Annotated in this window: 36 protein-coding genes and 3 pseudogenes; 17 read left to right on the top strand and 22 right to left on the bottom strand. The window is 50.8% G+C overall.

What is annotated here, in order from left to right; all coding sequences use genetic code 11:
- Positions 1-61 precede the first annotated feature (61 nt).
- The 4 genes and pseudogenes from A7090_RS15200 to acrE all read right to left on the bottom strand — a co-directional run.
- Positions 62-292, bottom strand: a pseudogene (locus A7090_RS15200) (amino acid ABC transporter substrate-binding protein); the annotation flags it as partial.
- 430 nt (positions 293-722) lie between these two features.
- Positions 723-944 (bottom strand): membrane protein, encoded by a 222-nt coding sequence (locus A7090_RS15215; protein ID WP_000825639.1) that lies wholly within the window; start codon positions 942-944, stop codon positions 723-725.
- Positions 945-1,196: 252 nt separating this feature from the next.
- Positions 1,197-4,301 carry a multidrug efflux RND transporter permease subunit AcrF gene (gene acrF, locus A7090_RS15220; protein WP_105274653.1) on the bottom strand — a complete coding sequence of 1,035 codons (3,105 nt, stop codon included), beginning with the start codon at positions 4,299-4,301 and terminating at the stop codon, positions 1,197-1,199.
- Between the two features lie 11 nt (positions 4,302-4,312).
- Positions 4,313-5,470: a multidrug efflux RND transporter periplasmic adaptor subunit AcrE gene (gene acrE / locus A7090_RS15225; RefSeq protein ID WP_105274654.1), complete on the bottom strand. Its 1,158-nt coding sequence runs from the start codon at positions 5,468-5,470 to the stop codon at positions 4,313-4,315.
- A 398-nt stretch (positions 5,471-5,868) separates the two neighbouring features.
- Between acrE and acrS the strand changes: the two genes are divergently transcribed.
- Complete coding sequence (gene acrS / locus A7090_RS15235; RefSeq protein ID WP_105274656.1) at positions 5,869-6,531, top strand: multidrug efflux transporter transcriptional repressor AcrS; 663 nt, start codon at positions 5,869-5,871, stop codon at positions 6,529-6,531.
- Between the two features lie 2 nt (positions 6,532-6,533).
- Here acrS and A7090_RS15240 read toward each other — a convergent pair whose 3' ends face one another.
- The 12 genes and pseudogenes from A7090_RS15240 to acuI all read right to left on the bottom strand — a co-directional run bounded on the left by A7090_RS15240 (position 6,534) and on the right by acuI (position 15,970).
- On the bottom strand, positions 6,534-6,713 hold the full coding sequence (locus tag A7090_RS15240; RefSeq protein ID WP_105274657.1) for a DUF2556 family protein: 180 nt from the start codon (positions 6,711-6,713) through the stop codon (positions 6,534-6,536).
- A gap of 83 nt (positions 6,714-6,796) precedes the next feature.
- Positions 6,797-7,681 carry an adenine-specific DNA-methyltransferase gene (gene yhdJ / locus A7090_RS15245; protein ID WP_105274658.1) on the bottom strand — a complete coding sequence of 295 codons (885 nt, stop codon included), beginning with the start codon at positions 7,679-7,681 and terminating at the stop codon, positions 6,797-6,799.
- Between the two features lie 85 nt (positions 7,682-7,766).
- Complete coding sequence (gene fis, locus A7090_RS15250) at positions 7,767-8,063, bottom strand: DNA-binding transcriptional regulator Fis (protein ID WP_000462905.1); 297 nt, start codon at positions 8,061-8,063, stop codon at positions 7,767-7,769.
- Positions 8,064-8,088: 25 nt separating this feature from the next.
- Entirely contained in the window at positions 8,089-9,054 is a 966-nt protein-coding gene (gene dusB, locus A7090_RS15255) for a tRNA dihydrouridine synthase DusB (RefSeq protein ID WP_001219652.1), read from the bottom strand.
- 328 nt (positions 9,055-9,382) lie between these two features.
- Positions 9,383-10,264: a 50S ribosomal protein L11 methyltransferase gene (gene prmA / locus A7090_RS15260; protein WP_105274659.1), complete on the bottom strand. Its 882-nt coding sequence runs from the start codon at positions 10,262-10,264 to the stop codon at positions 9,383-9,385.
- A gap of 11 nt (positions 10,265-10,275) precedes the next feature.
- Positions 10,276-11,727: a sodium/pantothenate symporter gene (panF, locus tag A7090_RS15265; RefSeq protein WP_105274660.1), complete on the bottom strand. Its 1,452-nt coding sequence runs from the start codon at positions 11,725-11,727 to the stop codon at positions 10,276-10,278.
- Positions 11,717-11,959, bottom strand: a complete 243-nt coding sequence (locus tag A7090_RS15270; RefSeq protein WP_000381170.1) for a YhdT family protein — start codon at positions 11,957-11,959, stop codon at positions 11,717-11,719. The genes panF and A7090_RS15270 overlap by 11 nt, the downstream gene beginning before the upstream one ends.
- A 108-nt stretch (positions 11,960-12,067) precedes the next feature.
- Entirely contained in the window at positions 12,068-13,417 is a 1,350-nt protein-coding gene (gene accC, locus A7090_RS15275) for an acetyl-CoA carboxylase biotin carboxylase subunit (RefSeq protein WP_023155575.1), read from the bottom strand.
- 10 nt (positions 13,418-13,427) lie between these two features.
- Positions 13,428-13,898 (bottom strand): acetyl-CoA carboxylase biotin carboxyl carrier protein, encoded by a 471-nt coding sequence (accB, locus tag A7090_RS15280; protein ID WP_000354618.1) that lies wholly within the window; start codon positions 13,896-13,898, stop codon positions 13,428-13,430.
- A gap of 404 nt (positions 13,899-14,302) precedes the next feature.
- Positions 14,303-14,505 (bottom strand): annotated as a pseudogene (locus tag A7090_RS26635) (sulfoxide reductase heme-binding subunit YedZ); the annotation flags it as partial.
- A gap of 2 nt (positions 14,506-14,507) precedes the next feature.
- Positions 14,508-14,830: pseudogene (locus A7090_RS15290) on the bottom strand (hypothetical protein); the annotation flags it as partial.
- A 165-nt stretch (positions 14,831-14,995) separates the two neighbouring features.
- On the bottom strand, positions 14,996-15,970 hold the full coding sequence (acuI, locus tag A7090_RS15295; protein WP_024247450.1) for an acrylyl-CoA reductase (NADPH): 975 nt from the start codon (positions 15,968-15,970) through the stop codon (positions 14,996-14,998).
- 151 nt (positions 15,971-16,121) lie between these two features.
- Here acuI and csrD point away from each other — a divergent pair, with 151 nt between their 5' ends.
- The 8 genes from csrD (at position 16,122) to tldD (ending at position 28,594) form a co-directional block, all read left to right on the top strand.
- Entirely contained in the window at positions 16,122-18,062 is a 1,941-nt protein-coding gene (gene csrD, locus A7090_RS15300; protein WP_105274661.1) for an RNase E specificity factor CsrD, read from the top strand.
- Positions 18,063-18,366: 304 nt separating this feature from the next.
- The gene (gene mreB / locus A7090_RS15315) at positions 18,367-19,410 is read left to right on the top strand and encodes a rod shape-determining protein MreB (protein ID WP_000913396.1); all 1,044 of its coding nucleotides are present in this window, start codon (positions 18,367-18,369) and stop codon (positions 19,408-19,410) included.
- Positions 19,411-19,475: 65 nt separating this feature from the next.
- Positions 19,476-20,576, top strand: a complete 1,101-nt coding sequence (mreC, locus tag A7090_RS15320) for a rod shape-determining protein MreC (protein WP_105274664.1) — start codon at positions 19,476-19,478, stop codon at positions 20,574-20,576.
- Complete coding sequence (mreD, locus tag A7090_RS15325) at positions 20,576-21,064, top strand: rod shape-determining protein MreD (protein WP_000179409.1); 489 nt, start codon at positions 20,576-20,578, stop codon at positions 21,062-21,064. Before mreC ends, mreD begins: the two co-directional genes overlap by 1 nt.
- An 8-nt stretch (positions 21,065-21,072) precedes the next feature.
- Positions 21,073-21,666 carry a nucleoside triphosphate pyrophosphatase YhdE gene (gene yhdE, locus A7090_RS15330; RefSeq protein ID WP_105274665.1) on the top strand — a complete coding sequence of 198 codons (594 nt, stop codon included), beginning with the start codon at positions 21,073-21,075 and terminating at the stop codon, positions 21,664-21,666.
- A complete protein-coding gene (gene rng / locus A7090_RS15335; RefSeq protein ID WP_105274666.1) occupies positions 21,656-23,125 on the top strand; it encodes a ribonuclease G in 1,470 nt (489 codons plus the stop codon). The genes yhdE and rng overlap by 11 nt, the downstream gene beginning before the upstream one ends.
- Positions 23,126-23,192: 67 nt before the next feature.
- On the top strand, positions 23,193-26,993 hold the full coding sequence (gene yhdP, locus A7090_RS15340) for an AsmA2 domain-containing protein YhdP (protein ID WP_105274667.1): 3,801 nt from the start codon (positions 23,193-23,195) through the stop codon (positions 26,991-26,993).
- A gap of 155 nt (positions 26,994-27,148) precedes the next feature.
- Positions 27,149-28,594 carry a metalloprotease TldD gene (tldD, locus tag A7090_RS15345; protein WP_105274668.1) on the top strand — a complete coding sequence of 482 codons (1,446 nt, stop codon included), beginning with the start codon at positions 27,149-27,151 and terminating at the stop codon, positions 28,592-28,594.
- A 73-nt stretch (positions 28,595-28,667) separates the two neighbouring features.
- Here the strand turns inward: tldD and aaeR are convergent, their stop codons facing one another.
- Positions 28,668-29,597, bottom strand: a complete 930-nt coding sequence (gene aaeR, locus A7090_RS15350) for an HTH-type transcriptional activator AaeR (RefSeq protein ID WP_000440317.1) — start codon at positions 29,595-29,597, stop codon at positions 28,668-28,670.
- 182 nt (positions 29,598-29,779) lie between these two features.
- Here aaeR and aaeX point away from each other — a divergent pair, with 182 nt between their 5' ends.
- The 4 genes from aaeX (at position 29,780) to A7090_RS15370 (ending at position 33,425) form a co-directional block, all read left to right on the top strand.
- Complete coding sequence (gene aaeX, locus A7090_RS15355) at positions 29,780-29,983, top strand: p-hydroxybenzoic acid efflux pump operon protein AaeX (protein WP_105274669.1); 204 nt, start codon at positions 29,780-29,782, stop codon at positions 29,981-29,983.
- Positions 29,984-29,990: 7 nt separating this feature from the next.
- The gene (gene aaeA, locus A7090_RS15360) at positions 29,991-30,923 is read left to right on the top strand and encodes a p-hydroxybenzoic acid efflux pump subunit AaeA (protein ID WP_105274670.1); all 933 of its coding nucleotides are present in this window, start codon (positions 29,991-29,993) and stop codon (positions 30,921-30,923) included.
- 5 nt (positions 30,924-30,928) lie between these two features.
- The gene (aaeB, locus tag A7090_RS15365; RefSeq protein WP_105274671.1) at positions 30,929-32,896 is read left to right on the top strand and encodes a p-hydroxybenzoic acid efflux pump subunit AaeB; all 1,968 of its coding nucleotides are present in this window, start codon (positions 30,929-30,931) and stop codon (positions 32,894-32,896) included.
- Positions 32,897-33,152: 256 nt separating this feature from the next.
- Positions 33,153-33,425, top strand: coding sequence for a barstar family protein (locus tag A7090_RS15370; protein ID WP_105274672.1), 273 nt, complete (start codon positions 33,153-33,155; stop codon positions 33,423-33,425).
- A 53-nt stretch (positions 33,426-33,478) separates the two neighbouring features.
- Here the strand turns inward: A7090_RS15370 and yhcN are convergent, their stop codons facing one another.
- A complete protein-coding gene (yhcN, locus tag A7090_RS15375; protein WP_001560718.1) occupies positions 33,479-33,742 on the bottom strand; it encodes a peroxide/acid stress response protein YhcN in 264 nt (87 codons plus the stop codon).
- Positions 33,743-34,107: 365 nt separating this feature from the next.
- Positions 34,108-34,578, bottom strand: a complete 471-nt coding sequence (gene argR, locus A7090_RS15380) for a transcriptional regulator ArgR (protein WP_001257846.1) — start codon at positions 34,576-34,578, stop codon at positions 34,108-34,110.
- A 442-nt stretch (positions 34,579-35,020) separates the two neighbouring features.
- On the opposite strand from argR, the gene mdh reads away from it, so the two are divergent.
- Positions 35,021-35,959 (top strand): malate dehydrogenase, encoded by a 939-nt coding sequence (mdh, locus tag A7090_RS15390; RefSeq protein ID WP_105274674.1) that lies wholly within the window; start codon positions 35,021-35,023, stop codon positions 35,957-35,959.
- A 62-nt stretch (positions 35,960-36,021) separates the two neighbouring features.
- Here mdh and degS read toward each other — a convergent pair whose 3' ends face one another.
- The 3 genes from degS to zapG form a co-directional block, all read right to left on the bottom strand.
- The gene (degS, locus tag A7090_RS15395) at positions 36,022-37,089 is read right to left on the bottom strand and encodes an outer membrane-stress sensor serine endopeptidase DegS (RefSeq protein ID WP_105274675.1); all 1,068 of its coding nucleotides are present in this window, start codon (positions 37,087-37,089) and stop codon (positions 36,022-36,024) included.
- 89 nt (positions 37,090-37,178) lie between these two features.
- On the bottom strand, positions 37,179-38,546 hold the full coding sequence (gene degQ, locus A7090_RS15400) for a serine endoprotease DegQ (RefSeq protein WP_105274676.1): 1,368 nt from the start codon (positions 38,544-38,546) through the stop codon (positions 37,179-37,181).
- Positions 38,547-38,699: 153 nt separating this feature from the next.
- On the bottom strand, positions 38,700-39,098 hold the full coding sequence (gene zapG, locus A7090_RS15405) for a Z-ring associated protein ZapG (RefSeq protein ID WP_001295270.1): 399 nt from the start codon (positions 39,096-39,098) through the stop codon (positions 38,700-38,702).
- Between the two features lie 193 nt (positions 39,099-39,291).
- Here zapG and zapE point away from each other — a divergent pair, with 193 nt between their 5' ends.
- The 3 genes from zapE (at position 39,292) to rpsI (ending at position 41,474) form a co-directional block, all read left to right on the top strand.
- Entirely contained in the window at positions 39,292-40,419 is a 1,128-nt protein-coding gene (zapE, locus tag A7090_RS15410) for a cell division protein ZapE (protein WP_105274677.1), read from the top strand.
- A 218-nt stretch (positions 40,420-40,637) separates the two neighbouring features.
- A complete protein-coding gene (gene rplM / locus A7090_RS15415) occupies positions 40,638-41,066 on the top strand; it encodes a 50S ribosomal protein L13 (protein ID WP_000847559.1) in 429 nt (142 codons plus the stop codon).
- A 15-nt stretch (positions 41,067-41,081) separates the two neighbouring features.
- Positions 41,082-41,474, top strand: a complete 393-nt coding sequence (gene rpsI / locus A7090_RS15420; RefSeq protein WP_000829818.1) for a 30S ribosomal protein S9 — start codon at positions 41,082-41,084, stop codon at positions 41,472-41,474.
- Positions 41,475-41,580 lie beyond the last annotated feature (106 nt).

Genomic DNA, 41,580 nt, shown 5'->3' on the forward strand with positions numbered 1-41,580 from the left:
TGTTGGGTGGAGCGGACAATCCAAATGGTGAATTACTGTCTTATATCATTGGCGCTGACATCGTATCGTCACCGAATACAGCAGCTGCAACACCACGACAAACATCAACGTCAATACCAGAAAACTTACCGTCAGCATCGGCGTAAGAGAACCCAGGTAATCCGTCACTGATCCCGCATTGCACAAACCCTTTTTTCTGAACGGCATCAAGCGTCGCGCCAGCATGCGCCTGATTTGCAACGGCAAGCAGCACGCTGGCGGCAGCCAGTGTGGCTATCATCATCTTTTTCATAATGCTTCTTGTGAGGCGAAAATTATCGTTATAGGACGTTTGGGAAACGTCTTTTACCTGTCTGTGGCCATCCTCTTATAAGCAAAAGTAGTGCCAGTTTTTGCGCACGATTTCGCGTCGCAATAAGCTGAGTGTAGACAGGAAATAATAAAAACAGAGCCCCGTAATGGTGCGAAAATGAAACATGCGCCACATTTTGGCGCAAAATATTTACGCGTATTTTGCTAAGCAGAATAATGATTCTTAGCGTGAGTCTATTTCCAGGAGGACGTGTGAAAGTTAAATTGATGCATTATTTCGAAAGCAGCGAAATAACGCGATATAACATGCTGAATCAGCAGGGAATTACCCAGCAGAATATAGCAATATTTTATCTTATGGAAAGATACTGTATCGTTAAACAGGGCGCAGAATTCCGCGCCCTGTTCAGTTATTTCGACAGAGCGATGATCCCCATCGTCAGACCAGCAACAGCCGCCGCCCCGCCAGCAATAGCCCCAGCCGTTTCCCAGTTATCCTGAGTCGTGCCTTTCATACAGGTATTGGTGTGAACCAGGCGTCCCTGATCGTCATAAACTGGAACGCAGGGGGAATCGTGAGCACAGCCCGCCAGCAATGCGGTGAGCAATGCCACAGGAATTAATCTTTTCATGGTGTTACCTCAGTAATAAACGCTAACGTTTAATAAGTTAACTCTCTTATTAACGAGCTGAATGCCATTTTATCACTGGAGGTTATGAATCTTGCGGAATGAATAATGACAAATTATGTGAATTGTAAAAATAGTGAAGGAAGCGAGAGCTATAGAAAGTTTTTAAAGAGTGAGTAGAAGAATATCTTATTAATCTTTATGGGTTTTACTGGAAATAATAAAGGCGCCCGAAAGCGCCTCTATGTTTCTGATTTATCCTTTAAAGCAACGGCGGATCACCACAAAGAACATCGGTACGAAGAAGATTGCCAGCAACGTTGCAGAGACCATTCCCCCCATTACCCCGATACCCACTGCGTTCTGCGCGCCACTGCCAGCACCGTTACTGATAGCCAGCGGTAATACGCCGAGAATAAAGGCGAGAGAGGTCATCAGGATAGGACGCAGACGCATACGTACTGCCATCAGTGTCGCTTCAACAACTCCTTTATCCTCTTTCTCCATTAGATCTTTAGCGAACTCAACAATCAAAATAGCGTTTTTGGCCGATAAGCCAATTGTCGTTAGCAAGCCCACCATAAAATAAACGTCATTTTTTTGATTAAAGAGTGTCGCCGCCAGCAGCACGCCGACAATCCCTAACGGCACGACCAACATAACCGAGACAGGAATCGACCAGCTTTCATAGAGTGCGGCAAGGCACAGGAAAACGACCACAAAGGAAATTGCCACCAAAGCAGGAGCCTGGTTTCCGGATAAGCGTTCCTGATACGACATACCTGTCCAGTCATAACCAATGCCAGCTGGTAATTGTGATGCAAGGTTTTCCATCAACGCCATGGCATCGCCGGAACTGGTTCCTGGCGCGGCTTCCCCCTGAATCTCCATTGATGGCAGACCGTTGTAGCGTTCTAGTCGCGGAGAACCATACACCCAATGTGAAGTGGTAAAGGCAGAGAATGGCACCATTTCGCCGTTGGCGCTGCGGACATAAAGTTTATCGACATCTTCCGGCAGCATACGGAATTTGGTATCAGCCTGAACATACACTTTTTTCACGCGACCACGGTCGATGAAATCGTTAACGTAAGACCCACCCAACGCCGTTGAAATGGTCTGATTGATGTCAGAAAGCGAAACACCTAACGCCTGCGCCTTTTCCTGGTCAACCTCCAGTTTAAACTGCGTGGTGTCTTCCAGACCATTGGGACGCACGCTGACTAAGTTGCTAGGATGTTGCGCCGCCATGCCAAGCAACTGATTACGGGCCTGGGTTAGGGCATCGTGACCCAGTCCCGCCTGATCAATTAACTCAAAGTCGAAACCCGTTGCTGTGCCCAGTTCAACAATGGCTGGCATATTGAATGGAATGACAAAACCGTCGCGGATCTTGCCCAATTCCATTTTGGCACGGTGGATTACCGCTTCCGCACTGTTTTCGTCACCACGACGCTCTTCCCACGGTTTCAGACTGACGAAGGCCATGCCGGCGTTTTGGGCCTGACCGCTGAAGCTAAAGCCGTTAACTGTAAAGACACTTTTAACATTCGCTTTCTCGTTTTTCAGATAGTAATCCGCCACTTGATCCAATACTTTTTGCGTCCGCTCTTGCGTCGCGCCAGCGGGCAATTGAATCATGGTCAGAAAGACCCCCTGATCCTCTTCAGGTAAGAAGGACGATGGAAGACGTAAAAACAACACCACCATCCCAGCAACAATCAGCGCATAGATCAGTAAATATCGTCCTGTGGAACCGAGGATTTTGCCAACGCTGTTGGTGTAGTGATTAACGCTATGATCGAAGGTGGTATTAAACCAGCCGAAGAAACCGCCCTTATTTTCGTGATGCTCAGCAGAGATGGGTTTGAGCAGCGTTGCACATAACGCAGGGGTAAGAATCAATGCCACCAGAACAGAAAGCGCCATTGCCGAAACGATGGTGATAGAGAACTGGCGATAAATTGCCCCTGTAGAACCGCCGAAGAATGCCATCGGAATAAATACCGCTGACAGCACCATCGCGATACCCACCAGTGCGCCCTGAATTTGCGACATTGATTTTTCCGTCGCTTCTTTTGGCGGGAGCTTATCCTCCATCATCACGCGCTCGACGTTCTCCACCACCACTATCGCATCATCGACGAGTAGCCCGATGGCAAGTACCATCCCGAACATCGTTAGTGTGTTGATGGAGTAACCAAAAGCGGCGAGGATGGCAAACGTCCCTAACAGCACTACGGGCACAGCAATGGTGGGGATCAGCGTTGCTCGCATATTCTGCAAGAACAGATACATCACCAGGAACACCAGCATAATGGCTTCGAACAGCGTTTTTACCACTTCGTGAATAGAAAGCTGGACGAATGGCGTAGTGTCATAAGGGTAGAGAACCTTCATTCCCTGTGGGAAGAATGGCTGTAATTCTGCCAGTTTTGTCTTAATGGCTGTCGCGGTATCGAGAGCATTCGCACCGGTTGCCAGTTTAATACCCAGACCCGCCGCCGGTTTACCGTTGATGCGAGCGATAACGTTATAGTTTTCACCGCCAAGTTCAACCCGTGCGACATCTTTCAGGCGTACCACCGAGCCGTCACTGTTTACACGCAGGGTCACTTTGCCGAATTCTTCCGGATTTTTTAACCTCGTCTGAGCAATGATCGAGGCGTTTAACTGTTGCCCTGGTAACGCTGGCGTTCCACCTAACTGTCCGGCAGCGATCTGATCGTTCTGTACCTTCAACTGGTTAATCACATCAACCGGTGTCAGTTTATATTTGTTTAGCAGATCGGCGTCCAGCCAGATACGCATCGCATACTGTGCGCCGAAAAGCTGTACATCACCGACGCCATTCAGACGGCTAAGCGTATCTTTAACGTTAGAGGCCACATAGTCCGAGATATCGTCCTGTGTGGTGCCAGGGTTATCAGAGACAAAGCCCGCCACCATCAAATAGCTGCTACTGGACTTTTCAACACTGATCCCCTGCTGCTGAACCTCCTGTGGCAGCAACGGCGTGGCGAGCTGGAGTTTGTTCTGCACCTGCACTTGCGCGATATCTGGATCGGTCCCGGACTGGAAGGTAAGGGTAATTGTCACGCTACCGGCAGAATCGCTGGTGGAGGACATATACATCAGGTTATCGATACCATTCATATTCTGTTCGATAACCTGCGTCACCGTATCCTGCACGGTCTGCGCATCAGCACCCGGATAGTTTGCCGAAACAGAAACCGCAGGCGGCGCAATGGTTGGGTACTGGGCGACGGGCAATTGTAGGATCGCCAGTGCCCCCGCCATCATTAGAATAATGGCCAGCACCCATGCAAATATCGGTCGTCGAATAAAAAAGTTTGCCATGTCAGATTGCCTTACTTCGACGCAGTATCTGCGGGGGTATCGGTAGTGGCTTTAACCTGCTCTCCCGGACGCGCTTTTTGCAGGCCGCTGACAATGACTTGATCGCCAGATTTCAGACCTTCGCTAATCAACCATTTATCGCCAATCGCCTGACTGGCAACGACAGGGCGCGCTTCAACCTGACTTTTATCATTAACAATCAGCACGGTTGCATCACCACGCGGCGTGCGGCTAACGCCTTGTTGCGGGATAAGAATGGCATCAGGCTGGACACCTTCATCAATCCGTGCGCGCACAAACATACCTGGCAAAAGCGTATGTTGCGGGTTAGGGAAGACGGCACGTAGGGTTATGGAGCCGGTGCTTTCATCAACGGTTACATCGGAGAATTGCAGCGTACCTTTCAGGGGATAGGTTTGACCGCTTTCCATGACCAACTCTACGTTGCTGGTGGCATTTTCCTTATGCAAATTTCCTTGCTCTACGGATTGCTTCAGCCTCATAAAATCGTTGCTGGATTGGGTCACATCAACATAGATAGGATCGAGTTGCTGAACAGTCGCCAGTTCAGTGGTTTGCCCATTAGTGACAAGAGCGCCTTCGGTCACGGTAGATTTGCCGATACGTCCGCTAATTGGCGCAGTCACTTTGGTATAAGCGAGATTGATGCGAGCGCTTTCGACCGTGGCTTTTGCGGCAATCACGGCGGCATCGGCCTGGCGAGCATCAGCAATGGCCTGGTCGTACTCTTGCTGACTGATGTATTTCGTACCCACGAGCGGAACGTAACGTTTTACCGTCAAATGCGCGATGGAGGCGGCGGCTTCACTTTTCGCCAGTTCGCCTTTCGCGCTGTCATAACTCGCCTGATAGGTTGCTGGATCGATCTGGTACAGGGACTGACCTGCTTGCACATCGCTGCCTTCAGTAAAATTACGATTCAGTACGATCCCGCTAACCTGTGGACGAACTTCGGCTATACGGTAAGCATTGGTGCGGCCTGGTAATTCAGTCTTCACTTCTAACGGGGCCGTTTTCACAATATGAACGGTAACCTGCGGTTCACCGACGTGAGCTTTCTCTTCTCCCTTATCGTTACAACCGGCGATTAAAGCCGCGGAGATCAGAATAAAGGAGGGCAGGAGGAAAAACCTGGCATGTTTCGTCATTACTATTCCTCAAAAAACCAAAAGCGCGTTATTTACCCAAAAAGGCAACGCGTTAACTCGCAGAAAGAAAAATACAGTTCGCTATCCTACAAATTATCATCCGGCGATGTAAGGAATAGTTATGAAGACTGGCGCTTCAAGGCACATAAACACAAAAAAAGATTAATATTCTACTGTTTTGTTTGGATGTGAATTGAAAAAGGTAGTATTAAATATACGCAAGTTGAAATATACATTGATGACGTGAATGTATTTTAGGTAAATAATACATGTGATTTATTTGACTATTTATAGCAACGCAATATTAGCCTCTCGTATAAATACACATTAGGTGATAGATTAACCTTCGCTATTTTCTCACCCTATGTTGAATATATTTATTTCCTGAATGGTTAGCCATGGCAAAGAGAACCAAAGCCGAAGCCCTGAAGACCCGGCAAGAACTGATTGAAACCGCCATTGCCCAGTTTGCGCAGCATGGCGTAAGCAAGACGACGCTCAACGACATTGCCGACGCCGCTAACGTCACACGTGGTGCTATCTACTGGCACTTCGAAAACAAGATCCAACTGTTTAATGAGATGTGGTTACAACAGCCCTCATTGCGGGAGTTAATCCAGGATCGCCTGACGGTAGGGTCAGGGCATGACCCGTTTCAGCAATTGCGTGAGAAAATGATTGTTGGATTGCAATATATTGCCAAAATTCCCCGCCAGCAGGCGTTGCTGAAAATCTTATATCACAAATGTGAATTTAATGATGAGATGCTGGCCGAGGGAGTGATACGCGAAAAGATGGGCTTTAATCCGGAAGCTCTTCGCGAAGTATTGCAGGCGTGTCAGCAACAAGGTTGTGTAGCAAATAACCTCGATTTAGATGTTGTGATGATTATTATTGATGGTGCCTTCAGCGGAATTGTTCAAAACTGGTTAATGAATATGGCGGGTTATGATCTTTATAAACAAGCCCCCGCACTGGTCGATAACGTATTAAGAATGTTCATGCCAGATGAAAACATAACGAAATCAATTCATCAAACGCATGAATTAAGTGTCATATAAACTCACATTCTGTCCTGAAAGTTCAGTTCGTCACAGTTAACCAGTTTGAGGGGATTAACTGAGTTCATATTGCGGCATTTATCTGTTTCTGTTGCCAGCAGTTCAATCCACTGCATCAGTAAAGTATCAAACAGAAAAACGGAGACAGCGAAAACGACGAGCCACCAATACTTGCGAATCATTACCTGAGCCTGTACATGTTTAATCAAGTCTGGCAGGAAATATACACGAAATGAATAATCCGAAAACCAGACTTACACTTCCTTTACTTTGCAATGAGAGCGGGGTCAACTTCGCTAACTCGACATCGTTTTGACCGGTTGCCCGTTTTTCTTTTTTTTACTTTCGCCAGTTCTTCCGCGGAGTAATGCGACGCGATATCCAGTCGTCGAAGTCCCATTTTGATGTACTCGCTGTTGATCTCAATACCAATGAATTTTCGCTGGCTGGCGACGGCTACGGCACCGGTAGTAAAGCTACCGGCAAACGGGTCGAGAACGATATCGCCAGGGTTGGAAGAGGCGAGAATAATGCGTTTCAGTAAGGCTTCCGGTTTTTGCGTCGGATGGTTTTCATATTCATCCATTAAATATCGCACGCGCGGAAAATCCCAGACGTTACCCGGTACTTTTTGATGATTGTAAGGCTGTGGAGGATTTTTGCGATAATCGATCAACGCGCGCTGCGATCCAGTTTTGGCTTCTACCAGAATAGCATCACCGTTGAATGTGTAGTTCTTTGCGTCTTTCACCATCATCAGGATGGGTTCGTACATGGAACCATAGTGTTTCTTCGCCTGCACTCCAGAACTGTCATATGACCAGATGATGCGACTTTTAATGGTAAAAAGCTTGCGGCACTGGAGATCGATAAAGGGCATGTTTTCCGTGCTGTTCATGATGTACATGCTGCCCTGCTTTTTCAGAACGCGGTGGCACTCTGCAATCACTTCAAACAGCCAGTCGATAAACAAATCTTCTTTCCAGGCTTCGACCAGACCATCAAAATTTTTACCGATGTTATACGGTGGGTCGGCAAAGATCAGATCCACGCTTTCGGCAGGTAGTTTTTTAATTTCGGCAAGTGCATCACCGTGAATAATGGTCTTAGCTTCATTACCAAATCGGGTCGGTTCACATCCTGTTTTCATGGTCACTCCCTTTGTGACACCTATAAAAAAGGCGCTTCCCCATGCCGAGTAGCGCCTTTTTAATCAAGCATTTAGCTAACCTGAATTAGTTCATGCCGTACTTTTTTAATTTTTTACGCAGTGTACCACGGTTGATGCCCATCATCAGCGCAGCACGGGTCTGGTTACCACGGGTGTATTGCATCACCATGTCCAACAGGGGCTGTTCTACTTCAGCCAGTACCAGCTCATAGAGGTCATTCACATCCTGACCATTCAGTTGAGCAAAATAGTTCTTCAGTGCCTGTTTAACCGAGTCACGCAGGGGTTTTTGGGTTACCTGATCCTGAGAGTTAACGGTAGAAACGGTCAGTACGTCAGAATTTACGCGTTGTTCGAACATAGTTCTGTCAGCTCTTTATTTCTGTTTACGCAAAATTTTCGAAGTATGCCTCCAACGCCTCCAGCTGTTCGCTGGCATCCTCAATGGCGTTGAATGTGCGCCGAAACTGGTCATTTGGGGCGTGTTCCTGGAGATACCAGGAAACGTGTTTACGTGCAATTCGGTACCCTTTTGCCGGACCATAAAAGTCATGCAGTTCCCGAACGTGCGCGCAAAGCAAGCGCTTAACCTCTGCCAAAGGCAGCGGGGGCAGCAACTCCCCAGTGTCCAGATAATGCTGGATTTCCCGAAAGATCCAGGGTCTTCCCTGAGCTGCACGGCCTATCATCAGGGCATCTGCCCCTGTATAGTCGAGCACAGCTCTGGCTTTAAGCGGGTCAGTAATGTCGCCATTCGCGATAACCGGAATGGAAACTTTCTGCTTAACTGCCCGAATACTGTCGTACTCAGCTTCTCCATTGAACAAACAGGCGCGTGTACGGCCATGAATGGTCAGAGCCTGAATGCCACAGTCTTCAGCCAGTTGGGCAATCTCTTCGCAGTTACGGTGTTCCGGCGCCCAGCCGGTGCGAATCTTCAGGGTAACAGGAACGTCCACTGCATTGACGACCTCGGTAAGGATCGATTTAACGACATCCGGGTACTGCAAGAGGGCTGAACCTGCGAGCTTGCGATTCACTTTTTTAGCCGGGCAACCCATATTGATATCAATAATCTGGGCACCGCTTTCCACGTTAATACGTGCTGCATCTGCCATTTCTTTCGGATCGCTACCGGCAATTTGCACGGTGCGAATACCGGGTTCATCAATGTGCACCATCCGTAAACGAGATTTGTCGCTTTCCCAAACCTGAGGGTTAGAAGACATCATCTCGGATACTGTCAATCCGGCTCCCATCTCGTAGCACAACGTCCGAAAAGGTCTGTCTGTAATGCCAGCCATGGGCGCTGCGATCAGGCGATTTCTGAGCTGATATTGTCCGATGCGCATGAGTTAAGAAATGACCATACTGTGACTGCAAGGCGGCGTATATTACGCATTTTTTGCACGAGATGAAAGGCCAAACTTTAACCAATCCTCTGAGATGGATCAAAGAATTGCATTTAAAATGAGCTTGGCGCGATAATTACTCATAAAAATCATCACATTAGAAAGTGGTGGCTAAAATGTACACTCATAGAAATTTGAGTAAGTTCTCAATTTTTCTTTATGAATGAAAATTTTGGCACGCAAAATTGCGTAAATAATCAGCAAGTTTGCGTGCCTTTTGTGACGTTGCTCGCATTTTGTTGGCTGATGCGAACTTACCTGAAGATGATTAATTCTTACGACCGGTAATGCGGCACCACTCTTCCTTTTCCACAACTGGGTCGAGCGCGAAGTTATCGGCATAGGCTTCACAAACGCTCTCTGCCTGGCTTGCCAGAATACCGGAAAGGCCCAGTAAGCCGCCTGAAACCGGCAGGACGCTGATCAACGGTGCCAGTTCACGTAACGGGCCTGCGAGGATGTTAGCGACCACCACGTCGGCTTTCATCGCTTCTGGCTGATCTTTCGGTAAGTAGAGTTCCAGACGATCAGAAACGCCATTACGTTCGGCGTTGTCGCGGCTGGCCTGAATGGCCTGAGGATCAATATCAATACCAATGGCTTTTGCTGCGCCCAGCTTCAGCGCTGCGATAGCCAGAATGCCGGAACCACAGCCAAAGTCGATCACCGTTTTACCGGTTAAATCGAGGCTGTCGAGCCATTGCAGGCACAGAGAGGTCGTTGGATGAGTCCCTGTACCAAACGCCAGGCCTGGGTCTAACATCACGTTAACCGCGTTTTCGTCCGGCACATCACGCCAGCTTGGGCAGATCCACAGACGTTCACCAAAGCGCATTGGGTGGAAATTATCCATCCATTCGCGTTCCCAATCTTTATCTTCCAGTTGTTCGATTTTATGCGCGAAGCCCGCGCCGAGCAGCGGATGGTTTTCCAGAATCGCCACCACGTCGTTCATGTCGGTTTCAGCGTCGAACAGACCAATCACATCGGTGTCGCCCCACAGGCGAGTTTCGCCCGGCAGCGGCTCAAATACTGGCGTATCGTGGGTATCCTGAAAAGTGATAGAAACGGCGCCCGCTTCCATCAGCGCATCGCTAAGATCTTCCGCGTTCGTGCCGGTGGTGTTCAGTTTCAGTTGGATCCAAGGCATAGCAAAACTCTTTATTTATCAGTAGTCAAAACGGAAGCTTGCGGGACGGATGTACCGAAACGGTTTCCGACCAGGAAAGCCAGCAAACTTAGTAGTAACGAGGGCACGATAGGGTGGAAGCCCAGGTACTGAATATTCAGCGTCGCGAGTACGGCATACAGCACGCCGCCAACGATCATCGCACTTAGCGCACCTTTGGCGTTGGCGCGTTCCCAATAAAGTCCCAGCACCAGCGGCCACAGGAAAACGGCTTCCAGCCCACCGAAGGCCAGTAAATTCAACCAGATGATCATTTCTGGCGGCTTCCAGGCGGCAAGCAGCAGCAACGCACCGAGAATCAACGTGATCACCGCTGACATCCGCTTCAGAAGCGTCTCGTTTTGCATTTGATCCGGACGGATATTCAGATAAAGATCTTTAATGATCGTAGCGGAACTTTGCAGCAATTGGGCGTTAATTGTCGACATGATCGCAGCCATAGGTGCAGCCAGGAAGATCCCGGCTGCAAACGGTGGCAGCACTTTTACCATCAACGTTGGGATCACCAGATCCGGCACGGTGAGATCGGGGATCACCGCACGACCTAAGGCTCCGGCCAGGTGCATACCGAACATCAGGATTGCGACCACAATCGTACCGATAATGATCCCCCGATGTACTGCTTTACTGTCTTTATAAGAGATGCAGCGCACCGCAGTATGCGGTAGGCCAATAACGCCAAAGCACACCAGTACCCAGAACGATGTCATAAAGGCGGGTGACAGAATATCGTCAGCGCCTTGTGGCGTAACCAGTTGCGGATCGATGGTTTGCAGCGTCTCTACCGCATTACTTAAACCGCCTGCGGCATGCACCACGCCAATAAGCAGCACAATGGTGCCAATCAGCATCACCAGCCCTTGCATGGTGTCGTTTAGCACGCTGGCACGAAAGCCGCCAAAGGCGGTATACAACGCAATACTAATACCGAAAATCAGCAGCCCGGTTTCATAAGGAATACCCGCCGCGGTTTCCAGCAGACGCGCACCGCCGATAAACTGCACGGTCATCGCACCAACGAACGCAATCAGCAAACTCAAACTCGCCAGCCACACCAGCAGGCGACTCAGGTAGCGGGCAAACAGTATATCGTTCAGCGTTACCGCATTGTAGCGGCGTGCGAGAATAGCGAATTTCTTGCCGAGAATACCGAGCGAAAGCCAGACCGCAGGAAGCTGAATCATTGCCAGCAATACCCAACCCAGGCCGTATTTATAAGCCGCACCAGGCCCGCCGATAAACGAACTGGCGCTGATATAGGTCGCGGTGAGCGTCATCGCCAGCACAATACCGCCCATAGAGCGGCTGCCGAGGAAATACTCATTAAGGAAGGTTCCGGTGCTCCGTTTACGCATCGCATAGACAGAGATTCCGAACACCACCACCAGATAGGCGACCAGCGGTAGAATCACTTCAAGCTGCATCGTCATCCTCCAGCGGGATATCGCGATAGATAAATTTTACCATCGCCCAGCACAGTCCAATAAACAGCAGTGGCGTCAGGATGCAGGCCATCTCAAACCAGCGCGGAAATCCGGTAAAACCGGGGGCAACGCCAGGTAAGTAAGCGGCTACTAACCATACCGCCAGATACAAAAGGGTCAGCCCCAGCGCCCAGCGCGCCTCTTTATGGGCCTGAACAAAACGAGTGTCCATTTTTTGTCCCTGATGGGTGAAGAAAGCGGGGATTGTACCTTATGGGGCTTATCGATCCCCAGAAATAAAAAAGGCCGGAAAATCCGGCCTTTTAACACTTTTGCAGTCTTATTTTTCCTGAAGACCGAGTTTTTTCTCCAGATAGTGGATGTTAGTGCCACCATGCTGGAAGTTTTCGTCATTCATGATGCGGATCTGCAGATCAATATTGGTCTTGATTCCGTCGATGATCAGCTCCTGCAGTGCATTTTTCATGCGCGCAATCGCCACGTCACGGTTTTCACCGTAGCAAATCAGTTTGCCGATCATTGAGTCATAGTACGGCGGCACAGTGTAGCCAGCGTAGATATGAGACTCCCAACGCACGCCAAAACCACCTGGTGCGTGGAAACGGGTGATTTTGCCCGGGCTTGGCAGGAAGGTGTTCGGATCTTCGGCGTTGATACGGCATTCCACCGCATGACCGCGAACGTGAACTTCTTCTTGCTTGATCGACAGCGGTTGACCAGCAGCGATACGCAGCTGTTCTTTGATCAGGTCAACGCCAGTGATCATTTCAGTAACCGGGTGTTCTACCTGAATACGAGTGTTCATTTCGATGAAATAGAACTCGCCGTTTTCGAACAGGAACTCGAAAGTACCTGCACCGCGATAGCCGATATCAACACACGCTTTAGCGCAACGTTCGCCGATGTAGCGACGCAGTTCCGGTGTAATGCCCGGTGCTGGTGCTTCTTCGACCACTTTCTGGTGACGACGTTGCATAGAGCAGTCACGTTCTGCCAGATAGATAGCGTTGCCCTGGCCGTCAGCCAGTACCTGAATCTCGACGTGGCGAGGATTCTCCAGGTATTTCTCCATGTAAACCATGTCGTTATTGAAAGCGGCTTTTGCTTCCGCACGTGTCATGGAGATGGATTGTGCCAGTTCAGCGTCGCCACGCACTACGCGCATACCGCGACCGCCACCGCCACCGGAGGCTTTGATAATCACCGGATAACCAATGCGTTTTGCAATGGCGCGGTTTTTATCCATATCGTCGCCCAACGGGCCGTCAGAACCGGGTACGCAAGGAACGCCCGCTTTTTTCATCGCGGCGATTGCCGATACTTTGTCACCCATCAGGCGAATAGTGTCTGCTTTCGGGCCGATGAAGATAAAGCCGGAGCGTTCAACCTGCTCGGCAAAATTGGCGTTCTCGGAGAGGAAGCCGTAACCCGGATGGATTGCTACTGCGCCGGTGATTTCAGCGGCGCTGATGATTGCCGGGATGTTCAGATAACTTTTTACTGACGGAGCAGGGCCGATACAGACCGTTTCATCTGCCAGTAATACGTGTTTTAGATCGCGATCCGCACTGGAGTGCACTGCGACAGTCTTGATGCCCAGTTCTTTACAGGCACGAAGAATACGCAATGCAATCTCGCCGCGGTTGGCAATAACAATTTTATCCAGCATGTTCGCCTCGTTACTCGATGACGACCAGCGGCTCGTCAAATTCTACCGGTTGTCCACTTTCGACCAGAATTGCTTTCACAGTACCGGATTTGTCTGCTTCGATCTGGTTCATCATTTTCATGGCTTCAACGATGCACAGGGTATCGCCCACGTTCACTTTCTGACCCACTTCGATAAACGCTTTTGCGTCCGGGCTTGGGGTGCGGTAGAAAGTACCAACCATCGGGGAACGTACGATGTGACCACTGATTTCCGCTGCTGCTGGCGCTTCCATCGAAGGAACGGTCGCCGGAGCGGCTGCGTTAGATTGAGCTGGCTGCTGCATCATTGGTGCAGCGTAAGCCTGTTGCATCATAGGGAAACTTGCGGCAGGAGCTGCACGGCTGATGCGTACTGACTCTTCGCCTTCGGAGATTTCCAGTTCGGAGATGCCTGATTCTTCAACCAGCTCGATCAGTTTTTTAATCTTACGAATATCCATGAGTGGGTTCCGTACTCTTTGTTTAGTGTGATTGTGACAGGCGTTTCACCGCCGTCTGTAAAGCGTATGCCCCGACAGCTGTATGCATAGCGATAAATTCCAGCAGGCCGGGACGCCGGTTTATTTTGCCCCAGAGTCTCAATGTTAGACTTGACGGACATTGTGCAGCGATCTGCTGCTATCCTCCGGCAAAAAACAAAATATACCTTCGTTGCGCCAATGTCACCTTTTCCGCAGCGCAAAAACTGCGTCAGGGAGGACGAGGTCGCACATTATAACGATTTCGTAGCAATTGGCAGCTAAATACTGGTCTTATCAGGGAAGATAATCAACAGCTAACATGTAAATAACCTTCAACACCGTGTAATTTGCAACAAGCCGCACAATTCACGAATTTAGCGCCATCATCGACGGAACTTCTTATAACGTAAGGCTAAAAGCTGTAAAGCCAGACCTGCGAAGATGAGGGCTGTAATGAGATAATCTTCACAGACCACAAATAATGTAGGGATGCCAGGCTCGCGACAAGATAGACGACATTACGCAGCGGTTGCTGGGGATTGCCCAATTTTCACAGCATCGTCTGGATAGACGTGAATGCTAAAGCACGCGCATCAGATAGCGCATGGTTTCGCTACCGTCTTCAGCAAACAGGATAATTAACTCATCGTTAAAGTCTTCCCAGGCAAAATCCAGTGAGGCGTTGAGGACCCGGGATCAGACTCATACTGGCTAAGCTGTTGGCGAACGGTATCCAGCCAGGCTTTTTCTTTAATCACCGGGACAATACAGCGCCCGGTCGGCAGCATTTCTGCAAGCTGTTTCAGTATATCCGCAGCCACTTCTTCCAGCGGGTCTGGTGCGGCTTGATAACGTTTGTAGGCATCATCAAGGGTGATTTCCACCGTTTGGTGACCCGTATCAATGCGCATCAATTTATGGTCAGTCGAAATCATGACTTTCCAGTTTGGATGATGTTGTACAACTTCATGACCAAGATGTTCGACGAAAGCTGTCCGGCTAACCGCTTTTCCCGTTAACCGATTGAATAATGATTTCAAAATGAGTTCCCTCTCTTATTATTCCCTGCTAAATGGTTAGTTAACCTTCACCAGCGTGCGACCCTGGATCTGGTTATTAATGATGGCCTCGGCAAATTTCGGTGCCTCTGCCAGAGATATCTCTTTTGCCGCCTGGGTATAGAATGATTCCGGTAAATCGGCGACCAGTCGCTGCCAGGCTTGTGCGCGGCGTGCTGGTGGCGTCATCACTGAATCTACCCCCTGTAAACGGACATTACGCAGAATAAATGGCATGACGGTTGTTGGTAGAGTAAAACCACCCGCCAGACCACAAGCCGCCACACAGCCGCCGTAATTCATTTGCGCCAGCACTTTCGCCAGCACTTTGTCGCCGACGGTGTCAATTGCTCCAGCCCAGACTTGTTTTTCCAGAGGACGGGATTCGGCAAACTCATCGCGAGGAAGAATACGGCTGGCACCTAAACTTTTCAGATATTCATGGGTGCTTTCACGACCGGAAACGGCAACGACCTGATAACCCAACTTATGCAGCAGCGCCACGGCGGTACTGCCGACGCCACCACTGGCACCTGTCACGACAATCTCCCCGTCCTGCGGGCGAACACCGGCATCTTCCAGCGCCATCACACACAGCATGGCGGTAAACCCGGCAGTACCGATAATCATTGCTTTACGCGCGTCCAGCCCTTGCGGCATGGCAACCAGCCAGTCACCTTTCACTCGCGCCTGTTCTGCCAGCCCTCCCCAGTGGTTTTCACCAACGCCCCAGCCAGTGAGCAACACGTCCTGACCGGCATGAAAACGCGGATCTTCGCTGGTGCGTACAGTTCCAGCAAAATCGATCCCAGGAATCATCGGAAAATTACGGATGATTTTTCCCTTACCGGTAATCGCCAGCGCATCTTTGTAGTTCAGGCTCGACCAGTGAACATCGACCGTGACATCGCCCTCCGGCAGGCGACTTTCGTCCAGAGTCTGTACCGATGCGAGAGTTTTGCCGTCCTGCTGTTCTAAAAGTAACGCCTGCATAAGTGGTCCTCATGTGCATGATGGATTGGAAAATAATTTCTGAAGACTATACTCGCTAATGGAAAAGCAAAGCCGATGAAGCGCAATAAATTGCGAGATAAATCTGATTTGCTAGTATGCCCGTTTCCTCACTATCGGAGTTAACACAAGGATGAGATTAACGACGAAATTTTCGGCCTTTGTTACGTTGCTCACCGGGTTAACAATTTTTGTGACTTTGCTGGGCTGCTCACTCAGTTTCTACAATGCCATTCAGTATAAGTTTAGCCATCGCGTTCAGGCAGTGGCGACGGCGATTGATACTCACCTCGTGTCGAACGACTTCAACGCGTTGGGACCGCAAATTACCGAGCTAATGATGTCGGCTGATATCGTTCGTGTAGACCTGCTGCATGGTGACAAACAGGTTTATACCCAGGTCAGAAATGGTAGTTATCGTCCGGTTGGCACCAGCGATCTGTTTCGCGAACTGAGCGTTCCGTTGATAAAGCATCCTGGGATGTCGCTGCGTCTGGTTTATCAGGATCCGATGGGCAACTATTTCCATTCGTTGATGACTACCGCGCCGCTCACGGGGGCGATTGGCTTTATCATTCTTATGCTCTTTCTGGCGGTACGCTGGTTACAAAGGCAACTTGCCGGACAAGAACTGCTGGAAGCCCGGGCTACTCGTATCTTAAACGGTGAGCGTGGCTCTAATGTGTTGGGAACCATCTATGAATGGCCGCCGAGAACCAGCAGTGCGCTGGATACGCTGCTTTGTGAAATTCAGAACGCACGCGAACAACACAGCCGTCTTGATACGCTGATCCGCTCTTATGCTGCCCAGGACATCAAAACGGGTCTCAATAACCGACTCTTTTTCGATAATCAGTTAGCAACGTTACTGGAAGATCAGGAGAAAGTCGGTACTCACGGGATCGTGATGATGATTCGCCTGCCGGATTTCAATATGTTGAGCGATACCTGGGGACACAGCCAGGTTGAAGAACAGTTCTTCACTCTGACGAATCTGCTGTCGACATTTATGATGCGCTACCCTGGCGCACTGCTGGCGCGTTACCACCGTAGTGATTTTGCTGCGCTGTTGCCGCACCGGACATTAAAAGAGGCAGAAAGCATCGCCGGTCAGATAATCAAAGCCGTCGATACCTTGCCGAACAATAAAATGCTCGATCGCGACGATATGATCCACATTGGTATCTGCGCCTGGCGTAGTGGTCAGGATACCGAGCAGGTGATGGAACATGCAGAGTCTGCCACGCGTAATGCGGGATTGCAGGGCGGCAATAGCTGGGCTATTTACGATGACTCGTTGCCTGAAAAAGGACGCGGTAACGTTCGCTGGCGTACGCTTATCGAGCAAATGCTGAGTCGCGGCGGCCCGCGCCTTTATCAAAAACCGGCGGTTACTCGCGAAGGTCAGGTTCATCATCGCGAACTCATGTGCCGCATCTTCGATGGTAATGAAGAGGTTAGCTCGGCAGAGTATATGCCGATGGTCTTGCAGTTTGGCTTATCGGAAGAGTATGACCGCCTGCAAATCAGCCGTCTTATTCCACTATTGCGTTACTGGCCGGAGGAAAAACTGGCGATTCAGGTTACCGTTGAGTCGCTGATTCGCCCGCGTTTTCAGCGTTGGCTGCGCGATACGTTAATGCAATGTGAAAAAACGCAACGAAAACGCATAATTATTGAACTTGCAGAGGCCGATGTAGGTCAACATATCAGTCGCTTACAACCAATTATTCGTTTGGTGAATGCTTTGGGGGTACGGGTAGCCGTTAACCAGGCCGGTTTGACGCTGGTAAGCACCAGTTGGATCAAAGAACTTAATGTTGAGTTACTCAAGCTCCATCCGGGGCTGGTCAGAAACATTGAGAAGCGAACGGAGAACCAGCTGTTGGTTCAAAGCCTGGTGGAAGCCTGTTCCGGAACCAGCACCCAGGTTTACGCCGCCGGCGTGCGTTCGCGAAGCGAGTGGCAGACTCTGATTCAGCGCGGTGTTACAGGTGGGCAAGGGGATTTTTTCGCGTCCTCACAGCCACTTGATACTAACGTGAAAAAATATTCACAAAGATACTCGGTTTAACCTGCCGTTTAATCCGTTTTCACGTAGAATAACGCGCGTTGCGTCTCATGGGAGTGTGCTTGTCTGCTCGCCAGATTGTTGCAGCACATATGCAGATGAATGACCTTACGCGGTTGCAAACAGGCGAGGAATGCTGCTGATGCATTAAGCCTTACTGGACTCAGGCAGAGATTTGTAACAAAGGAAACGAACTGCACTATTTTTCACCGTAGCAGATGATTTTTGCGCCTTGTCGCTGCTGCGTGTGGTTGGTAAAGTAAGCGGATTTTCTTTTCCGCCCCAGCTTTCAGGATTATCCCTTAGTATGTTGAAAAAATTTCGTGGCATGTTTTCCAATGACTTGTCCATTGACTTGGGTACTGCGAATACCCTCATTTATGTAAAAGGACAAGGCATCGTATTGAATGAGCCTTCAGTGGTGGCCATTCGTCAGGATCGTGCCGGTTCACCGAAAAGCGTGGCTGCAGTAGGTCATGACGCGAAGCAGATGCTGGGTCGTACGCCGGGCAATATTGCTGCCATTCGCCCAATGAAAGACGGCGTTATTGCCGACTTCTTCGTGACTGAAAAAATGCTCCAGCACTTCATCAAACAAGTGCACAGCAACAGCTTCATGCGTCCAAGCCCGCGCGTTTTGGTCTGTGTGCCGGTTGGTGCGACCCAGGTTGAACGCCGCGCAATTCGTGAATCCGCGCAGGGCGCTGGTGCTCGTGAAGTCTTCCTGATTGAAGAACCGATGGCTGCCGCAATTGGTGCTGGCCTGCCGGTTTCTGAAGCGACCGGTTCTATGGTGGTTGATATCGGTGGTGGTACCACTGAAGTTGCTGTTATCTCCCTGAACGGCGTGGTTTACTCCTCTTCCGTACGCATTGGTGGTGACCGTTTCGACGAGGCTATCATCAACTATGTGCGTCGTAATTACGGTTCTCTGATCGGTGAAGCTACCGCAGAACGTATCAAACACGAAATCGGTTCGGCTTACCCGGGCGATGAAGTCCGTGAAATCGAAGTTCGTGGCCGTAACCTGGCAGAAGGTGTTCCACGTGGTTTTACCCTGAACTCCAACGAAATCCTCGAAGCTCTGCAGGAACCACTGACCGGTATTGTGAGTGCGGTAATGGTTGCACTGGAACAGTGCCCGCCGGAACTGGCTTCCGACATCTCCGAGCGCGGCATGGTGCTCACCGGTGGTGGCGCACTGCTGCGTAACCTTGACCGTTTGTTAATGGAAGAAACCGGCATTCCAGTCGTTGTTGCTGAAGACCCGCTGACCTGTGTGGCGCGCGGTGGCGGCAAAGCGCTGGAGATGATCGACATGCACGGCGGCGACCTGTTCAGCGAAGAGTAATCGGATGCAGGCAGGGGAAGCCTCTGTTTACCCTGCCTGCTCTGATACGAGAATACGCATAACTTATGAAGCCAATTTTCAGCCGTGGCCCGTCGCTACAGATTCGCCTTATTCTGGCGGTGCTGGTGGCGCTCGGCATTATTATTGCCGACAGCCGCCTGGGGACGTTCAGTCAAATCCGTACTTATATGGATACCGCCGTCAGTCCTTTCTACTTTGTTTCCAATGCTCCTCGTGAATTGCTGGACGGCGTATCACAGACGCTGGCTTCGCGTGACCAACTAGAACTTGAAAACCGGGCGTTACGTCAGGAACTGTTACTGAAAAACAGCGAACTGCTGATGCTTGGACAATACAAACAGGAGAACGCGCGTCTGCGCGAGCTGCTGGGCTCTCCGCTGCGTCAGGATGAGCAGAAAATGGTGACTCAGGTTATCTCCACGGTTAACGATCCTTATAGCGATCAAGTTGTTATCGATAAAGGTAGCGTTAATGGCGTTTATGAAGGCCAGCCGGTCATCAGCGACAAAGGTGTTGTTGGTCAGGTGGTGGCCGTCGCTAAATTGACCAGTCGGGTGCTGCTGATTTGTGATGCGACCCACGCGCTGCCCATCCAGGTACTGCGCAACGATATCCGCGTAATTGCAGCCGGTAACGGTTGTACTGATGATTTACAGCTTGAGCATCTGCCAGCGAATACGGATATTCGTGTTGGTGATGTGCTGGTCACTTCCGGTCTGGGTGGGCGTTTCCCTGAAGGCTATCCGGTCGCGGTTGTCTCTTCCGTAAAACTCGATACCCAGCGTGCTTATACCGTGATTCAGGCGCGTCCGACTGCGGGACTGCAACGTTTGCGTTATCTGCTGCTGCTGTGGGGCGCGGATCGTAACGGCGCTAACCCTATGACGCCGGAAGAGGTGCATCGTGTTGCCAATGAACGTCTGATGCAGATGATGCCGCAGGTATTGCCTTCGCCAGACGCGATGGGGCCAAAGTTACCTGAACCGGCAACGGGGATTGCTCAGCCGACCCCGCCGCAGCCGGCGACAGGCACTGCTGCCTCGCCTGCTGCGTCGACACAGCCTGCAGCTAACCGCTCTCCACAAAGGGCTACGGCGCCACAAAGTGGTGCTCAACCGCCTGCGCGTGCGCCGGGAGGGCAATAGTGGCGAGCTATCGTAGCCAGGGACGCTGGGTAATCTGGCTCTCTTTCCTCATTGCGCTGTTGCTGCAAATCATGCCCTGGCCGGACAACCTGATTGTTTTCCGGCCAAACTGGGTGTTGCTCATTCTGTTGTATTGGATCCTGGCCTTGCCCCACCGCGTAAATGTGGGTACTGGTTTTGTGATGGGTGCCATACTGGATCTGATCAGCGGCTCGACGCTTGGCGTACGCGTATTGGCGATGAGCATCATTGCTTATCTGGTGGCGTTGAAATACCAGCTTTTCCGTAACCTCGCGTTATGGCAGCAGGCGCTGGTCGTCATGTTGCTTTCGCTGGTGGTGGATATTATTGTTTTCTGGGCAGAGTTTTTAGTGATTAACGTCTCTTTCAGACCGGAAGTGTTCTGGAGTAGTGTAGTTAATGGGGTGCTCTGGCCGTGGATTTTCTTGCTGATGCGTAAAGTTCGTCAGCAGTTTGCAGTGCAATAAAGGTTTCTATGACTTCTCTGTATTTAGCTTCCGGTTCTCCGCGTCGTCAGGAGTTACTTGCGCAACTTGGCGTGACCTTTGAACGTGTTGTTACGGGCATTGAGGAGCAGCGTCAGCCGCAGGAGAGTGCGCAGCAGTATGTTGTTCGTCTGGCACGCGAGAAAGCACAGGCGGGTGTCGCGCAAACGGCGCAGGATCTCCCGGTGCTGGGTGCGGATACTATCGTTGTTCTGAACGGAGAAGTGCTGGAGAAACCGCTCGACGCAGATCATGCGGCCCAGATGTTGCGCAAATTATCGGGTCAGACCCATCAGGTGATGACGGCAGTGGCGTTGGCCGACAGTCAGCACATTCTCGATTGCCTGGTGGTTACCGATGTGACTTTCAGAACGTTAACAGACGAAGACATCGCGGGCTATGTCGCCAGCGGTGAACCGTTAGATAAAGCAGGTGCATACGGTATTCAGGGGCTGGGAGGCTGTTTTGTCAGGAAGATAAAGGGCAGCTATCACGCCGTAGTCGGCTTACCGTTGGTTGAAACGTATGAATTATTAAGTAATTTTAACGCACTGCGTGAGAAAAGGGATAAACATGACGGCTGAATTGTTGGTAAACGTAACGCCTTCGGAAACGCGAGTGGCGTATATTGATGGCGGTATTCTGCAGGAAATTCATATTGAACGTGAGGCGCGACGCGGAATAGTAGGCAATATCTACAAGGGTCGTGTAAGTCGTGTACTTCCGGGTATGCAGGCGGCTTTTGTAGATATTGGGCTGGATAAAGCCGCGTTTCTTCATGCATCCGACATCATGCCGCACACTGAATGTGTGGCGGGTGAAGAGCAAAAACAATTCACGGTGCGCGACATCTCGGAACTGGTCCGTCAGGGGCAAGATCTGATGGTGCAGGTGGTGAAAGATCCGCTGGGCACTAAAGGTGCACGCCTGACCACCGATATCACGCTGCCATCTCGTTATCTGGTGTTTATGCCAGGGGCTTCTCACGTTGGGGTTTCCCAACGTATCGAAAGCGAATCCGAACGCGATCGCCTGAAAAAAGTGGTTGCGGAGTATTGCGACGAGCAGGGTGGCTTTATCATCCGTACCGCAGCGGAAGGGATTGGCGAAGCTGAACTGGCTTCCGATGCCGCTTATCTGAAACGCGTCTGGACCAAAGTGATGGCGCGTAAAAAGCGCCCGCAGACACGTTATCAGCTATATGGTGAACTGGCGCTGGCGCAGCGTGTGCTGCGTGATTTCGCCGACGCCGAACTGGACCGTATTCGCGTTGACTCACGCCTGACTTACGAAGCATTACTTGAGTTCACCTCGGAATACATCCCCGAAATGACCAGTAAGCTGGAGCATTACACGGGCCGCCAGCCGATTTTCGATCTCTTTGACGTTGAAAACGAAATCCAGCGGGCGCTGGAGCGCAAAGTAGAACTGAAATCCGGTGGCTATTTGATTATCGACCAGACCGAAGCGATGACCACCGTGGACATCAATACTGGGGCGTTTGTCGGTCATCGCAATCTGGATGACACCATCTTCAATACCAATATTGAAGCGACGCAGGCTATCGCTCGCCAGCTACGGTTGCGTAACCTGGGCGGGATTATCATTATTGATTTCATCGACATGAATAATGAAGATCACCGCCGCCGCGTGCTGCATTCGCTGGAACAGGCGTTGGGCAAAGACCGGGTGAAAACCAGTGTTAATGGTTTTTCGGCGCTGGGGCTGGTGGAGATGACGCGTAAACGCACCCGCGAAAGCATTGAGCACGTGCTGTGTAACGAATGCCCAACTTGCCACGGTCGTGGAACGGTGAAAACCGTGGAAACGGTATGTTATGAAATCATGCGAGAAATCGTTCGTGTGCACCATGCTTACGACTCTGACCGTTTCCTGGTCTATGCTTCTCCGGCAGTAGCCGAAGCCTTGAAAGGCGAAGAGTCACACTCGCTGGCAGAGGTGGAAATTTTCGTAGGCAAACAGGTTAAAGTACAAATTGAACCGCTCTATAACCAGGAGCAGTTTGACGTCGTAATGATGTAAACAGATGCTGGGCGGCCATCCGGCAAAGGTTTTTTGAGTCACATTTTTAGCAGACAAGGAGTGACGGGTGAGGCGATTGCCGGGGATTATACTGCTTACTGGAGCCGCACTCGTTGTGAGCGCTGCCCTGTTGGTTAGCGGCCTGCGTATTGCTTTACCGCATCTTGACGCCTGGCGTCCGGAAATCCTCAACAAAATAGAATCCGCGACTGGCATGCCGGTAGATGCCAGCCAGCTTTCTGCCAGCTGGCAGAATTTTGGCCCGACACTTGAAGCGCTCGACATCCGTGCAGAGCTAAAAGATGGCGGCGAATTTTCGGTTAAACGCGTTACTCTGGCGCTGGATGTCTGGCAGAGCCTGTTGCATATGCGCTGGCAGTTTCGCGACCTCACTTTCTGGCAGCTGCGCTTTCGTACCAATACACCTATCACCAGCGGCGGTGGTAATGATAGCCTGGAAGCCAGTCACATCAGCGATTTGTTTCTTCGTCAGTTCGACCATTTTGATCTCCGCGACAGCGAAGTCAGTTTCCTGACGCCATCCGGCCAGCGTGCTGAGCTGGCGATCCCACAACTCACCTGGCTGAACGATCCACGTCGACACCGTGCGGAAGGCCAGGTAAGCCTCTCCAGCCTTACCGGACAGCACGGGGTGATGCAGGTGCGTATGGATCTGCGTGATGATGAGGGGGTGTTAAGCAACGGTCGCGTCTGGCTTCAGGCTGATGACATCGATCTGAAGCCGTGGCTGGGTAAATGGATGCAGGACAATATTGCGCTGGAAACGGCGCAGTTCTCCCTTGAAGGCTGGATGACGATCGACAAAGGCGATGTAACCGGCGGCGACGTCTGGCTGAAACAGGGCGGTGCCAGCTGGTTGGGCGAGAAGCAAACGCATACGCTGTCGGTGGATAATCTGACTGCGCACATTACGCGTGAAAATCCGGGCTGGCAGTTCTCTATTCCCGATACGCGGATCACGATGGACGGCACCCCCTGGCCGAGCGGAGCATTGACGCTGGCCTGGATTCCGCAACAGGACGTTGGTGGCAAAACCAATAAACGCAGTGACGAACTCCGGATTCGCGCCAGTAATCTGGAGCTGGCAGGCCTGGAAGGCGTACGCCCGTTAGCTGCGAAACTTTCACCTGCACTGAGGGACATTTGGCGCTCTACACAACCGAGCGGCAAGATTAACACTCTGGCGCTGGATATCCCGCTTCAGGCGGTAGATAAGACCCGCTTTCAGGCATCCTGGAGCGATCTGGCCTGGAAGCAATGGAAATTATTGCCGGGTGCGGAACACTTCTCCGGGACGCTTTCCGGTAGTGTAGAAAATGGTTTGCTTACCGCCTCGATGAAACAGGCGAAGATGCCTTACGAAACGGTATTCCGTGCGCCACTGGAAATCGCCGACGGACAGGCAGCTATAAGCTGGCTGAACAATGACAAAGGTTTCCAGCTGGATGGGCGTAACATTGACGTCAAAGCCAAAGCCGTCCATGCGCACGGTGGTTTCCGTTACCTGCAACCGGCTAACGATGACCCCTGGCTGGGGATTCTGGCTGGCATCAGTACTGATGATGGTTCGCAAGCCTGGCGCTATTTCCCCGAAAACCTGATGGGGAAAGACCTGGTAGATTACTTAAGTGGCGCGATTCAGGGCGGTGAAGCGGATAACGCGACGCTGGTTTATGGCGGCAATCCGCAACTCTTCCCCTATAAACACAATGAAGGTCAGTTTGAAGTGCTGGTGCCGCTGCGCAACGCGAAGTTTGCCTTCCAGCCGGACTGGCCAGCGTTAACTAACCTTGATATTGAACTGGACTTTATTAACGACGGCTTATGGATGAAAACCGATGGCGTTAATCTGGGCGGTGTGCGGGCCAGTAATCTCACCGCAGTGATCCCTGACTACTCGAAAGAAAAACTGCTGATTGACGCTGATATTAAAGGTCCGGGTAAAGCCGTTGGTCCTTACTTTGATGAGACACCGCTGAAAGATTCTCTGGGGGCGACCCTGCAAGAACTCCAGCTCGACGGCGATGTGAATGCTCGCTTACATCTTGATATCCCGCTGAACGGTGAACTGGTAACCGCGAAAGGTGAAGTGACGCTGCGTAATAACAGTTTGTTTATCAAACCACTCGACAGCACTCTGAAAAATTTGAGCGGCAAATTCCGCTTTATCAATGGCGATCTGCAAAGTGAACCACTGACAGCAAGCTGGTTTAATCAGCCGTTGAACGTGGAATTTTCCACGAAAGAAGGGGCAAAAGCCTACCAGGTCGCGGTGAATCTCAACGGTAACTGGCAACCTGCGAAAACCAACGTTCTGCCTGAAGCGGTGAACGAAGCATTAAGTGGCAATGTGGCGTGGGATGGTAAAGTGGGCATTGAGCTGCCTTATCATGCTGGCGCGACCTATAACGTAGAGCTGAATGGCGAACTGAAGAATGTGAGCAGTCACTTACCTTCACCGTTAGCCAAACCTGCGGGTGAACCGCTACCGGTAAACGTTAAGGTTGATGGCAATCTCAACAGCTTTGAATTAACCGGACAGGCTGGTGCGGATAACCATTTCAATAGCCGCTGGTTACTCGGTCAAAAACTGACGCTCGATCGTGCTATTTGGGTGGCCGACAGTAAAACGCTCCCGCCGTTGCCGGAACAAAGTGGCGTTGAACTCAATATGCCGCCGATGAATGGTGCCGAGTGGCTGGCCCTGTTCCAGAAAGGCGCGGCGGAGAGTGTCGGTGGTGCAGCGAGTTTTCCACAACACATTACGTTACGTACACCTGTGCTGTCGCTGGGAAATCAGCAATGGAATAACCTGAGCATTGTTTCGCAACCGACGGTAAATGGCACCCAGGTTGAGGTGCAAGGGCGTGAAATCAACGTCACGCTGGCGATGCGTAATAACGCGCCGTGGCTGGCGAATATCAAATATCTTTATTACAACCCGAGTGTGGCGAAAACTCGTGGTGATTCAACGACGTCATCACCTTTCCCAACAACGGAGCGCATTAGCTTCCGTGGCTGGCCGGACGCGCAAATACGTTGCGCAGAGTGCTGGTTCTGGGGGCAAAAATTCGGTCGCATTGACAGTGATATCACCATTTCTGGTGATACATTAACGCTGACCAACGGACTGATTGATACCGGTTTCTCGCGGCTTACTGCCGAGGGTGAATGGGTTAACAATCCGGGGAATGAACGTACCTCGCTGAAAGGAAAACTGCGCGGGCAGAAAATTGATGCCGCCGCAGAATTTTTTGGTGTCACGACGCCTATACGCCAGTCGTCATTTAATGTGGATTACGATTTACACTGGCGCAAAGCACCGTGGCTGCCGGATGAGGCGACGTTGAATGGCATTATTCATACTCAGCTGGGCAAAGGCGAAATTACCGAAATCAGCACCGGACATGCCGGGCAATTGCTGCGCTTATTGAGCGTTGATGCCCTGATGCGTAAGCTGCGTTTTGATTTCAGAGACACTTTTGGCGAAGGGTTCTATTTTGACTCCATTCACAGCACCGCGTGGATTAAAGACGGCGTTATGCACACTGACGACACGCTGGTGGATGGCCTGGAAGCGGATATCGCCATGAAAGGGTCGGTAAATCTGGTACGTCGCGACCTGAATATGGAAGCGGTTGTCGCACCAGAGATTTCTGCGACGGTGGGTGTGGCTGCGGCCTTTGCGGTTAATCCCATTGTCGGCGCGGCAGTGTTTGCCGCCAGTAAAGTGCTGGGGCCGCTGTGGAGCAAAGTCTCCATTTTGCGCTATCACATTTCGGGCCAGCTGGACGATCCGCAAATCAACGAAGTGTTGCGCCAACCGCGTAAAGAAAAAGCGCAATGATTTGACGAGGGCGCGTAATTGCCCCAATCTCATATGATAATCGTTGCCAAAGGCCAACGAGCCGGAACATAACCGTAGGCCGGATAAGGCGTTCACGCCGCATCCGGCAGCCGTAAAAAATCCTCTACTGCAGTAACTAACGAGTAGCAAAAACGATGAGTCTGAACCTGGTAAGTGAACAATTGCTAACGGCGAATGGCCTGAAACATCAGGACTTGTTCGCGATCCTCGGTCAACTGGCCGAACGTCGCCTTGATTATGGCGATCTCTATTTTCAGTCGAGCTATCACGAATCCTGGGTTTTAGAAGACCGCATTATTAAAGATGGTTCTTACAACATCGATCAGGGTGTTGGCGTGCGTGCAATCAGTGGTGAAAAAACCGGATTTGCTTACGCTGACCAAATCAGCTTGCTGGCGCTGGAACAGAGTGCGCAAGCGGCGCGCACCATCGTCCGTGATAGTGGTGATGGCAAAGTACAGACGCTGGGCGCGGTAGAGCATAGCCCGTTGTATACCTCGGTAGATCCGCTGCAAAGCATGAGCCGTGAAGAGAAGCTGGATATCCTGCGTCGCGTCGATAAGGTTGCCCGCGAAGCGGACAAGCGCGTACAGGAAGTGACTGCCAGCCTCAGTGGCGTCTATGAATTAATTCTGGTTGCGGCCACCGACGGCACGCTGGCGGCAGATGTCCGTCCGCTGGTGCGTCTTTCCGTGAGCGTTCTGGTCGAAGAAGATGGCAAACGTGAACGCGGTGCCAGTGGTGGCGGCGGTCGTTTTGGTTATGAGTTCTTCCTTGCCGATCTCGACGGTGAAGTCCGTGCGGATGCATGGGCGAAAGAAGCGGTGCGTATGGCGCTGATCAACCTTTCAGCCGTAGCAGCGCCTGCGGGCACCATGCCGGTGGTTCTGGGCGCAGGTTGGCCGGGCGTGCTGTTGCATGAAGCGGTGGGGCACGGTCTGGAAGGCGACTTCAACCGCCGTGGTACTTCGGTCTTCAGTGGACAGGTCGGGGAGCTGGTGGCTTCAGAACTGTGTACCGTGGTTGATGACGGCACGATGGTCGATCGCCGTGGTTCGGTGGCAATTGATGACGAAGGTACGCCAGGCCAGTACAACGTGCTGATCGAGAACGGCGTCCTGAAAGGCTACATGCAGGATAAACTCAATGCGCGCTTAATGGGCATGGCGCCGACTGGTAATGGTCGCCGTGAATCCTACGCTCATCTGCCCATGCCGCGTATGACCAACACCTATATGCTGCCGGGTAAATCGACCCCGCAGGAAATCATTGAATCCGTTGAGTACGGTATTTATGCACCGAACTTTGGTGGTGGTCAGGTGGATATCACCTCCGGAAAATTCGTTTTCTCCACCTCAGAAGCGTATCTGATTGAAAACGGTAAAGTAACGAAGCCAGTGAAAGGCGCAACGTTGATTGGTTCCGGTATCGAAACCATGCAGCAGATTTCGATGGTGGGTAACGACCTGAAACTGGATAACGGCGTGGGTGTCTGCGGTAAAGAAGGGCAGAGTGTGCCGGTTGGCGTGGGTCAGCCGACGCTTAAAGTCGATAACCTGACCGTTGGCGGTACTGCGTAATCTATCCAGGTCGGTAAGCGTCGCATCAGGCATTGGTTGCCGGATGCGACGCTTACCGGCCTACGCACATGAATTACTTCTCTTTCCCGCGGCCGTGCATCTCCTGAAATAGCTTACCGACCTCAACAAAATAATCCGTCAGTGAGTTGATCACGACCTGCACTTTTAGCGGCAGTTTATCTTTTTCGGTATATAACGCATAAACCGGGCGTGGATCTGACTGGTAACGCGGCAGCAGGATCTCAAGCTCTCCGCGATTGATCTCGTTGATCACCCACATCAATGGCACATAGGCGATCCCGGCGCCTGCCGTCAGCCAGCGCACCAGCGTCATCGGATCATTAGTAACAAATCTCCCCTGCGGGATCAGGCGAGTCGAGATCCCTTCCGGTGCGATCAGTTCAAATTCATTGTCGGGACGCACGCTGTATTCAAGCCATGAATGACTACTTAAATCGGCAGGTTTTTCCGGTATGCCGTATTGTGTGAGATAGCTTTTCGCAGCGCACACTACCATTGGCATTGCGCCCAGACGGCGGGAAAACAGGCTGGAATCCTGCAACGCGCCGACGCGGATCACCACATCCAGACCATCGGCAATCAGGTCGGGGGCAGGAATTCCGGTAACCAGATTGACGCTTAAACCAGGATACTCTTTCAGCATTTTTGCTGTCAGCCCGGCGAGAACATTTTGTGCCATAGTTGAAGAACAGCCAATGCGCAGCGTCCCGATGGGGGTGTTATTGAAGGCATACAGTTGCTCATGAACATCCTGCACTTCATGGAGCATCCGACGGCAGCCCTGGTAATAAATTCTACCGGCTTCGGTCAGGCCAATGCTGCGTGTGCTACGGTTTAACAGCTTTACCTGCAACTCATCTTCCAGTTTTGACACCGTCTGACTGATGGACGAAACGCTCATCTGTAGCTGTCTGGCGGCGGCGGTAAAAGAGCCAAATTCAACTACTTTGGCAAACACCGACATGCGTTTTAGTCGTTCCATTATTCACTCTGACTTAAAAGTGATTTAGATCACATAATATAGATAACAGCATAACAGTTACGTTAATATATTAAATATCAATCTACAGTAATGTTGCGCTCGCCCGGCTTTCCATGCCCTTCTCTGCGGCGACAGATGCTGAAAATAATAACGCCTGCTCTCTCTATACAACCAAGGTCAACATGAGTCTGTTTCCCGTTATCGTGGTGTTTGGGCTGTCCTTCCCACCGATTTTTTTCGAATTGCTTTTATCACTGGCGATTTTCTGGCTGGTGCGCCGGGTACTTGTGCCAACAGGTCTCTACGACTTTGTCTGGCATCCGGCGTTGTTCAACACCGCGCTCTATTGCTGCTTGTTTTATTTGATATCGCGACTGTTCGTTTGAGGTTGAAGTGAAAACACTAATAAGAAAATTCTCTCGTACGGCCATCACGGTCGTATTAGTCATTCTGGCCTTCATCGCAATTTTTAATGCCTGGGTCTATTACACCGAATCCCCGTGGACGCGTGACGCGCGCTTTAGCGCTGACGTCGTGGCGATCGCGCCGGACGTTTCTGGACTCATTACCCAGGTGAATGTTCATGATAACCAGCTGGTGAAAAAAGGACAGGAACTGTTCATCATCGACCAGCCGCGCTATCAAAAGGCGCTTGAGGAAGCGCAAGCCGATGTTGCTTATTATCAGGTCCTGGCACAGGAGAAACGGCAGGAGGCCGGGCGTCGTAACCGCCTCGGCGTGCAGGCGATGTCTCGCGAAGAGATCGACCAGGCCAACAACGTACTACAAACAGTTCTGCATCAGTTAGCGAAAGCGCAGGCGACTCGCGATCTGGCAAAACTGGATCTTGAACGCACAGTGATCCGCGCGCCGGCAGATGGCTGGGTGACCAACCTCAACGTCTATACCGGTGAGTTTATTACCCGTGGATCAACGGCGGTTGCGCTGGTGAAACAGAACACCTTCTATGTGCTGGCCTATATGGAAGAAACCAAGCTGGAAGGGGGGCGCCCTGGGTATCGCGCAGAGATCACGCCGCTTGGCAGTAACAAAGTACTGAAAGGGACTGTTGATAGTGTTGCCGCCGGGGTCACCAACGCCAGCAGCACGCGTGACGACAAAGGGATGGCGACCATCGACTCTAACCTTGAATGGGTACGTCTGGCGCAGCGTGTTCCGGTACGTATTCGTCTCGACAACCAGCAAGAGAACATCTGGCCTGCGGGCACCACTGCTACGGTGGTGGTCACTGGAAAACAAGATCGCGACGAAAGCCAGGATTCGTTCTTCCGTAAAATGGCTCATCGCCTGCGTGAGTTTGGTTAATTGCGATGGGTATTTTCTCCATTGCTAATCAACATATTCGCTTTGCGGTAAAACTGGCGACCGCCATTGTACTGGCGCTGTTTGTTGGCTTTCACTTTCAGCTGGAAACGCCACGCTGGGCGGTACTGACAGCGGCGATTGTTGCTGCCGGTCCAGCCTTTGCTGCCGGGGGAGAACCGTACTCTGGCGCGATACGTTATCGTGGCGTTTTGCGCATCATCGGCACATTTATCGGCTGTATTGCCGGACTGGTGATCATCATTGCGATGATCCGCGCTCCCTTGCTGATGATTCTGGTGTGCTGTATCTGGGCCGGTTTTTGTACCTGGATTTCCTCGTTGGTACGAATAGAAAACTCCTATGCGTGGGGGCTGGCTGGTTATACCGCGCTGATCATTGTGATCACCATTCACCAGGAACCGTTGCTGACGCCGCAGTTTGCCGTCGAACGTTGTAGCGAGATCGTTATCGGTATTGTGTGTGCGATTATGGCAGATTTGCTCTTTTCTCCGCGATCGATCAAACAAGAAGTGGATCGAGAGCTGGAAAGTTTGCTGGTCGCGCAATATCAATTAATGCAACTCAGTATCAAACATGGCGATGGTGAAGTTGTCGATAAAGCCTGGGGGGAGCTGGTTCGACGCACCACGGCGTTACAAGGTATGCGCAGCAACCTGAATATGGAATCTTCCCGCTGGGCACGGGCCAATCGACGTTTAAAAGCAATCAATACGCTATCGCTGACGTTGATTACTCAATCCTGCGAAACCTATCTTATTCAGAATACGCGCCCGGAATTGATCACTGATACTTTCCGCGAATTTTTTGACACGCCAGTAGAAACCGCGCAGGACGTCCACAAGCAGCTCAAACGCCTGCGGCGAGTTATCGCCTGGACCGGGGAACGGGAAACGCCTGTCACCATTTATAGCTGGGTTGCGGCGGCAACGCGTTATCAATTGCTGAAGCGCGGCGTTATCAGTAACACAAAAATCAACGCCACCGAAGAAGAGATCCTTCAAGGCGAACCGGAAGTAAAAGTAGAGTCAGCCGAACGTCATCATGCGATGGTTAACTTCTGGCGAACCACACTTTCCTGCATTCTTGGCACGCTTTTCTGGTTGTGGACGGGCTGGACTTCCGGTAGTGGCGCAATGGTGATGATTGCGGTAGTGACGTCACTGGCAATGCGTCTGCCGAATCCACGCATGGTGGCGATCGACTTTATCTACGGGACGCTGGCGGCGCTGCCGTTAGGGCTGCTCTACTTTTTGGTGATTATCCCTAATACTCAACAGAGTATGTTGCTGCTGTGTATTAGCCTGGCAGTTCTGGGATTTTTCCTCGGTATAGAAGTACAGAAACGGCGGCTTGGCTCAATGGGGGCGCTGGCCAGCACCATAAATATTATTGTGCTGGATAACCCGATGACTTTCCATTTCAGTCAGTTTCTCGACAGCGCATTAGGGCAGATCGTCGGCTGTGTGCTCGCGTTCACCGTTATTTTGCTGGTGCGGGATAAATCGCGCGACAGGACCGGACGTGTACTGCTTAATCAGTTTGTTTCTGCCGCTGTTTCCGCGATGACCACCAATGTGGCGCGTCGTAAAGAGAACCATCTCCCGGCACTTTATCAGCAGCTGTTTTTGTTGATGAATAAGTTTCCCGGAGATTTGCCGAAATTTCGCCTGGCGCTGACGATGATTATCGCGCACCAGCGCCTGCGTGATGCACCGATCCCGGTTAACGAGGATTTATCGGCGTTTCACCGACAAATGCGCCGCACAGCAGACCATGTGATATCTGCCCGTAGCGATGATAAACGGCATCGGTACTTCGGACAGTTGCTGGAAGAACTGGAAATCTACCAGGAAAAGCTACGCATCTGGCAAGCACCTCCGCAGGTGACGGAACCGGTGCATCGACTTACCGGTATGCTCCATAAGTATCAACATGCGTTGACTGATAGTTAAGTCAAAACCGACGCCAAAAGAGTCGGTTGAGATTGCAGACATACTTCAAATTGCCTGATGCGCTATGCCTTATCAGGCCAGTAAGGGAATTGCATTCACACCCTGGTAGGCCGGATAAGGCGTTCACGCCGCATCCGGCATCAACAACGCGCACTTTGTCAATCATCTGAGCCGACGCCAAAAGGTGTCGGTTTTTTCATGGCTATACTTAGCGATGAACGGCAGAATTCGCCGCGAAACGTGACGGTGGCAACAGATGAATATTTATACCTTTGATTTTGATGAGATTGAGAGTCAGGAGGATTTTTATCGCGACTTCAGCCAAACCTTTGGCCTGGCCAGGGAGAAAGTTCGCGATCTAGACTCACTATGGGATGTGTTAATGAACGATGTCCTGCCGCTACCACTTGAGATTGAATTTGTTCATCTGGGAGAGAAAACGCGTCGCCGTTTTGGCGCGTTAATATTGCTGTTTGATGAGGCAGAGGAAGAGCTGGAAGGGCATTTGCGTTTTAATGTTCGTCATTAGCGCAAAAAAGCCCCCGAGCCGGGGGCAATATCGTCGGACAAGACGATGAGGGTTTATTTGTACAGTTCAGCCGTAGCGTGCCAGGTGTCACCGCTACGAGCTTCAGTAATCTGGTAGGCCGTTGCGCCTTTCTCTTCCGCTTTTTTGTTCAGCATTTCACGCATATCCATTGGCGAAGACGCCACACCACTTACGGATACGGTTCCGATTGCTTCACGATTTTGTGCTTGTGCAGCATCAATAGAATTGGCAGCAAACGCGCCGAAAGAGAGAACAGAAAGTACGCTTAATGCAGCAACAGTGGTTTTGATTTTCATGATTTTTACCTCGACATAATCTTTTAGCTGGGCTTTTTTTTTCGTGACCCATATCACAAAATCAAGTATACACTAATTATTTGGCTAATTAATATCACGCTAACTGTTTTGGTTGATTCTAAGTATTAAAAATATGAATTTTAATAACAAAACAGAATTAAAAGCGCAGTTATTTGTTACTAATAATAGGTTTTTCAATTAGATAGTTAATTTTACATAATGTGCTTTTTTTACCGCATGTATTCATTGTGTGAATGATTCATCGCGGTAAAACGCACTATTCGTTAAATGAATCGCAGGAGAAAGCAGGAGATTGAGAGGGAACAGCAACATTTTCCCCGCCGCCAGAAGCGACGGGGCAGAGATTAAAGCTCCTGATCGAACAGCTCTAAAATCGCTTCGTACAGGTCTTTGACGGTGAAACCGTTAGCAGGGGTGGTAAAGATGGTGTCATCACCAGCGATAGTGCCCAGAATACCTTCTGCTTTACCCAGTGAGTCCAGCAGGCGAGCAATTAACTGCGCTGCGCCAGGGCTGGTATGAATCACGACAACGGCATCGTTGTAGTCGATATCCAGCACCAGATTCTTCAATGGACTGGAGGTGGTTGGTACACCCAGTTCAGCTGGCAGGCAGTAAACCATTTCCATTTTGGCATTGCGTGTACGTACAGCACCAAACTTGGTCAACATCCGCGAGACTTTAGACTGATTAATATTGTCAAAGCCTTGCTCCTGCAACGCGGCGACGATTTCGCCCTGGGAACTAAATTTCTCTTCTTTAAGTAATGCTTTAAATGCTTTAACTAGTTCTTCTTGCTTAGCCGAGCTTCGCATAAGTCACCCGATATGGTGGTTGATACAACATTATTGTGCATACAGATGAATTTTTATGCAAACAGTCAGCCCTGAAGAAGGCTGAAATAATGTTATGGAAGAGCGGGATTTTATCAAATTTCGTTATTGAGAAACATGCCTGCGTCACGGCCTGCAAATTCGACTTAAAAGTAAAGTAATTGTTATCAAATTGATGTTGTTTTGGCTGAGTGGTAGGGTATATTGTCACCACTTGTTGGAATGTTGTGCTAATGCATAAGCGACTGTTAATTACGTAAGTTAGGTTCCTGATTACGGCAATTAAATGCATAAATGCATAAACGCTAAACTTGCGTGACTACACATTCTTGAGTTGTGGTCATTGTAAACGGCAATTTTGTGGATTAAGGTCGCGGCAGCGGAGCAACATATCTTAGTTTATCAATATAATAAGGAGTTTAGGATGAAAGTCGCAGTCCTCGGCGCAGCTGGCGGTATTGGCCAGGCACTTGCACTACTGTTAAAAACCCAACTGCCTTCAGGTTCAGAACTCTCTCTGTATGATATCGCTCCAGTGACTCCCGGTGTGGCTGTCGATCTGAGCCATATCCCTACTGCTGTGAAAATCAAAGGTTTTTCTGGTGAAGATGCGACTCCGGCGCTGGAAGGCGCAGATGTCGTTCTTATCTCTGCAGGCGTAGCGCGTAAACCGGGTATGGATCGTTCCGACCTGTTTAACGTGAACGCCGGGATCGTGAAAAACCTGGTACAGCAAGTTGCGAAAACCTGCCCGAAAGCGTGCATTGGTATTATCACTAACCCGGTTAACACCACAGTTGCAATTGCTGCAGAAGTGCTGAAAAAAGCCGGAGTTTATGACAAAAACAAACTGTTCGGCATTACCACGCTGGATATCATTCGTTCCAACACCTTTGTTGCGGAACTGAAAGGCAAACAGCCGGGCGAAGTTGAAGTGCCGGTCATTGGTGGCCACTCTGGTGTTACCATTCTGCCGCTGCTGTCACAGGTTCCTGGTGTCAGCTTTACCGAGCAGGAAGTGGCTGATCTGACCAAACGTATCCAGAACGCGGGTACTGAAGTGGTTGAAGCGAAAGCGGGTGGCGGGTCTGCAACCCTGTCTATGGGCCAGGCTGCTGCACGTTTTGGTCTGTCTCTGGTTCGCGCACTGCAGGGCGAACAAGGCGTTGTCGAATGTGCCTACGTTGAAGGTGATGGTCAGTTCGCACGTTTCTTCTCTCAACCGCTGCTGCTGGGTAAAAACGGCGTGGAAGAGCGTAAATCTATCGGCACCCTGAGCGCATTTGAACAGAACGCGCTGGAAGGTATGCTGGATACGCTGAAGAAAGATATCGCCCTGGGCGAAGAATTCGTTAATAAGTAATTGATTAGCGGATAATAAAAAACCGGAGCACAGACTCCGGTTTTTTGTCTTTTACGCTGACCTTAATTGGTCGCCGGATATTCCTGAATGGTGACCTGCAATGTTAACTGCTTATCGTCACGCATCACTACAACCGGGATCACCGAGCCTGGGCGAATTTCTGCCACCTGATCCATCGTCTCCAGCGCAGAGATGGCCGGTTTGTTATTCACCGAAATAATCAGATCGTTGACCTGAATACCCGCATTCGCCGCCGGACCGTCAGGTGATACTTCATTAACCACGATCCCTTGTAGTTGATCGATACCACCGCCCTGCGCGTGCAGTGGTGCGATCTCGCGCCCACCGATACCAATGTAGCCGCGGATCACTCGACCATCGCGGATCAGCTTATCCATAATTTTGGTTGCTAACTGGAAAGGAATCGCAAAGCCGATACCTTCCGGCGTTTCGCCGTCGTTACTCTTATCAAACGACAGCGTGTTAATGCCCATCAGCTCACCCAGCGAGTTCACCAGCGCGCCGCCAGAGTTACCATGGTTAATGGAAGCATCGGTTTGCAGGAAGTTTTGCCGCCCGGTCGGGTTCAGACCGATTCGACCCGTGGCACTAATAATCCCCTGGGTAATGGTCTGCCCGAGGTTGTACGGGTTACCGATGGCCAGTACCACATCGCCAATGTGTGGTACGCGACGAGCATTGATTGGAATGGTCGGTAAACCGCCAGTGGCATTAATTTTAAGTACCGCCAGATCGGTTAGAGAATCAGATCCCACCAGTAACGCTTCAAATACACGTCCATCCTGTAAGGCGACGATGATCTGATCGGCGTCGTTGATTACGTGTTTATTGGTGATGATATAACCGCGCTGATCCATGATTACACCGGAACCCAGGGTGCGGATCTCAAGTTGGTTGTGAGAATTGGTGTTCAAACCACGGTTGTAGACGTTAACCACTGCTGGCGCGGCGCGGCGAACCGCCAGATTATAGCTGGCAGGCGTCTCATCGGTACTGTCAAATTGCGGAGTGGAAAGCGGGTTAAGGCTGCGCAGCGAAGGCATGGCAACCAGCAGAATAGCGCCGACAATTAATCCAATCGCAACAGAACGTAAGAGCTTCACAAACATGATGGAGGCGTCATTAAAAAAGGGAACGCCAGCAGCATACCACGAGTTAACCGGACATCACACGTCAGCCTGATGCCCGGTTTACGACATTAACGCATTAGCAGGTAAATGCTCTCATTGCCACGTACGATCTGCAGGGCAATGATGGCCGGTTTTGTCGCCAGCACTTTACGCATTTCAGCGATCGAATTCACCCGATCGCGGTTGACACCAATGATCACATCGTCTTTTTGCAAGCCAGCCTGAGCGGCGGGACTTCCTTTGACGACCTCATCGATCTTAATACCTTTGCCGCCATCTTTTAGCTGACCATCGCTCAACGTTGCACCTTCCAGCGCTGGCGTGATCATTTCAGCACTGGCTGACGAAGAGGTACTGGTATCGAGCGTCACTTCTACTTCCAGTGGTTTGCCGTTACGCAGCAGGCCGAGCTTCACTTTCGTGCCCGGCTCGGTGGTGGCGATACGAGAGCGCAACTCAGCAAAGCTATTGAGCGGTTTGCCGTTGAGGCTGGTAATAATATCGCCCGCTTTGACGCCCGCTTTCGCCGAGCCAGAACCTGGCAGCACTTCGCTAACAAACGCGCCACGCTGTACGTCAAGGTTGAAGGCTTTGGCGATATCGGCACTCATCTCCGTACCTTTGATGCCTAACAGACCGCGCTTAATTTCGCCAAAGTCGATAAGCTGCTGCGCCAGGGTACGTGCCATATTACTGGGGATGGCAAATCCAATCCCGACGCTCCCGCCGCCAGGCGCAAGGATTGCAGTGTTGATGCCAATTAACTCACCGTTAAGGTTTAACAGCGCACCGCCGGAGTTACCGCGGTTAATGGAAGCATCGGTCTGGATAAAGTTTTCCAGACCTTCAAGATTCAAGCCGCTACGGCCTAATGCGGAAACAATGCCAGAGGTGGCGGTTTGCCCAAGACCAAATGGGTTACCGACCGCTACGGCAAAATCACCGACGCGCAGCTTGTCTGAGTCGGCAATAGCGATTTGCGTTAATTTGCTCGGGTTTTGAATTTGCAACAGGGCGATATCGCTCTGGTCATCGCTACCAATCAGTTTTGCATCAAACTCGCGCCCATCATTGAGCTGAATACTGATTTTCTGTGCCTGATTAATCACATGGTTGTTGGTCAGTACATAGCCTTTACTGGCGTTGATGATGACACCGGAGCCTAAACCTTCGAAAGGTTGTGCTGGTTGATCCGGTAAATCATCACCAAAAAACTTTTTGAATTCATCCGGGATTTTCTGCCCCTGACTTGCCGTTCCTTCCACTCGTACGCTCACCACTGCCGGAAGCACTTTTTCCAGCATTGGAGCCAGACTGGGGAGAGGGGCCTGATCGGCAACCTGGCCTGGAATCGACGCGACGGCCTGAAATGACGCCGAGAGAGTTAACCCGACACTTAACGCTAATGCACTCAACAGCTGGGTTTGTTTTTTCATTATTCCTGCTCTCGTACCTGAATGATAAGAAAAGAGATTCAAAACAGTTTGATGTTATTGAATTTTCAGACGGCTAACAATGAGACACCAGATTAAATGATAGTCGGGGAGGGAGAGAAGAGGAGGGCGCAATGGCTGCGCCCGAAAAATAAATTAGTCGCGCTTCGCGCCAGTACGCAGCAGACCGGATGCGCCTTCAGAATAGTCACGAGGCATCTGCACCGGTGCCTGATCGTTGCTGGCTTCAGACTCTGCCAGACGATTACGGAACGGGTTTGCTTCGGCAGACAGTTCCGGCAGCAGGCTGCTGGAGCTTTTCGCCATGTGCTGATACAGCTGGCGATAATCGTGCGCCATGGTATCCAGTAATTCCGCGCTGCGGGCAAAGTGGCTAACCAGCTCTTCGCGATACTCGTCCAGTTCAGCTTTATTTTTTTCCAGTTCGTACTGCAACGCCTGTTGCTGGCGTAGTTTACGATTACCAAAACGCATGGCCACAGCACCAATAATGATGCCGACGACTAACCCAATTAGCGCATATTCCCAGGTCATGAACATCTCCCGTTGTCTTTTGTTTCTGTAGGGTGTTGGCTTCAGGCTCCATGCCTGCGGCTGATTATGCCACTATAACCGTTAATGCCACAGAAGTGGAATCCCGACTGCATATCGCGTAGTGTAGAACGGCCTTTTTTTCGTCAACCGTGAACAACGGCGCACCGATTATTCAAGGAATAACAATAAGATCATGCAAAGCGTTACCCCAACATCGCAATACCTGAAGGCGCTCAATGAAGGCAGCCATCAACCCGACGAGGTTCAAAAAGAGGCCGTCAGCCGCCTGGAAATTATTTATCAGGAACTCATCAATAGCACGCCGCCAGCGGCCAGGAAGAGTGGGCTAATGGCGCGGGTCGGTAAGCTGTGGGGTAAACGTGAAGACACAAAGCATACACCAGTGCGTGGCTTATATATGTGGGGCGGTGTAGGACGCGGGAAAACCTGGCTGATGGACCTTTTTTATCAAAGTCTGCCGGGAGAGCGGAAACTGCGCCTGCACTTTCACCGTTTTATGCTGCGGGTGCACGAAGAGCTGACCGAATTACAAGGCCAAAGCGACCCGCTGGAAATTATTGCCGATCGCTTTAAAGCAGAAACTGACGTGCTCTGTTTTGACGAATTTTTTGTTTCTGATATTACCGATGCCATGCTCCTTGGCGGCCTGATGAAAGCCCTGTTCGCCCGCGGTATTACCCTGGTAGCGACGTCAAATATTCCACCGGATGAACTTTATCGAAATGGCCTGCAACGTGCGCGTTTTCTGCCTGCAATCGATGCCATTAAACAGCATTGTGATGTAATGAATGTGGACGCTGGTGTTGATTATCGACTACGTACTCTCACTCAGGCGCATCTGTGGCTTTCGCCACTCAACGATGAAACCCGGGTGCAAATGGATAAACTATGGTTGGCGCTGGCGGGGGCGAAACGAGAAAATTCACCGACGTTAGAAATCAACCATCGGCCGCTGGCGACAATGGGCGTTGAAAATCAGACGCTGGCGGTCTCATTTACTACGCTGTGCGTCGATGCCCGCAGTCAGCATGACTATATTGCGCTCTCACGCCTCTTTCACACGGTAATGCTGTTTGATGTGCCGGTCATGACGCGGTTGATGGAGAGCGAAGCGCGGCGCTTTATTGCGCTGGTGGATGAGTTTTACGAGCGCCATGTCAAATTAGTGGTGAGTGCAGAAGCGCCTTTGTATGAAATTTATCAGGGCGAGCGGCTGAAGTTTGAGTTCCAGCGTTGCCTGTCACGTCTGCAAGAGATGCAAAGCGAAGAGTATCTGAAGCGCGAGCATTTAGCGGGTTAAAACCTGTCACAAATCACAAAAAGGGGTCGATCTTTGACCCCGACTTCTCTATAATCTTGCGACCCCACGTTACAAGAAAGTTTTTTTCCCAAAACTTTTTGTGTGCTGGCATAGGCTATTCGAAGGGGTAGGTTTGCCGGACTTTGTCGTGTGAACCTCAACAATTGAAGACGTTTGGGTGTTCACCAACGTGTAACTATTTATTGGGTAAGCTTTTAATGAAAACTTTTACAGCTAAACCAGAAACCGTAAAACGCGACTGGTATGTTGTTGACGCGACCGGTAAAACTCTGGGCCGTCTGGCTACTGAACTGGCTCGTCGCCTGCGCGGTAAGCACAAAGCGGAATACACTCCGCACGTAGATACCGGTGATTACATCATCGTTCTGAACGCTGACAAAGTTGCTGTAACCGGCAACAAGCGTACTGATAAAGTGTACTATCACCACACAGGTCACATCGGTGGTATCAAACAAGCGACCTTTGAAGAGATGATTGCTCGCCGTCCTGAGCGTGTGATTGAAATCGCGGTTAAAGGCATGTTGCCAAAAGGCCCGCTGGGTCGTGCTATGTTCCGTAAACTGAAAGTTTACGCGGGTAACGAGCACAACCACGCGGCACAGCAACCGCAAGTTCTTGACATCTAATCGGGATTATAGGCAATGGCTGAAAATCAATACTACGGCACTGGTCGCCGCAAAAGTTCCGCAGCTCGCGTTTTCATCAAACCGGGCAACGGTAAAATCGTAATCAACCAACGTTCTCTGGAACAGTACTTCGGTCGTGAAACTGCCCGCATGGTAGTTCGTCAGCCGCTGGAACTGGTCGACATGGTTGAGAAACTGGACCTGTACATCACCGTTAAAGGTGGTGGTATCTCTGGTCAGGCTGGTGCGATCCGTCACGGTATCACCCGCGCTCTGATGGAATACGACGAGTCCCTGCGTTCTGAACTGCGTAAAGCTGGCTTCGTTACTCGTGACGCTCGTCAGGTTGAACGTAAGAAAGTCGGTCTGCGTAAAGCACGTCGTCGTCCGCAGTTCTCCAAACGTTAATTGGCTTCTGCTCCGGCAGAAAACAATTTGCGAAAAAACCCGCTTCGGCGCTGAGGAATCCCCAGTAATGGGCGGGTAAAAAAAGACAGGCATAGAGTTTTGTGAT

The sequence above is a fragment of the Escherichia sp. MOD1-EC7003 genome (genome assembly GCF_002965065.1).
Lineage (GTDB): Bacteria > Pseudomonadota > Gammaproteobacteria > Enterobacterales > Enterobacteriaceae > Escherichia.

What these genes read in the sequence shown, in the direction of transcription:
- A7090_RS15215 (WP_000825639.1), bottom strand. Translation starts at nt 944, where the DNA reads ATGAAAAGATTAATTCCTGTGGCATTGCTCACCGCATTGCTGGCGGGC.
- acrF (WP_105274653.1), bottom strand. Translation starts at nt 4,301, where the DNA reads ATGGCAAACTTTTTTATTCGACGACCGATATTTGCATGGGTGCTGGCC.
- acrE (WP_105274654.1), bottom strand. Translation starts at nt 5,470, where the DNA reads ATGACGAAACATGCCAGGTTTTTCCTCCTGCCCTCCTTTATTCTGATC.
- acrS (WP_105274656.1), top strand. Translation starts at nt 5,869, where the DNA reads ATGGCAAAGAGAACCAAAGCCGAAGCCCTGAAGACCCGGCAAGAACTG.
- A7090_RS15240 (WP_105274657.1), bottom strand. Translation starts at nt 6,713, where the DNA reads ATGATTCGCAAGTATTGGTGGCTCGTCGTTTTCGCTGTCTCCGTTTTT.
- yhdJ (WP_105274658.1), bottom strand. Translation starts at nt 7,681, where the DNA reads ATGAAAACAGGATGTGAACCGACCCGATTTGGTAATGAAGCTAAGACC.
- fis (WP_000462905.1), bottom strand. Translation starts at nt 8,063, where the DNA reads ATGTTCGAACAACGCGTAAATTCTGACGTACTGACCGTTTCTACCGTT.
- dusB (WP_001219652.1), bottom strand. Translation starts at nt 9,054, where the DNA reads ATGCGCATCGGACAATATCAGCTCAGAAATCGCCTGATCGCAGCGCCC.
- prmA (WP_105274659.1), bottom strand. Translation starts at nt 10,264, where the DNA reads ATGCCTTGGATCCAACTGAAACTGAACACCACCGGCACGAACGCGGAA.
- panF (WP_105274660.1), bottom strand. Translation starts at nt 11,727, where the DNA reads ATGCAGCTTGAAGTGATTCTACCGCTGGTCGCCTATCTGGTGGTGGTG.
- A7090_RS15270 (WP_000381170.1), bottom strand. Translation starts at nt 11,959, where the DNA reads ATGGACACTCGTTTTGTTCAGGCCCATAAAGAGGCGCGCTGGGCGCTG.
- accC (WP_023155575.1), bottom strand. Translation starts at nt 13,417, where the DNA reads ATGCTGGATAAAATTGTTATTGCCAACCGCGGCGAGATTGCATTGCGT.
- accB (WP_000354618.1), bottom strand. Translation starts at nt 13,898, where the DNA reads ATGGATATTCGTAAGATTAAAAAACTGATCGAGCTGGTTGAAGAATCA.
- acuI (WP_024247450.1), bottom strand. Translation starts at nt 15,970, where the DNA reads ATGCAGGCGTTACTTTTAGAACAGCAGGACGGCAAAACTCTCGCATCG.
- csrD (WP_105274661.1), top strand. Translation starts at nt 16,122, where the DNA reads ATGAGATTAACGACGAAATTTTCGGCCTTTGTTACGTTGCTCACCGGG.
- mreB (WP_000913396.1), top strand. Translation starts at nt 18,367, where the DNA reads ATGTTGAAAAAATTTCGTGGCATGTTTTCCAATGACTTGTCCATTGAC.
- mreC (WP_105274664.1), top strand. Translation starts at nt 19,476, where the DNA reads ATGAAGCCAATTTTCAGCCGTGGCCCGTCGCTACAGATTCGCCTTATT.
- yhdE (WP_105274665.1), top strand. Translation starts at nt 21,073, where the DNA reads ATGACTTCTCTGTATTTAGCTTCCGGTTCTCCGCGTCGTCAGGAGTTA.
- rng (WP_105274666.1), top strand. Translation starts at nt 21,656, where the DNA reads ATGACGGCTGAATTGTTGGTAAACGTAACGCCTTCGGAAACGCGAGTG.
- tldD (WP_105274668.1), top strand. Translation starts at nt 27,149, where the DNA reads ATGAGTCTGAACCTGGTAAGTGAACAATTGCTAACGGCGAATGGCCTG.
- aaeR (WP_000440317.1), bottom strand. Translation starts at nt 29,597, where the DNA reads ATGGAACGACTAAAACGCATGTCGGTGTTTGCCAAAGTAGTTGAATTT.
- aaeX (WP_105274669.1), top strand. Translation starts at nt 29,780, where the DNA reads ATGAGTCTGTTTCCCGTTATCGTGGTGTTTGGGCTGTCCTTCCCACCG.
- aaeB (WP_105274671.1), top strand. Translation starts at nt 30,929, where the DNA reads ATGGGTATTTTCTCCATTGCTAATCAACATATTCGCTTTGCGGTAAAA.
- A7090_RS15370 (WP_105274672.1), top strand. Translation starts at nt 33,153, where the DNA reads ATGAATATTTATACCTTTGATTTTGATGAGATTGAGAGTCAGGAGGAT.
- yhcN (WP_001560718.1), bottom strand. Translation starts at nt 33,742, where the DNA reads ATGAAAATCAAAACCACTGTTGCTGCATTAAGCGTACTTTCTGTTCTC.
- argR (WP_001257846.1), bottom strand. Translation starts at nt 34,578, where the DNA reads ATGCGAAGCTCGGCTAAGCAAGAAGAACTAGTTAAAGCATTTAAAGCA.
- mdh (WP_105274674.1), top strand. Translation starts at nt 35,021, where the DNA reads ATGAAAGTCGCAGTCCTCGGCGCAGCTGGCGGTATTGGCCAGGCACTT.
- degS (WP_105274675.1), bottom strand. Translation starts at nt 37,089, where the DNA reads ATGTTTGTGAAGCTCTTACGTTCTGTTGCGATTGGATTAATTGTCGGC.
- degQ (WP_105274676.1), bottom strand. Translation starts at nt 38,546, where the DNA reads ATGAAAAAACAAACCCAGCTGTTGAGTGCATTAGCGTTAAGTGTCGGG.
- zapG (WP_001295270.1), bottom strand. Translation starts at nt 39,098, where the DNA reads ATGACCTGGGAATATGCGCTAATTGGGTTAGTCGTCGGCATCATTATT.
- zapE (WP_105274677.1), top strand. Translation starts at nt 39,292, where the DNA reads ATGCAAAGCGTTACCCCAACATCGCAATACCTGAAGGCGCTCAATGAA.
- rplM (WP_000847559.1), top strand. Translation starts at nt 40,638, where the DNA reads ATGAAAACTTTTACAGCTAAACCAGAAACCGTAAAACGCGACTGGTAT.
- rpsI (WP_000829818.1), top strand. Translation starts at nt 41,082, where the DNA reads ATGGCTGAAAATCAATACTACGGCACTGGTCGCCGCAAAAGTTCCGCA.